Source organism: Pseudomonas phytophila (assembly GCF_025643095.1).
GTDB classification, from domain to species: domain Bacteria; phylum Pseudomonadota; class Gammaproteobacteria; order Pseudomonadales; family Pseudomonadaceae; genus Aquipseudomonas; species Aquipseudomonas quasicaspiana.
On record NZ_CP081201.1, the window covers coordinates 2,873,792 to 2,931,462 of the forward strand.

Here is a 57,671-nt window from a genome sequence, read left to right on the forward strand (position 1 = left end):
CGGTGCCTGGCGTACAAAGTCTTCAAGCCGTGGCGCGAGCCAGCGGGACACAAAGGTGGGATTCGCGCCGATCATCAACGAGGCATCCGCTTTGCGGCCGCGTACCAGGTCAATGGAGACTTCTTCGAGCCGGTTAAGCATCGGCACCACGTCCTGAACGTACTTGCTGCCCGCGTCCGTGAGGATCAGCCGGGAGCCCGAGCGCTCGAAAAGCCGGATACCGAGAAACTGTTCCAGGTTGGTGATCTGGCGGCTGATCCCGCTTTGTGTCACTGAAAGATCTTCAGCCGCCCGGGTGAAGTTCAGGTGCCGTGCCGAGGCCTCGAACGCCTGAAGCGCGGAGAGCGAGGGTAAAAATCGGCGCATAACGTTGATCCTGAGTGAAGGTGGCATGATTTTTAGTCATGGCGACCCCATTTTTCAAGGCTTCAGTTGTAAAACGCTTTATGTCATCAATATGTCGTACAAATCTGTCCCAGGTTTAAACACTCTGTCATGCACCATTCCCGGAGCATTGCGCGCATGTATGCAGGACGCGCAGGGATACAGAATGAATACGTAGCACTGAGCAGAAGTCATCTGCCAACAATAAGTCGAACAGCGCCGAGACTTAGTCAAACGCGCCGTCCAATCGACAATTGCGTCACCTGTCTTTTTTCGACTGCCAGTCAGATTTTCGCGAGATGATGAATTCACAACATCACAAATGGCCCAGAAAAAGGAACGCTTTGCATGATTACGCGCAGAAGATTCACCAAGCTTTTCGGGGCGACCGTCATTAGCGCGTCGACGGGACTGGTTTCATTGAGTGCCAAAGCAGACAGCTCACTTGAGCGCATTAAATCTTCAGGCGTCTTGCGTATTGGCTCCATTGCCGATGGCGCGCCTTACTATCAGAAAAGCTTGACTGGCGGCCCATGGCGCGGCTTTTACATCGATATCTGTCAAAAGCTTGCGGATGATCTGGGGGTGAAACTCTCGATTCTGGAAACCACCTGGGGGAACTCGGTGCTGGATCTGCAGGCCAGTAAAATCGATGTGTTCTTCGGCCTGAATCCCACGCCAGAGCGACAAAAAGTCATCGACTTTTCCGGTCCGGTGTTCAAGAACTCGTTCACGTTCATTGCCAAAAAGTCAGTCACGGCCAAGACCTGGGATGACTTCAACACTGCCGATATGCGCATCAGCGTCGATGCAGGTTCCTCTCACGACAGTGCAGTGACCCGACTCGCGCCGAACGCTGCGGTGTCTCGCCTCAAGACCGCCAGTGATGCCACGGCCGCGCTGCAATCCGGCCGTGTGGATGCACAGTGTCTGGTGATGGTTCTGGCGCTTGCCTTGCGCGCGAAGAATCCTGCGATCGGTCAATTGATTGTGCCGACCCCGGTGAACTCAACCACCTCCAATGCAGGCTTCCGTCGTGAGGAAGATACTTCCTGGCGCGAATTTGTTGATGCCTGGATCACCGAACATCGTGCCAATGGCTTCATCAAGGACGCGATCATGCGCAACATGGAACTGGTCAAAGTCACCCCGAAAGACTTCCCGGAAGGCTTCGAAATCTGATCACCCCTGGTTGCTGATGGGCCGCTTTCAAGCCTGTGTTTTTTGATGTGTTAGGTGACGTGGGGTTTTGACATGTACGAGTGGGATTTTTCCGCACTCTGGGAATATCGCTGGCTGCTGCTTGAAGGCCTTGGCCTGACAGTGTCCTTTACCGCTGCCATCGTTGTGGGCGGACTGGTTATTGGGCTGCTGGCGGCGATGGGGCTGCTGTCTCGTTTTGCGCTGGTGCGGGCTTTTGCACTGATGTTCACAGAAGTCTTTCGCTGCACGCCGGTGCTGGTGCAACTGATCTGGTTCTATTACGCGCTGCCGATTTTGGCGGGTGTCGAGATGACGCCGATCACCGCTTCGTTGCTGGCCTTGTCCTGTTATGGCGGTGCGTTCTACGCCGAGATCATTCGTGGCGGTATCGTTTCCATTGAGGCAGGCCAGCGCGAGGCGGGCGGTGCGTTGGGCATGACGCCGATGCTGACCATGCGACGGATCATTCTGCCCCAGGCAATCAGGCGCATGGTGCCTGCGCTGATGAACCAGTCGATCATGCAATTCAAAAACACCTCGCTGGTGTCGGTCCTGGCCGTACCCGACCTGGTGTATCAAGGGCAGATGATTGCCCATGACAGTTTTCGCCCGCTTGAGACCTACTCGGCGGTGGCCGTGGCCTACTTTGTGATCCTGTTTCCGCTCACCCTGATCGTGCGCTATCGCGAGAAGAAACACGGAGCCCTTCAATGATGTCCGCGAAACCGAAGATCGAAATCACCTCGCTGCGCAAGAGTTTCGGTGCGCTGGAAGTGTTGAAGAACATCAACTTCAAGGTTGAAGAGGGCGGCGTTGTCTCGTTGATCGGTCCTTCCGGTTCCGGCAAGTCGACGCTCCTTCGCTCCATCAATCTGTTGGTTGAACCTGATGCAGGTGAAATCCGCGTGGGGGATACCACGTTCCTTTTCGGTCAGGGCCGCCGCCCGCCCGGCACTAAAGAACTTGCGGCTTTTCGGGCGAGAACCGGCATGGTCTTCCAGAACTTCAACCTGTTTCCGCACATGAGCGTGCTGGAAAACGTGATGGAAGCGCCGGTCCACGTGCGTCGGCTGAGCAAGAGCGTGGCCCGGGATCTGGCCATGGCGCAGTTGGAGAAAGTCGGTCTGGCTGACCGTGCTCAGCAAATGCCCAAAACGCTGTCCGGCGGCCAGATGCAGCGCGTAGCCATTGCACGAGCTTTGGCGATGGAACCTGAAGTGATGCTGTTCGATGAAGCCACTTCGGCACTGGACCCTGAATTGGTAGGCGAGGTGCTGAGCACCATTCAGCAGTTGGCGGCGGATGGCATGACCATGGTGATCGTCACTCATGAGATCGCCTTTGCCCGTGAAGTGGCTGATCGTGTGGTGTTCATGCGTGACGGCTATGTGATCGAGGAAGGTCCTGCGCGGGAGACCATCGACAACCCGCGTGAAGACGCCACGCGTAACTTCCTCAACCATTTCCATAAAGGTAGCGGCGCCCGTTGAACCGGGCCTGACCGATTTCAACAGACATTAATCGTGCCCAGTCTCTGATTGTTCAGGCTGCGCGGCGGGCGGAGGAGTCATGACCATGACAAATGAAAGCATTCAACGACTTCGGGTCTTCTTGATTGAAAGCCCGATCAAAATGGCGCGGCTTCAGGGCGTGGGCAATGTCAAAGGCAGCGTGAAACGGGTGCTGGTGGAGCTGACCTCGACCTCCGGCATCGTCGGCTGGGGAGAGGCTGCGCCCTGGGAGGTATTTACCGGTACCGCAGAAGGCGCGTTCGCCGCCATCGACACCTATCTTCGGCCGTTGGTGATTGGCGCAAATATCCGCTCGATTCGGGCTACCACCCTGGCAATGGATACTGCGCTGGTGGGCCACGGCGAAGCCAAACTCGCCATTGAAACCGCGATGTTCGACATCCTCGGCAAGTCCTGCGGTTTGTCCATTGCTGACCTGCTGGGCGGCAGGGTGCGCGACAGCATTCCACTGTCGTTCTCGATTGCCGACCCTGACTTTGATGCCGACATGGAGCGCATGCGTGCGATGGTTCCGGCCGGCAATCGCATCTTCAAGGTCAAGACCGGAGTCAAATCCCATGCTGAAGACATGGCCCATCTGGAGGCCATGCGCAACGAATTCGGCAATTCGATTGATCTGCGCCTCGACTACAACCAGGCGCTGGCACCCTTTGGTGCGATCAGCATCCTGCGTGATGTTGACCAATTCCGTCCGACGTTCATTGAACAGCCGGTCCCCCGTAATTGCCTTGCTGCAATGGCGTCCTTTGCCGATGCCCTGGACACGCCGATTCTGGCCGATGAGAGCTGTTTTGACGCGCGCGATCTGATGGAAATTATTCGTCTCGGCGCGGCCGATGCGATCTCGGTCAAACTGATGAAAGCCGGGGGGATTCTCAAGGCGCAAGGCATCATGGCCATCGCCGATACCGTGCATATCCCGGCCTACGGCGGCACCTTGTGGGAGGGCGGTATTGCGCTGGCTGCGGGCACCCAGTTCATCGCCGCGACGCCTGGTATGTCGCTGGGCTGCGAGTTCTACATGCCGCATCACGTGTTGACCGAAGACGTACTGGAAGAGCGTATTCCCAACCGTGACGGTGCTGTGATCGTACCGACCGGGCCGGGTTTGGGCATCTCTGTCACTGAAGCATCGCTGCGCGGCAATGCACGCATTCTGGCTGAACGATGAGTAGCGCATCCGGTATGAAACAGCACACGGCAACAACGCCCCGGCACATCGTGGTGATTGGCGGCGGCATTGTCGGTGCGTGTACCGCGCTGGCGCTGCTGAAGGATGGCCATCGCGTGACGATATTGGAGCCCAATGATCCTGGTGGTGAGCACGCTGCAAGTTATGGCAATGGTGCGTTTATCAGCCCGGCGTCGATCATTCCGATGTCCATGCCTGGGCTCTGGAAAAAGGTCCCCGGTTTTCTGCTCGATCCTCTGGGCCCGTTCACAATTCGCTGGCAGTACCTGCTGAAGCTCGCGCCCTGGTTGATTCGCTTCGTCAAGGCGGGCGCAACGCCTGCAAAGGCCGCCCGGACTGCCGGTATTCTTTCTACCTTGTTGTCTGATGCGCCCGCTCGGCATCTGGCGCTTGCCACGGCATGCGGCGTGCCTGAGCTCATTCGTCAGGACGGTTTGCTCTACGTTTACCCGGATCGTGATGCCTTTCTTCTGGAAGCATTCTCGTGGCAGCTAAGGCGCGACAATGGCATTCAGTGGTGGGAACTGGACGCCGATGCCCTGCATGAGTTCGAGCCTGCCCTGAGTCGCCGCTATACCTTCGGCGTGTTGCTCGAAAGTGGCGGGCATTGCCTCGATCCGGGGGCTTATGTGCGCGGCCTGGTGGACAGTTTCATGTCTCAGGGCGGCGAGCTGATCCAGGTGCGGGCCGAGGGATTCAACATCAGCAACGCTCGACTGCAAAGCGTGGTTACCGACAAGGGATCTGTCGTCTGCGATGGAGCTGTGATCACCGCCGGTATTCATTCCAAAGCGCTTGCAAAGGGTGTGGGCGACCGGGTTTCTCTGGAAAGCGAGCGCGGTTACCACGTGCAAATCGCTCAGCCTGCCAGCGGCCCGCGCATTCCGGTCATGCCGTCTGACGGCAAGATGGCCAACACCATGACCAGCAGTGGGTTGCGTGCTTCTGGTCAGGTGGAATTGGCCGGTGTCGGATACCCGCCAGACTGGAAACGTGCAGACATCCTGTTGCACCACTTGCTGAAGACTTACCCCGAGCTTGGCGATGATCCCTCGCAATTGAACATTTCCCGCTGGCAGGGCAATCGTCCCTCAACGCCCGATGGGCTTCCTGTCATCACTAAAGCGAAGGCCACGCCTGACGTCGTGCATGCCTTCGGTCATGGCCATGTCGGCCTTGCTTCGGCGCCCATGACGGCTGAAATCGTCGCCAGTCTTTTTGCCGGTGAGTCTACGCCCATCGATATCACGCCGTTCTCGGCCTCGCGCTTCTGATTCGAGGAGTGCGTAGATGCCGCTGGAGGCAAACGGCATAAGCTTATGTTTATACGGTTCTTCAATAGTTTTCGTAAATTATTATAATTAAATGGAATTTAAAAAGCGTCGCTCATGCTTTCTGAAATGAGCGACGCCTCTTCCAAAGGCGAAGGATTCCATGACCCTACGAAAACTCATCCTCGCAGCAGGCTTGATGCTTGCGGCGGTCACCGCGCATGCCGAACAGACTATCAATATCGGCTACCAGCGTTCTTCCACGTTGTGGATCCTGCTCAAGGAAAATGGCCAACTGGAGGAGCGCCTCAAGCCTTTGGGTTTCAACGTCAACTGGCATGAATTCAGCAGCGGTCTGCTCAGTGCATTGAACGCTGGCGCGGTGGATTTGCACGCTGATGTGGCTGATGCCTTTGCGCTGTTTACCCAGGCAGCGGATGCGCCGTTGACCTATTACGCACGTGAAGCGGCCTCGCCGAGCGCGCAGGCAATTATCGTCGCGAAGGATTCGCCGATCAAAAGCGTGGCAGACCTCAAGGGTAAAACCGTGGCGGTTTCCAAGGGGTCGGGCAGTCACTTCCTGCTGATCTCTGCGCTTAAACAGGCCGGACTGACCCTCAACGACATCACGCCGCGCTATCTGGAAGCGCCGGATGGCGTCGCCGCGTTTGCCAGTGGCAAGGTTGATGCCTGGGCCATCTGGGACCCGTTCCTGGCCACCCAGCAACGCGAGCATCAGGTGCGCATCATCGCTGACGGCAGTCAGGGGCTGGCCAATTACAACCGTTTCTATCTGGCCAACACCAGCTTTGCCAAGGCGCACCCCGAGGTCTTGCAGGTGGTGATCGATACCCTGCGCGAGTCCGGCAAGTGGGTTAAATCCCATCCGCAGGATGCAGCGAAGATCCTTGCGCCGGTGTGGGGCAACATCCCGGTCGAAACCGTAGAGCTGGCCAACAGCCGCCGCAGCTACGACATCGTCCCCGTCAAACTGGATGAGCTGGCCGAACAACAGCGCATTGCTGACACCTATTACGGCGCAAAGCTGATCCCCAAGCCGCTGAAGATTTCCGGCATCACTGTCTGGGCACCTGAAAGCAAATAACCTCAGGCCCGACCCCTTCGACTGGAGTTGCACATGAGCCGTCAAATTCACCTGTCCGCGTTTCTGCTCACCGGACCGGTCATTCACAGTCATGCCGTCTGGCGACATCCGGAGACGGTCGGGAGCTACCTCGACCCTGAGTATTACGCCCGCACGGCGCGCGTGGTGGAGGAGGGGTTGTTCGATTTTCTGTTTTTCGCTGACCGCCTTGCGGTCGGTGATCAAATGGGCGGATCCCGGGACGTGGCGTTGCGTTACGGGGCTCAGGACGCGACGCGTCTGGACCCGTTGCCGATCCTCTCTTATCTGGTCGGTCAGACTCGCAAACTGGGGTTGGGCGCGACACGTTCGACCACATACTACGAGCCAGCGCATATCGCCCGTGAGTTTGCGACGCTGGATCACCTGTCCAACGGTCGCGCCGCCTGGAACATCGTCACCTCGATGAACGACAGTGAAGGGCGTCTGTTCGGCAAGGACAAACACCTCGAACACGATCTGCGTTACGACCGCGCCGATGAGTTCGTCGAAGTGGCGCTCAAGCTCTGGCGCAGTTGGGAGCGGGACGCGCTGAAGCTGGACCGCGAAACCGGAGTGCTGGCTGATCCATCGAAGATTCATCCGGTTCAACATTACGGCGACTGGTTCAAGGTCGAGGGACCGTTGAACATTCCCCGCACCCCGCAGGGTCGGCCGGTACTGATCCAGGCCGGTTCTTCGGGGCGTGGCCGGCGTTTCGGTGCGCGCTGGGCCGAAGCGATCTTCACCATTCACCCGCACCTGAAAGCCATGCAGGCGTTTCGTGAAGACGTGCGGGCGCAAGTGGTGCAACAAGGGCGTCCGGCAGACAGCTGCAAAGTGTTGACGGCAGTGATGCCGTTCATTGGTGGCAGCGAAGCCGAGGCCCGGGCCAAACGTGACAAGCACAATGCATTGGCTCGCCCTGAACTGGGCCTGGTAACGCTGGCCTCACAACTGAATGTGGACCTGTCGCCATTCCCGTTGTCAGCGACCCTGGCAGATATTGCCCGCTCGCCGCTGATTCATCCGGCGGCTGCCGAGAAACTGCTGATGCAGGGCGCTGATACGACGCTGGAAGAGCTCGGGCGGATCTTCGCAAGCAGTGTTCGCGTGCCGCAACTGGTGGGCACCGGTGCGCAGATAGCGGAGCAACTCGCGGATATTTTCCTGGCGGGCGGTAGCGACGGGTTTGTCATTTCCCCTGCCTATCTGCCGGGTTCGTTCAGCGAATTCGTCGAAAGTGTAATCCCGCATCTGCAGCGCAAAGGGTTGTTCCGCAGGGCGTATGAAGGTTCGACGTTAAGGGAGCATCTTGGCCTTGAAGCAATACCAGAGAGTTGAGCGCTTTTTACTCTGCTGAAAGAGATATGGCTAATACCCGAACGCCCCCCGTGCTAGAGCCGTCCTATGGAACAGCTCGGTCTCTGTGGGAGATTCTATGTTCGCCTGCAAGCGTTGATCCCGGTGGGAGCGAATTCATTCGCGAAGAGGCCGGTGAATGCGCAGCCTTTGTATCGACAAAAATAACGCCTTCCCGAATGAATTCGGTCCCACCGGTCCTGCATGAGCTTGAGATGTTACCAACTTGAGAGCGAGGCTTGCCCGCTATACAGGCGCTTCGGTCCGTCAGGCACACCGCGTTATCGTTCTTCGCGGGCAAGCCCGGCTCCCACAGGATTACGCAGATCTATGTGGGAGCGAGGCTTGCCCGCGATAAGGGCGCTTTGGTCCGTCAGGCACACCGCGTTATCGTTCTTCGCGGGCAAGCCCGGCTCTCACAGGATTACGCAGATCTATGTGGGAGCGAGGCTTGCCCGCGATAAGAGCGACGCGGTCCGAAGTGAACCGCGTCCATACTGACTAGCTTCGACCAACACGCCCGGCCAACAAGAAAACTACCAGCGCAACCAGCGGCAGACCGGCTCCCAGCCACACGACCCCGTGCCAGCCACCCTGCTCATACAGGCTGCTGGCCAGCGCTGAGCCAATAGCACCGCCGATGAAGATGCTGGTCATGTACAGCGCGTTCAACCGACCACGGCTGGCCGGGTCCAGAGCGTAGATCGCGCGTTGTCCCAGCACCATGTTCATCTGCACTGCAAAGTCGAGCAGTACTCCGGTGACCGCCAGGCCAATCACGCTGTAACCCGGTTGACTCAGACCCACCAGAAACGCAACTGGCGCCATGATCATCGCGATCAAGGATGCGCGCCGGGTATGCCCGGCATCGGCCAGACGCCCGGCGACAGGTGCGGCAACCGCACCTATGGCACCCACCAGTGCAAACAGCGCGATCTGGGTCTGCGACAGTCCGAACGTGCGCGACAACTCGATCGGCGCTGCCGTCCAGAACAGGCTGAACGCAGCAAACAGAAGGCCCTGATACAACGCCCGTTGACGCAACACCGAATACTTGCGCAGCAATGTGAGCAACGAACCCAGCAGTTGCCCGTAAGACGCCTTGTGATCAGGTGTGCGTTTGGGAATGGTAAGAGCCAGTACCAGAATGATCGCCAGCATCATCACCGACGCGGTCATGAACACCGCACGCCAGCCGAGGTGGTCGGCTATCAGGCTTGACAGCGGCCGGGCCAGCAAAATGCCCAGCAGCAGGCCGCCCATGATATTGCCGACGACCTGACCGCGGGTTTCTTCCGGCGCCAGGTGCGCCGCCAGCGGTATCAGCATTTGCACCGACACCGAACTGAAGCCGATCAGCAGGGAAATCATCAGGAACCCGCTGGCGTGTTCGCTGAACGCCGCAGCCAGCAGGCTGGCCGTCGCCACGATGGCAGTGCCGATCATCAGCTTGCGGTTTTCCAGCAAGTCAGCCAGCGGTACCAGAAATAACAGGCCAAGGGCATAACCGATCTGGGTCAGCGATACGATCAGGCTGGCGCTGTGGGCCGACAACCCTATTTCAGGAGCAATCAGCTCGACGATGGGCTGGGCATAGTAGATGTTGGCGACGATGGCGCCACAGCAAAACGCAAACAACAGCACCAGGCCGCGGGTCAGGGTGTTTTGCGGTGCTTGAGCGGGGGAAGCTGTGGAGGAGGTCATAATCTTTGGCTCATGTTCAGTCTGAAGAATATCGGCCCGTCACGGCGGGCGTATGGAGCGAAGGTCTGCACGACAGGCCTGATGATGTTCAATTCTATGAAGATCGACAACATCATAAGCGCACCGAAGAACACGTTTCACGGTAAATGCTACAGCCATACTTATAGCGATTGGTTACTATGATAGCGATTGAAGTAAAAGTTCATGTCATTTACTTGCATGATTGTGCTTAGTCGCCGCCCGAAGTTTATCGGGTGAATCTCCTGCCTATCCTTATAGATAGTATCGGTGGAACTAATTAGCTGCTTAGATATCCTGAGACTCCCGCGATAAATCATGAAATTGATCACGATCTATCCCCGGGCCAGATACTTACCGACATACGACGGACAGTGTGAATAACGATGATCAGTCTCGGTCAAGCCAGTGTCTCTCTTGAACTCAGAGAAGTCTTCAGATGTGGCGTGCCGCTGCGGGTGGGCACGCGGGCGTTCGATATTCTGGAACTGTTGATTACCTGTCCGGGACGTCTGGTCAGCAAGGACGAGATTCTGCGGCGCGTCTGGCCCGATACCGTCGTTGAAGAAAATAATCTGCAGGTGCATGTCTCTGCATTGCGCAAGGCACTGGGTGAAGATCGCGATCTGATCCGGACCATTCCGGGGCGCGGCTACATGCTGGTGGGGGGCGAGGGCGAATCTGCTCTGGCAGTCGCTGATTATGACAACCCGCTGACGGTCGGCTCCTCCGGGAGCGCGATGCCACGCAAACACGATCTTCCCCATAACGTCCCGTTGATTGGGCGGCAAGCCGCACTGGAAGACGTCTGCGAAGCGTTGCTGAGCGATGCGCTGGTGAGCCTCGTGGGATCAGGGGGGATAGGCAAGACGTCCCTGGCAGTCGCTGCTGCCCACTATCTGTCCCTGACCGATAGCCTGCATGTCTGCTTCGTACCGCTGGCGCACATTACCTGCCCTGAAAACATTGTCGAGTCTCTGGCATCTGCCCTGGATCTGGTCGTGTTACCGGGAAGGTCGCCGATTGAGGCGATTGTCGAATGCCTTGATCAGCAGAATCGTCTGGTCATCCTGGATAACTGTGAGCACCTGATCGATGCAATAGCGGCGGTCAGTGAGCATCTAATGCGCCGTTGTCCGTCGCTGCGGATTCTGATCACCAGTCGCGAACCACTGCGCATTGGCGGCGAACGAATGCTCAACGTCGCCCCGTTGGACATCCCGGAGCAGGATGCCGATCGTCAACAAGTGCTGCAAAGCAGTTCAGCACAATTGTTCATGACACGCTTGCGGGCGCTGGACCCTTATTTCCCGGCAGAAAACATGGAAAGTCTGGACGAACAAAGTGTGGAGTTGATCGCACAGGTCTGCCGTCATCTGGATGGCATCCCGCTGGCGCTGGAGATGGCGGCCGCCCGCGCTGCCACGCTGGGACTGTTCGAATTGCTGCAAAGCCTGCAACATGGACCGCACCTCTTGTCCGGCGGTCTGCGCAGTGCCCCTGATCGTCATCAGTCGCTGGTGGCATCGGTAGAGTGGAGCTATGGTTTGCTGAGCCCGGACGAGCGCAACGTACTGAAACGTCTGGGTCGTTTCGAAGACCGTTTTACCCTCGCTCAGGCCTGTGAAAGGGCGCAGTCCCTGGCGCTGCCTCAAGGCAGGGTCATGGACTGCATCGTCAGTCTGGCGCAAAAGTCTCTGTTGCTGATTACCGCCGAAGGGCCTTTCCGGTTTTACCGGTTATTGAGGGCAACCCGGAGCTGGCTGGTGGAGGCAATCAGTGAGCTGGCGGGTGATAACGGTTCAACGCAGGGCATTCGCCAGCACAATCAGCATTCTGTGCGCCCGGCATCCATGGCGTCTGTCGCGACGTTGCGAGCAGTAGGGGGCGGCCTGCACGACTCCGATTATTTTCACCTCAACCACCAACGAATTCTGGCGACAAGCCAGTAGCACGAAGCTTCGGAAAATCTGTATATGAGCGCTACACCCAAGGTTTATGTGGTCGATGATGAGTGCACGATCCGCACGTCGTTGGCTCGCCTGCTGCATTCTGCGGACATCGACACCGAATGCTTTGCCAGCGCCCAGGCGTTTCTTGAGCAGTCTTTTGAAGATCAACCGACGTGCCTGCTGCTGGACGTCAATCTTGCGGCCTCCAGTGGTTTTGATGTGCAGGAGGAGTTGCTCCGTCGCGGCCATCGCTTCCCGATCATATTCATGACCGGCTTTGGCACCATCCCGATGTCGGTCAAGGCTATTAAAGCCGGCGCCCACGAGTTTTTGACCAAGCCCTTTGAGCCGGATCATTTACTGATGGTGGTGCGCCAAGCCCTTGAACACGATGAAAGCGAGCTGGCGGGTCGGCTGCATGTCGAAAGCGTCAGGCGCCGGTTCGAAACCCTGACGCCCCGTGAGCGTGAAGTCATGACGTTGTTGGTGACGGGCAAAATGAATAAACAGATTGCCGGGGATCTGGGGACCAGTGAAATAACGGTGAAAGTTCATAAACGGCACATTATGACAAAAATGAAAGCACGAACTTTGATTGATCTGGTCAAGATGCATGAACAATCAACTCCGGTCAGTTGATATAAAACAGCACATTTATACATAGCGTCAGGCGCGCTCTTTTGTGGGAGGGCGTAAAGTCTGTTTCTATTACTTTCACTGCCATGAAGTTGAGCTTATGATCCTCATTTGCGTTGTTGATGACGACGCTTCCGTACGTAATGGTCTTGGCAATCTTCTCAAGTCTTTGGGCTATGCTTGCGTGGGCTTTGCTTCGGGTGAAGCGTTTCTGGCTTCTTCGGCAAGTGATGACGCGGATTGCGTATTTCTCGACTTGATCATGAAGGGCATGCAGGGGCTGGAAGTTCTTCGGCAGTTGAAAGCCGCGGGCAAACCCGTCGCCGTTTTCTGCATGTCCGCTCAGGATGACGAGGGAACCATCCGCCGAACACTCGACGCTGGTGCACTGGGTTTTTTGCGCAAACCGTTCTCCGAGGAGGCGTTGCTCGATTCGATAAAGCGGGCACTGGAACGCCCGTAAGGGGCCTTTATGAGCAGCATCCAGGCAGAGCTGATCTCCGGTCTTCAGGCAAGGGCTGAGCATCAGGCCGAAGGCTGCACGCCTGAATGGCTGGCGCTTCTGTCATGGGACCTGCTGTTCGTCGATGGCGAGATTGATCGTTACCGGGTTCATGTGCAGGGCTGCTACCGACAGTGGCTGGTTTTCCGTTCGTCAGTGCGCAAGGTGGAGAGCAGCAGGCGTCGTATCGAGCATGAATACGCGTTAGCCTCCCGCCTTGAGCCGTCCTGGGCACTGGTTCCCCAGGCTCTGTTGCAGACGGCGGAAGGTCCGCTGTGGGTATGCGACGATCCTGGTGGCCAGACGCTGCATGAACTGGCTGACGGGAAAATTTCCATTGATCGCTTCCTGCGCCTTGCGTCAGGCGCAGCGCGCTCCCTTGGGATGGCTCATGGCAAGGGTCTGCTGCATCGGGATATCAAACCGAGCAATCTGCTTCAGGATGCCCAAGGCACTGTTCGTCTGACGGGGTTTGGCGTCAGTGTCGAGACCGGATCCTGCATGCCCACGGACATTTGCGATTCCATCTGCGGCACCCTGGCGTATATGTCTCCTGAACAGGCGGGACGGGGCGGGCAGCAGGCCGACCAGCGCAGCGATCTTTATGCTTTGGGCATGACGTTCTATGAGCTGCTGACCGGCAGATTGCCCTTCGAGGCAGACGATGCGGTTGAATGGGTCTATTGCCACGTGGCCCGCCAGCCTTTGTCACCGCGGCATTTTCGGGACTCGATTCCCGTACCGTTGGCTCAAATGATTCTGCAACTGATTGCCAAGAATCCCGAAGATCGCTATCAGACGGCTTGTCGCCTGGAGGCTGACTTGCGCAAGTGCCTGAACGAGTGGAGTCAGTTCCAGCACTTGTCCGCTTTTGACGAGACCGTAAAAGATCGTCGATGCCGGGGCGTTGAGCCGGAATTCTTGCTGACGAGGCGGGCGGAGTATCAGGCTCGGGGTGCTGCATTCAAACGGGTCACTGAAGGGATTTATACCTCCGCGCATGGCCATTTTCTCAGTGGCTGTGATTGCTACCAGCCATGTGGGTGCCTGGGCCAGGTCGCCGGGCTGGAAGCGCGGAGCGGAATTCTGCGCGCGCAGGCCTCGCTGTCGAGGCCCTCGATCAGTATTTCCATGGGGCAGGAAGCGCTGGATCTGGTGTCGGTCATGAAGGCCTCTCAGGCGCTGTCCGAAGAGATCGTGCTGGAGCGACTGATCGGTATTCTGCTGACCAATACGATCGTTCACGCCGGTGCCCAGCATGCCCTGTTACTGCTGATCAAAGACGAAGTACCGCAGGTCCGTGCCCGCGGGCAGGCGCACGAGTCCGGCATCGCCACCGAGCTCTCGGAGACAACACCCACCGCGCGGCATTTGCCCTTGTCGATGTTGTACACGGTCATAAGAACCCGGCAACTGATCGTGCTGGACGACGCCATGCATTCACATGTCTTTGCCGCAGATGAGTACTTCAATGAGCATCAGGTGCGCTCAATACTGTGTTTGCCCCTTATCAAACAAGGCCAGGTAGTGGGCGTGCTTTACCTGGAAAACAATCTGGCGCCTGGGGTGTTTACTTTCAGGCGCACGGCGGTCCTTGAACTGCTCGCCGGTCAGGCCGCGATCTCGCTGGAAAACGCTCGTCTGTATGCTGAATTGACGGAAGAGAACACGCGTCGCAAAGAGATCGAAGCGGCGCTGCGCACCAGCAAGGCGACGCTGGCATTGGGGCAACGTATCAGCCAGTCGGGGAGTTTTCGCTGGGATCCGGGCACCGATGAGGCGCAATGGTCCGACGAGCTGTTTGCGGTCTGGGGCCTGCCGGTGACGGCGGTTGCACCTTCACTGCCGGTGCTGGAAAAGATGATTCACCCGGAAGATCTGCAAGCCTTTTCATCAATGCTGTCTCGGGCTCTGCGACATTCCAGTGCCTTTGAACACACCTTCCGTATCTTCAGGCCCGATGGGACGCTTCGTTATATCGAACTGCTGGGAGAGCCGGACGGCGAGCAGTTTTTCGTGGGTGTGGTCAGTGATGTGACCGAGCGCAAAACCACTGAAACGTCCTTGCGCACTGCCCGTGCCGAGCTGGGGAGGGTTTCTCAGGCAACCACCATGGGCGAGTTGGCGGCGTCCATTGCGCATGAAATCAACCAGCCGCTGGCTTCGATTGTCTCCAACGCCAGTGCCAGTTTGCGCTGGCTCAACCGTGATGTGCCGGTAGTCGAGGAGGCGCTCGCCGGGCTTAGGGATATCGTCAACGACGGCAAGCGCGCTGCCGACATCGTGCGCGCACTTCAATCGCTGGCCAGACAGACGCCGCTCAACCGTGAACCGTTGTACATCACGGATGTGATTCAGCAGGTGGTGTTGCTGACCGCCAGTGAGATCGAGCAGCGCCATGTATTGCTTTACAGGGAAGTCAGCGAGCCACAACTGACCGTGGAAGGTGATGCTGTGCAGTTGCAGCAGGTGATTCTGAATCTGATCATGAATGCAGTGGACGCCATGAGCGACCTTCATGACCGGCCGCGTCGTCTGGCGATCACGTGCAATACGGTGGCTGATGAGTATGTGGTGGTCAGTGTTCAGGACAATGGTTACGGGATTGATCCTGAACATGTTGAACGGGTCTTCGATGCGTTTTTCACGACCAAGGAAAAGGGCATGGGAATGGGCCTGGCGATCTGCAGATCGATCATTGATGCTCATGGGGGGATGCTGCAGGCGTTTTCCGGACGGTCGAGCGGGGCGGTGTTTGTGTTCACGTTGCCAGTGGTTGCAGGGGCGTTGTCAGGTAGGGCAGTTAGACCTTAGCGCCTATATCGCGGGCAAGCCCAGCTCCCACAGGTGGAACGCGGTCCCATGTGGGAGCTGGGCTTGCCCGCGATATAGGCGATGCAGAACCAGCATGCAGGTCGCAAAATCCAGGAACAGATGTTGACTGCTGCGCGGATTAACCTGCGCTTCAGAACGTTTAATGTTTTGCAAAGGACTTTAAGGATCGCCATCACCAGACTCGATACCTGCCATACACCTCTGAGCAGGAGAGTCTGTAATGAATGCGTTCAGCCCTTTGTCCACGCTTCATGTCGATCAAGCCGCCGTCACTCAGGTTCCATCTTTCGACACCTTGTCGTCCGCTGTAGAAGAACTGATGAAGTCCGCATCGGTTGGCGACACACGTGAAGCGAATCTGCAATTGCTGGAGCGCAGCGTTACAACGCCGGGCATTGACCCTTTGGCTTACCGGCTGATTTGCTCGCTGTTGCCTGCCTTGCGTGATCGTCAGGCTGATCATGACGATTCAGTAGAGCGCGCGATGCTGGTGCTGTGCTCGCATTTGTCTAGCCGCTTTGAAACGCCTGAAGCCGTGGTGCCCAAGCGTTGCGAGAAAGTCGCGTTGTCGCCGTGGCAGGAGCGTCGTGCCAAGGAAATGATGTCCAGCCATATGGATCGCGGGCTGTCCATTGCCCAGATCGCCACCGAATGCTCGTTGTCACGCAGCCATTTCTCTCGGGCGTTCAAGAAGAACACCGGCTTTTCGCCCCGTGACTGGTTCCTGCAGGTTCGCCTGGACAAGGCCAAGGGGTTGCTGACCGAGACCAGCATTTCGATTTCGCGCATCAGCCTCGATTGCGGTTTTGCCGATCAGTCGCATTTCACCCGGGTGTTTACCCGTGTTGTAGGCCAGACGCCGTTCAGCTGGAGACGCTCGCTGTCGACCGAAGCACGGCGGGCGGGGTGACTTCCAGCGACGCTCACCTCAATGATTTGGAATGCAATCTCCTTGTGGGAGCGGTGCTTGCCCGCGATGCAGACGATGTGATCTGACAGGTAAACCCAGTCGCTCTTATCGCGGGCAAGCACCGCTCCCACAGGGAAATCGCATTCCACACAAGTATGTGTTCGCTGCGTGAACATAACCGTCGTCGACTCAAAAGCACAAACCTACAAGGCGAAGCGCTGATAACCGTGCTTACTTGAATGAAGGACAAGCCTCTCGGGCTTTTCATCTCTTCAGTTCCGGACATTCCCCATGAATCGCAATGATCTGCGCCGAGTCGACCTCAACTTGCTGGTGATCTTTGAGGCGCTGATGTTCGAGCGCAACCTGACCCGGGTTGCTGAAAAACTGTTCATGGGCCAGCCTGCCGTCAGCGCCGCTCTTTCGCGGTTGCGCGATCTGTTCGACGATCCCTTGCTGCTGCGCAGTGGTCGCGGTATGGAGCCGACGGCAAGGGCGCTGGATATCCTCAAGGAAATTCAGCCTGCGCTGGATACCATCTCTGGCGCAGTCAGCCGCGCCAAGGATTTCGACCCCGCCACCAGCTCTGATGTGTTCCGTATCGGGCTGTCGGATGACGCCGAGTTTGGCCTGTTGCCACCCTTGCTCCATCAACTCCGGGAAGAGGCGCCGGGCATCATCGTGGTGGTTCGCCGCGCCAACTATCTATTGATGCCAGCACTGCTCGCCTCAGGCGAAATCTCGGTAGGCGTCAGCTACACCACCGATCTACCGGCCAACGCCAAACGCAAAAAGCTGCGTGATATTCACTGCAAGGTGTTGCGTGGCGATTCTCGGCCGGGCGCGTTAACCCTTGATGATTATTGCGCGCGGCCGCATGCGATGGTGTCGTTCTCGGGCGACCTGTCCGGCAACATCGATCTGGACCTGGCCAAAGTCGGGCGGACCCGCAAAGTCGTGCTCGGTGTACCGCAATTCAATGGCCTGCGGGCGTTGCTGGCGGGTACTGAATTGATCGCAACCGTGCCTGATTACGCGGCCTGTGCGCTGGTGGAAGGTTGCACGCTGCGCGCAGATGATCCGCCGTTTCCGATTGTTGCTGCCGAGTTGTCGATGGTCTGGAGCGGGGTGCATGACAACGATCCCGCGGAGCGCTGGCTCCGTTCGCGCATCAGTCAGCACATGGCCAAGACGCCTGACGTGATTTGAGGTGTCCCAGTGTCCATCTGTCGCGAAGCAAACATTAGACCTGTAGGAGCTGCCGAAGGCTGCGATCGCGGTGTATCAGGAGAAATGCTTCGCAGCCTTCGGCAGCTCCTACAGAAAAATGCATTTCAACCCATTAATTTGCATTTTGTGTGATGAAGCCGAGCTTGGTCTGGTCGCACAAGGTGCGGCGCTAGTCCTGGGTTTACGGCTGTCGAAAAAAACCAGCCGTGCTTTTGCGCACGACTGATCCATGAAAGCACAAGCATTCAATTACCGCTCGCTTCAACGCTGCACTATCGAATCCAGAGTTGGCCAGTACACGGAGATTCCCTGTCCTGGCCATTCCCAATTTCGTGGGTGCGTGATGAATCATTCGACAGTTGAAAACCTATCCCTTGAAGACCGGGTCCGCGATCTCGGTCTGCTGTTCCTCAGGCTAAGCGCCGCGGCTTTTCTTCTGGTCGTTCATGGCCTGCCAAAACTCCTCGATTTCAACCATCAACTGACGCTCATCGAAGACCCGTTCCACTTGGGCGCGCAGTTGACCCTGATCCTCGCAATCTTTGCCGAAGTCCTGTGCCCGCTGCTGATTGCTGCTGGGATCTTGGTGCGCCTTGCATGCCTGCCCATTCTGTTTCTGTTGCTGGTCGCACTGCTTGCCGTTCACCCGGAATGGACGCTGGAGCAGGGCCAGTTTGGCTGGTTGCTGTTGATCATTTTTACAACTGTGTTGATTGCAGGGCCGGGACGGCTCGCGCTCAACACACGTTTCAACGGAGCGGTGCGTTATGTCTGATTCAAACTCCTTGGTCGACGAAGCGGTGATGGTCAACCATCCGACATTCAATGAAGTTGTGACGCTGGTGATCAAGCACCGCATCCGCGCCGGTATGGAAGCGGATTACGAAGCCTGGCTAAGGCGCATCGTAGGTATTGCCGGCAGCTATCCGGGGCACTTGGGCGTGGATGTGATCCGCAGCAAGTTGGGTGGGCTGCATCTGTTCACCTGTGTTCTGCGCTTTCACTCTACTGACGCCATGCAGCGCTGGCTGGATTCGGAGCAGCGCAGCCAGTTGGTTGAGGAGGCCCGCCCAATGCTCGCCGACGGCGACCAGACCGAAGTTAATCCCCATAACGAATTCTGGTTCACGCCTGCCTCCGAGGCTTCCGCACCGCAGCCGCCGCGCTGGAAGCAGGCGTGTGTGACGTTTCTGGTCATTTGCCCGCTGACACTGCTCATTCCTCTGCTCTGGGGGCCGGTGTTCGCGTTGAGTCCGCTGCTCGCCAACTACGTGGTGAGTACCGCCCTGGTCACGGTGACCATCGTCCTGCTGGTCTGTTACGTGATGATGCCTGCCGCAACCCGGCTGTTCGCACCCTGGCTGAATGCCGCGCAGAAACAGCCCTCCGTGGAGTGACGCCATGAGCAATGACGACAAGGACACCGATCAGGAACGCCGCCGCTTTCTGGCCAAAGGCACGTTGCTCAGTGCCGCGGCGGCCATCCTTCCGTCTTTTCCCTTCGCTGGCTATGCCGGTGCCTCTCAAAAATCTGTCGAAGGAACCGCGATGAACGTCGAACTGATTCTCTACAACGGCCAACTGCATACTGTCGACCGTGAAAAACCAAAGGCCAGCGCGGTCGCCATCAGCGGCGGACGCTTTGTGGCAGTGGGCACCGATGCAGAAGTCATGGCGCTGCGTGGCAGTGCGACCCAGGTCATCGACCTGCAAAAGCGCACGGTGATTCCGGGTCTCAACGACTCCCACTTGCACCTGATCCGTGGCGGCCTGAACTACAACCTCGAACTGCGCTGGGAAGGCGTGCCGTCACTGGCTGATGCGCTGCGCATGCTCAAGGACCAGGCCGACCGCACTCCGACGCCGCAGTGGGTGCGGGTCGTGGGTGGCTGGAACGAATTCCAGTTTGCTGAAAAGCGCATGCCGACGCTTGAAGAGCTTAATCAGGCGGCTCCGGATACCCCGGTGTTCGTTCTGCACTTGTACGACCGTGCCTTGCTCAACCGCGCCGCGCTGCGTGTCGCCGGGTACACCCGCAACACGCCGAACCCACCGGGTGGCGAGATTGTCCGGGATTCCAATGGTGATCCAACCGGCATGCTGGTCGCCAAGCCCAACGCGATGATTCTCTACTCGACGCTGGCCAAGGGGCCGAAGCTGCCGCTGGAGTATCAAGTCAACTCGACGCGTCAGTTCATGCGAGAGCTGAACCGGCTGGGTGTGACCAGTGCCATCGACGCGGGCGGTGGTTTCCAGAACTACCCGGATGATTACGCAGTGATCGAACAGTTGGCTCGCGAGAAGCACCTCACCGTGCGTATCGCATACAACCTGTTCACCCAGAAGCCGAAAGAAGAGCTGGCCGATTTCAAGAACTGGACCAGTTCGGTCAAGTTGCATCAGGGCGATGACTTCCTGCGCCACAACGGCGCGGGTGAAATGCTCGCTTTTTCCGCGGCGGACTTCGAGGACTTCCTCGAACCGCGTCCAGACTTGCCCGCAGGCATGGAGCAGGATCTGGAACCGGTGGTACGCCATTTGGTTGAACATCGCTGGCCGTTCCGGTTGCACGCGACTTATGACGAGTCCATCTCACGCATGCTCGACGTGTTCGAGAAGGTCAATCGCGAGATTCCGTTCAACAACCTGCCGTGGTTCTTCGACCATTGCGAAACCATCAGCCCGAAAAACATCGAGCGGGTTCGCGCCTTGAATGGCGGCATCGCGATTCAGGACCGTATGGCCTTTCAGGGCGAATACTTCGTCGAGCGCTACGGCGCAAAGGCTGCCGAATATACGCCGCCGATCAAACGCATGCTGGCCGAGGGTGTGCCGGTGGGCGCGGGGACCGATGCGACCCGGGTTTCCAGCTACAACCCGTGGACTTCGCTGTACTGGATGGTCAGTGGGCGCACGGTCGGAGGTCTCGAGTTGTATCCGGAAGGATTGTCTCGCGACACCGCACTGGAGTTGTTTACCCATGGCAGCGCCTGGTTCTCATCCGAGCAGGGCAAGAAGGGCATGATCAAAGTCGGCCAACTGGCTGACTTGGTGGCCCTGTCCGCAGACTACTTCAGCGTCGATGAAGAGTCGATCAAGTGGATCGAGTCGGTGCTGACCGTGGTGGACGGCAAGGTGGTGTACGGCAGCGGCGATTTCGAGAAGCTCGCGCCACCGCAGGTTCCGGTGCTGCCGGACTGGTCGCCGGTGGTCAAGGTGCCGGGTCACTGGCGTCCGAATTCGCCGTTAGTGGCTCAGATTCACCAGTGCAGCGGCCCTTGCGTCGTGCACTCCCACAGCCATGAGCGCGCACGTATGTCCAGCGTACCGGTCAGCGATTTCCAGGGTTTCTGGGGCGCGTTCGGCTGTTCATGTTTCGCATTCTGATCATCTGCCATCACGGCGATGACGTTACTCTGAAAACCTGAAGGAGTTACCCCATGAGTACTGCTACCCCCTGGAAACGCTTGAACAAAGACGACGCGGTTGTGCTGCTGGTGGATCACCAGACCGGTCTGATTTCGCTGGTGCAGGATTTTCAGCCTAACGAGTTCAAGAACAACGTGCTGGCGCTGGCGGATCTGGCGAAGTTCTTCAAACTGCCGACGATTCTGACCACCAGCTTCGAAAACGGTCCGAACGGCCCGATGGTGCCCGAGCTGAAGGAGCTGTTCCCGGACGCGCCATACATCCCGCGTCCCGGCCAGATCAATGCCTGGGACAATGAAGACTTCGTCAAAGCGGTCAAGGCAACCGGCCGTAAGCAACTGATTATTGCCGGTGTCGTGACTGACGTGTGCGTCGCATTCCCGACGTTGTCTGCACTGGCTGAAGGGTTTGAAGTGTTCGTCGTGACCGACGCATCGGGCACCTTCAACGAAACCGTGCAACAGGCCGCCTGGGCCCGCATGACCGCTGCCGGTGCGCAACTGGTCAACTGGTTCTCCGTGGCATGCGAGCTGCAGGTTGACTGGCGCAACGATATGGAAGGTCTGGCAAATCTGCTCTCGCCACGCATTCCCAACTACCGCAACCTGATGAACAGCTACTCGGCACTGACTGCGAAGTAAGTTCTGAGGCTCAAAGAACGGCGCCCTGCCTTGAGTAGGGCGCCGTTTTTGCTTATACCTTCAGGTCGCCTCGATCCTGTGGGACCGAATTCATTCGGGAAGGCGGTATTTCAGGCAGCGCATCGGCTGTGAATGTACCGGCCCCTTCGCGAACAAGTTCGCTCCTACCGGTGACCTGAGCAAGACGCATAACCCGGTAGGACCGAATTCATTCGGGAGGGCGATATTTCAGGTGCGCATAGGCTGCGGATGTCCCGGCCCCTTCGCGAACAAGTTCGCTCTTACCGGTGACCTGGGCAAGACGCAGAACCCGGTAGGACCGAATTCATTCGGGAAGGCGGCATTTCAGTTTACGCATAGGCTGTGGATGTCCCGGCCTCTTCGCGAATGAATTCGCTCCCACTGGAACAGTGTTTGCAGACCAACATAGAGACCAGTAAAAGCAGCTTTAGCCGGGAGAGCGATATTTCAATAGATTGCCGAGGCTATGCCATGATGCCCTCGCTCATTTACTGACAAGGAATAACCCCATGAAGCTGGTTCGCTACGGTCTACCCGGTGCTGAAAAGCCTGGCGTCATTGACTCCAACGGTGGCATTCGTGATCTGTCGGCGCATGTTGATGACATCAACAGCAATGCGCTTTCCATCGAGAGCCTGTCGCGTCTGAGTGCCATCGACTGCTCGACGCTGCCGCTGGTTGCGGGTGATGTGCGTATGGGGCCTCCGATCAGTAAAGGCGGACGGGTGATCTGCATCGGCCTTAATTACACCGACCATGCCGCCGAAACCAATCTGCCGATTCCTGCCGAACCGGTGATGTTCCTCAAGGCTTGCTATCCCACTGGCCCCAACGACGACATTCGCTTGCCGATTGGCTCGGTGAAGACTGATTGGGAAGTTGAACTGGGCATCGTGATCGGCACCCAGGGGCTGTACATCGACAAGGCCGATGCTTTGACGCACGTCGCGGGTTATTGCGTAGTCAATGACTTATCCGAGCGCAGTTACCAGCTGGAGCGTGGCGGGCAGTGGACCAAAGGCAAGAGTTTTCCGGGGTTTGCCCCCGTTGGCCCATGGCTGGTGACGGCTGACGAAGTGGCTGATCCTGGCAAGCTGGCGTTGTGGCTGGAGGTCAATGGCAAACGCCAGCAAGACGGCAACACGGCCAATCAGGTATTTGATGTGGCGACGGTCGTCAGCTACGTGTCGCAGTTCATCGAGCTGGAACCTGGCGACTTGATCAGCACCGGCACCCCGGCAGGCGTGGGATTGGGTCATAAGCCTGAGCCATTGTTTCTCAAACCGGGGGATGTGGTGACCTTGGGTGTGGAGGGGCTTGGGGAGCAGCGGCAGGTGATAAAAGCGTTTTGAATTTTGTGGGGCGGTTAACCACAATTGCTCTAATTGAAATGCGGTCTACCTGTGGGAGCTGGGCTTGCCCGCGATGCATGTGTCGCAGTTCGAAGGCAGACCGAGTTATCGTTTATCGCGGGCAAGCCCAGCTCCCACAAGAAGATCCCATTTCACATCAAGCCTGCGTGGTTTTTGACAGTGGTGTTAATCCCGAGCAATCAACGCAGCAATAAAATCAGCCACCAACGCCACAGCAATCGCCAGCGCAGCTATCACAAACAGCATCACGTGATGCCCGCCATTGGCGTTGAAGATCACTGAGTACCCATAACCGCTCAACGCCTGAAACGTCGCGAAGGAAACCGTGGCACGGCTCCAGGCCACTTGCTGCTGTTCGTGGCGAGGGACCAGTTCGTGAATCCTGCCCAGAGCCAGCGGGACAATACCCGGTGGAAACGAGCCGATGATGATTGCCAGCAAGGCCAGCAGCGCGAAGTTACTGGTGGTGCACAGCAACGCTACAGTCACGGCTTGTACCGCGAGCACCAGGCGGATCGAGGTACGGGCACCCAGGCGGTCAGCCAGAAAGCCGTAGATCACCGGGCCCAGAATTGCGCCGACCCCGTACATGACCCAGATCACGGCACCCGCATGGGCGCTCAGGCCAAGGCCGCGGGTCACGTAATCCACGAGGAACACCATCGTCGGCACCAGGCCGATCGCCATCAATGCGTATTGGCCAAACAGCAGGTATATGCCTGAGTTCATGCGGCTGTTAAGTGGCTGATGAGTTGCTTCGGCAGAGGCAGACACGGCGGCAGTAGCGCTTGCCGATGGCCAGCAAAACCAGCTCGCTGCGGTGAGCACGAGGGAGGCCAGACCCAGGCCAATCCAGGCATCTCGCAAGCCTAGCGACAGCAGGAACGGCACCAGCGTGCCTGAACCTGCGATGCCCAAACCCACCCCGATAAAGATTGCACCACTGGCCAGCCCTCTACGGGCGACCGGTACGTGAGGAATCACCGTTGCAGCCACCACGACAATGATCGCGCCCCCTGCGATACCGGACAGCAGACGCCAACTGAAAAACCAGGCGACCGACAACGGCCAGGCACAGGCAAAAAACGACGCAGTGGCGATCAGCATCATCAAACGCAGCGAGTGCGCGTTGGACAGTCGGGCCGCGATGGGGCGGCCGGTGAGGGCGCCAATCAGATAGCCGATCAGGTTTGCCGCGCTCAGGTAAATCACATCCGACGCAGAAAACCAGTGCGCCTCGATCAGTGATGGAATCAGTGGCGTATAGGCGAATCGCGCGAGGCCGATGCTCACAAGGCTCGCGCTGAGGCCTGCAAGTATGTGCAGCCAGACGTTGTTGCGCCGGGGTGCAAAGTTGTCAGTAGTGGTGTGCATGGCGGAATGTCCTTCCCCACAGAATCATGGAATCAAAGTGAGCACTACAAAGTGCTTGGCATGGGTCCATGGTAGCGACGATGATTGATGCAATCTTGCAGTTAATTGTCTTTGGTGAGATGCATAAATGCATCAGGTGGGTGGCCGTTGAACTGGGATGACACGCGAATTTTTCTGGCGGTCTGTCGAAAGTCCACATTGCGCGGTGCGGCGCGATTGCTGAATGTAGATCAGGCAACGGTAGGTCGCCGGATCGCGGCCCTTGAAAATGCCTTGGGCACCAAGGTGTTTCTACGCACCTCCGAGGGCTACGTGCTGACGGTTGCAGGGGAGGCTGCGTTCAAGTCGGCGGAAAAGATGGAGCGCTCGGCGCTGGACCTGCAACGGCAGATTCAAGGGCTGGATGATCGACTCAAAGGAGAGGTGCGCATCACCTCCACCGATTCGCTGGCCGTCGATTTTCTGATTCCTGCCATCGCTCATCTGCATCAAACACACCCGGACGTGAAAGTCCGGCTCGATGCATCCATACAAATGCTTAGTCTTTCCCGGCGTGAAGCCGATATAGCCGTCAGAAACGTCAAACCAGAAAATCCGGATTTGATCGCTCGCTGTATTGCCCGTTGGCCGGTAGGGCTGTATGCGTCGGCGGAGTATGCGCAACGCCATGGCGAGCCTGAACCGGGTTCGGCATTTGCCGGTCATGACCTGATCATGTTTCAGCCCTATCTGGACAGTAGCCGTGAAGCGACTATCGTTTCCGAGCCGGTCGGTGAAGGGCGTCTGGTGGCGACGGTTAATTCCGGACTGATGATGCGTCGCTCGATTGCTGCCGGGATCGGCATTGGCGAAATCCCGGTGTGTCTGGGCGAGCGTGACGGGCTGACCCGGCTTTGGCCGGATCGGCAGCGGCAGCAAACGTATGATGTGTGGTTGGTGACCCATGAGGACTTGCGACATACCGCACGGGTGAGGGCTGTCATCGATCACATCGTCAGCGTCTTTGAGTCAGTCGGTTAGGCATGCAGCATTAATCAGGTCGAATGGGTGTAACGCCCGTCGAAAAAGTCGCATTCAGAGTGGTTTTGATGAAAAAACTGGCCGCTATAACGCTTGACGAAAAGCTATTAGCAATGTGCCAGCAGAGGCTGCTTGCATTTAAAGGTGAATGGTAGAGAATCGCCGCATAAAGAGGCCAGTCGGCCCATATTCATACTCGTTATTGCATTCCTGGATGATCAGGTTTGCCGGCATTGTTCAGGAGTTCAAACAAGATGGCAGCAGTGCAGCAAAAAACCGTTGACGCAATCAAGACCTCCCAGCCAGAACTGTCAGCTGAATGGCTGGCGGCGCTGGAAGCTAACGGTGCCACTCGCAACCTCAAGATCGATGATCTGAAACAACAGATGGCGGAGTTCCTGAGTCTTGTGGTTTCAGTCGCGGAGAAGGGGCGTCATCAATCTCTGGCTGGCAGTGACTGGGACGAGATTCGTCAATTCCTCGAAAAGCTTTCCCAGAGCCGTGCTTCGGTGGGCCAGGATTCGCAGCAGACTGCAAGTTTTGTCTTTGCGCTCAAAGGCCCGTTGTTTGCCTTGATCCAGCGTGAATATCAGGCTGATCCGACGCTGTACGCCGAGCAGTTGCTGGAGCTGTCCGAGTTGCTGGATGCGTTGGCCATGCACACCATCCGCACGTTCCAGAAATCCCGTGAAAACGTGATCAAGCGCCAGCAGGAAGAATTGCTGGAGCTGTCGACTCCAGTGGTCAAGCTGTGGGACGGCGTGCTTGCCTTGCCGATGATCGGCACCCTTGACTCCCAGCGTACCCAGGTGGTGATGGAGTCGCTGTTGCAGCGCATCGTCGACACGGGTTCGGAAATCGCCATCATTGACATCACCGGCGTGCCAACCGTGGACACACTGGTTGCGCAGCATTTGCTGAAAACGGTCACCGCCATTCGCTTGATGGGTGCTGATTGCATCATCAGCGGTGTACGTCCGCAAATTGCTCAAACAATTGTCCATCTGGGCCTCGATCTGCAAGGCGTCGTCACCAAAGCCAATCTCGCCGACGCGCTGGCTCTGTCGCTGAAGCGTCTGGGGCTGACCGTCACCAAGGCGGTATAAGTTCATGGAACGTATTCCTATTCTGCAGATGGGCGCCTATCTGCTCGTCACGATCCAGGTCGACATGCACGATCAGCTTGCGCTGACCCTGCAGGACGATCTGTCCGAGCGGATCAGCAAAACTTCTGCGCGGGGTGTCCTGATCGACATCTCGGCGCTGGACATCGTCGATTCGTTCGTGGGTCGCATGATCGGCACTATTTCCGGCTTGTCGCGGATCATGGATGCCGAGACCGTACTGGTCGGCATGCAGCCCGCAGTAGCGATTACGCTGGTTGAGCTGGGCATGACCTTGCCGGGCGTCAGCACTGCGTTGAACGTTGAGCGCGGCATGAAATTGCTGCATGAGCGAGTGCAAGCGCAATGACCGTACGCAGCAGCGGTTCGCAACCCGTGCTGATCGAACAGGACGTCGTACTTGCGCGCCAGACCGCGCGCAAGCTGGCCCAGGAGTGCGGCATGCGCCTGATTGATCTGACCAAAATGGTCACCGCTGTCAGCGAGCTGGCACGTAACACCATGGTCTATGGTGGTGGCGGAGATATGGACTGGCAAATCCTCGAAGAGGATATGCGCACAGGTTTGCGGATCACCTTCCGCGATGAAGGTCCGGGCATTCCTGACCTCAAGCTGGCGATGACCGATGGCTGGACTTCCGGTAATGGCATGGGCCTTGGCCTGACCGGCGCCAAGCGTCTGGTGGAAGAGTTCGAACTGGACACTGCTCCCGGTGCCGGAACCCGCATAACGATTACCCGATGGACGTGATCCTGCGCAGTACCCTGACGCAGGTTTTGTTGATTGAGGACAGCAGCCAGGTAGGCCACGCAAGACGCACCGCTCAGCAGTTGGCGGAGAGTCTCGCGTTCGATGAAGTGGACGCCGGACGTGTCGCGCTGGTCGCTACTGAGTTGACCAGCAACATTCTCAAACACGCGGTTCGCGGCGAATTGCACCTGCGGGTTTTCGATTCGCCGGGGTTGTCCGGCATCGAAATCATTGCCGTGGATCGTGGTGAAGGTTTCGACCTGACTGATTGCATGCCCGATGGCTTCTCAACCCGAGGAACCCAAGGCATTGGCCTCGGTTCTATCGAGCGCCAGGCGGATGTTTTTGATGCCCACGCGGATGCCCGCGGCGCGGTGGTCATGGCCCGTTTCTACCCCCGTAAAAACAAGACCCGGGACCTGCGTGTCGGTATCAGCCAGCATTCACTGCATGATGATCCCGCGTGTGGCGATGTCTGGTCACTGGCAGTGGAGGGGCAGCGGATTAGTGCGTTGATCATCGACGGGCTGGGTCATGGTGAGGATGCTGAAGTCGCCGCGCGTGCCGGTGAGGTCGAATTCCAGCAGCGGCCTTTTGATTCTGCCGAGCGTGTGCTCGAGGACATGCACCATTCCATGAAGGGAACGCGTGGCGGTGCCGTAGCGGTGGCCAACTTTGATGCTGGCCTGGATACGTTGCGCTTTGTCGGGATTGGCAATATCGGCGCCACGCTGATTGGTGAAGACAAAGTTCGGGGACTGGTATCGCATCCTGGCATTGTCGGCCTTCAGTTCAGAAAGGCTCAGGCATTCGAGCATTCGCAAGTGACCGGCCAGTTGCTGGTGATGTACAGCGATGGCCTGCAATCTCGTTGGAACCTGCGTGATTATCCGGGTCTGATTTATCGTCATCCGGCGGTTATCGCTGCCGTCCTGCACCGCGATTTTTGCCGCGGCCGAGATGACGTCACCGTGTTGGTCATTACCCTGGAGGCTTTCAATGCCTGAACCGATCGTTGCTGATCAGTCCATCGAGTTGCAAAAGTTGCGCGATGAAGTGGACGCGCTGCGTGCCGAGCTGGACGAAACCAATCAGGGCGTACTGGCGCTGTATGCCGAACTCGACAACCAGGCCGATGAACTGCGTGAGGCGTCTGATTTGAAGAGTCGCTTCCTGTCTTACATGAGCCACGAATTCCGCACGCCGCTGGGCTCCATTCTGAGCATCACCAGCCTGCTAAAGGACGAAATCGACGGTCCGTTGAGCGAAGAACAGCACAAGCAGGTCGGCTTTGTCAGTGGTGCAGCCCGTGAGCTGAGCGACATGGTCGATGACCTGCTCGATCTGGCCAAGATTGAAGCCGGAAGGATCAGCATTTCCCCTGCCTGGTTCGACATGTTCGACTTGTTCTCGGCACTGCGCGGCATGTTCCGGCCGATCGTCAACGCGTCGTCCGTGGACCTCATTTTTGAGGAGCCGTCAGGCTTGCCGCGTCTGTACACCGACGACAAGAAGCTCGCGCAGATCCTGCGCAATTTCATTTCCAACTCCCTTAAATTCACCCAACGCGGTGAGGTTCGAGTATCTGCACGTCTGGAAAGCGATAACGAAATCCGCTTTGCGGTCTCCGATACCGGTGTAGGCATTCCTCAGGAAATGCACGGCGCCTTGTTCGAAGACTTTTCGCAGATCGACTCCCCTCTGCAAAAGCGATTGCGCGGGACCGGGCTTGGCCTGTCACTGTGCAAACGCTTCGCCGAGCTACTGGGCGGGCGAGTCGGGCTGGAGAGTGAACCCGGACTGGGCTCGACATTTTTCGTGATCATTCCACTGGCCATCGCAGCAGGGCCTGTTGATGAAGCGTGAACTCCGGCTGCTCATCGTTGATGACAACGCAGCGACACGCTATGCGTTGCGGCGACGCATGGAGCGCCACGACTTTATTGTCAGCGAAGCAGGTACGGGCACCGAGGGGCTTGAGCAGATCGCAGCACAACTCCCGGATGCGCTGATTCTGGATGTGAACCTGCCGGACATGAGTGGCTTCGACATCGTTCGTCTGTTGCGTGCCGAGCCACGCACCGCGTTGCTGCCTGTGGTGCATGTCTCGGCGGCGTCGATTCATACCACCGACATTGTCACCGGCCTTGAGGCGGGCGCTGATGCCTATCTGGTGCACCCGGTAGATCCGGATGTATTGCTGGCGACCTTGCGGACATTGCTCCGGGTACGAGACACCGAATACGCATTGCGTGAAAGTGAGGCGCGCTTCAGGGAGATTTTCGTCAACATTTCCGCGCCCATTGCGGTCATGGACGCTCAGCTCAAGGTCTACGAGTGCAACCACGCGTTTACGCTGCTGACCCATCAAAGCCTGGCCGATGAAACCATGCTGGGCTCTCTGGCTGGCGATCAGGATGAAGTTATTCAGGAGCTGCGCGCGGGGTTGCTGGCGGGTGAGCGCTGGCAAGGCACGTTGCGCATGTTGGTAAGGGGTGAATTACGCGAGACCGAGTGGCAGATTTCACCTTACCGCACACCCGGGCTGAGTCTCGTGTTCGTTGAAGATGTGACCGAGCACCGGCAGCGGGAGCAGTCACATCTCAAGCAACTCGACAGCGTCAATACCAAGCTTGCCCACGAAGTGGCCGAGCGCGCCCGAACTGAAGCTCAGTTGCTGCAAGCGCAGAAAATGGATGCAATCGGGAAGTTGACCGGCGGTATTGCCCATGACTTCAACAACTTGCTGACCGGGATCATTACCGGTATCGAGTTGATCAAGAGGCGGACCCAGGAAAATCGTCCCGAGAAAATCATGCGCTACGCAGAGGCGGCACTCGCTTCGGCCTCCAGTGCGGCGGCGCTCACCCACCGATTGCTGGCATTCGCTCGTCAGCAACCGCTGGACGCTCGGCCAATCGACATCAACAAACATATCCGCTCGCTGGAAGACCTGATGCGCCGCACCATCGGTAAGCGCATCGCGTTGACGCTGGACCTCACCTCGCAGTCGGCCATTGCACTGGTGGATAGCAGTCAGCTGGAAAGTGCGTTGCTCAATCTGGTGATCAACGCCAGGGATGCGCTGCCGAACGGCGGAACGATCCGGGTCACCACCTTCGCTGCGCATTCCAAAGGCGATGCCAGGCTGGCGGATGGCGCTTACCTGGCGCTGTCGGTAAAGGATGACGGCATCGGCATCGAGCACAGTGTCATTGATAAGGTGTTTGATCCGTTCTTCACCACCAAACCCATTGGCAAGGGCACCGGGCTAGGTCTATCGACCATCTACGGCTTCGCGCGGCAGTCGCAAGGCGACGTAGTCATTCGCAGCGTAGTGGGCCACGGCACAGAAGTCACCTTGATGCTGCCAGCCGGAATTGAGTCCGTGCCGGTCGAGGAGGCGCCGCCTGTTGCTCCGCGAGAGGGGGCGGGGCAGCACATTCTGATCGTGGAAGACACGGCATCAGTGCGGATGTTCGTCAACGAGCTGCTGATCGATACCGGCTACCGCTGCACTCAGGTAGGGGACGTCGCTACGGCATTGTCGTTACTTGAAAACGACACGTCGATTGACCTGTTGCTCAGCGACGTCGGTTTGCCTCACATGAATGGGCGTGAGCTGGCGGACCGGGCCCGTCTCTGGCGTCCTCACTTGCCGGTATTGTTCATGACCGGTTACGCCGAAAACGCGGTGGACCGGCAGAGCTTTCTGGGCGAGGGCATGGACATGATCATCAAGCCGTTCCAGCTGGGCGCGTTGCTTGAGAAAGTCAACGCCATGCTGGAGGCAACTCCCCGCGAAACCTGATCGGCCGCCGCGTTGCCGTGACCGGTCGGTCAGAATCAGAAATATGTAGTGCTCTAAAATATTCACTACATAATCATTGACGCATGCCTTTTCGACTTGCATTATGCAGCTGTCTCCCTGATCGGGAGAGTTGGAAAGGGTGTTCTTGACATGCACGACGAGCCGTCGTGATGTTCCCGGATGTGTGCTGCCCACAAGGCAGATTGATGAAGCTGACCTGGCATGGTCGTCTCAGGGCGAGTTGATGCTGGCGATACGTCCTCATGAGGCTTGTGGCTGACTGCAGTTCAGATTGCCGCTGGTTTCCGATGTTTCGCTACTTCTTCCTGTTGTTTGTCCTGCCGCGTAGCAGCTTTTCATCAAGGCTACATGCATCTAGTCAGGGGCCGGTTCTGCGGGCGAGTGAACGATGTGTCATGTTTCGCTCATCAGCAGTGATACGAATTAATTGGCCGATTTGATGATGTGTTCGAGCTCACTAATTAATCTGATGACAAGCGGTCAAGGAGTTACACATGAACTTGAATAACCAACCCACTGTCCAGGAACTTTCCGAGCTGTTTGCTGCGCGCAAGGACACACTCGATAACCATATCCTTTGGGTGTGCGAAGAAGGTGAAGTGCGTATTGAACCTCTTGCCTCGGGTGTGCCGGAAGAGCAGTTCATTGCCAGTCGCCCAAACTTGCGCGCTCGTCTCTCGATGTACCGCCGCGGTCATGGCTGGGTCGGCAAAAAGGCCGCCGCAGACAAGCAGTTCATGAGCGATGTGCTGCAGATGCTGCAGGATGTGTGGAGTCAGCCTGAAGCGCGGATTGCTGAGCGTTCGTATTAATGTGATGTCGGTGCAGTTCTTTGTGGGAGCGAATTCATTCGCGAAGAGTGCTTAACAGACAAAAAACAGGTAATGAATGCTCCGGCCTCTTCGCGAATGAATTCGCTCCCACAGGGCGCGTCGGGACCATTAGTAATAAGTGTTTTTTAAAAGTACTGATAAAAAGTGCTGGTCTGTATGTTGTTCTCACGCGCCCTCTGAAAGTATTCAGAGGGCTTTTTATTTTCGACTATATAAAAGCCAGGGCGACCATTCGATAGCACTGACCCGGCCGACGACATCTTGCTCTAGAGCCCCCAAGTAGGCTTGTTCTGTTCGATAGGTTAGGCTTGGCCGTTTCCGGTTGCGGATGAGCGCCGGGCATTATCTGATCTTCATCGTTCATGACAAGGCGTGTTTATGGATTTGCGGCAACTGGAAGCGTTCGCGGCGGTTATGTCGGCTGGCAGTGTCACGGCAGCGGGTAAAATGCTCGGTCGTTCACAACCCTCGGTCACCCGGGTGATTCAGGAGCTGGAGCAAGAGCTCGGCTTTGCGTTGTTCGAGCGTAGCGGTCCGAAGGTCACGCCCACCCAGAAAGCCTTCATGATGTACGCCGAGGTTGAAAGTGCCTTGCTCGGCATCCGCAACATTCGCCAGCGCGCCTTACATATCGCTCAGGACGAGAATCGCCAGATCAAGCTCGTGGCCATCCCGGCGCTGGCGGCAGGTTTGCTGCCGCTGGCCTTGTCCCGGCTGCCACAGTCGCTGCAACCACAGCACATTCAACTGCACAGCATGTCTCCGGAAAATGTTGTTCAGGCCGTGCTTTCCAAGACCATGGACCTGGGAGCCGTAAGTCTGCCGCTGGAGCATCGTGGTCTGGACATCCACTGGATCGGCGAGTCGCCGTGCGTGGCCGTGCTCCCAGCAGACTCGGAACTGGCTCGTTACGATGTGCTGTCCATGGAGGTTCTGGCCGCACATCCATTGATCACCATGTCCAACCCGTTCCGTTTCCGTCGCCGCATCGACAAGGCGTTTCAGGATGCCGGTGGCAAGGCGCCGCATATGCTCGACACCAACACCTCGCTGGTTGCCATGCAGATGGCACGCGTCGGCCTGGGAATCGCACTGGTTGACCCGTTCACGGCATTGGGCGTCCCGATCAATGGCGTTGTAGTGCGACCTATCGAGTGCAACATCCCGTTCTTCTTCGGTCTGATTTCTGCCTTCGCCAGCCCGTTATCCGATGTGTCGGTGGCGCTGGTCGAAGAACTCGCCAGATCCGCCCAGGCATTGTTGCCATCAATGATCATGCATGACCCGAGCGAGCACGACGCTTTGCTGCAGAGCATTTATGCGGGTTAGCCGCAGGTTCTGAGTGGGGGCGGTGCGCCTGCCTCACTCCATCCTGATCTGGAATGCTGCTTCTATGTGGGAGCTGGGCTTGCCCGCGATACAGACACCGCGGTCTGCCAGGAGGCAGATTACCTGAACCTTATCGCGGGCAAGCCCGGCTCCCACAGGGTTCTGAGTGCTCTAATACCGTTATGGAATATCAATATTCAATAATCATCGTTGAAGGAATATTCCACGGCTTCTACTATTCGTTATTCGAATTCATAAGCCTCATGAATTCGAAAATGTATGAGTGTGGAATGCTTCTTGTATAGCAAGTGACCACCTTTTCTCGAATGCCGAGTATTGAAAATGTCCGATTTGAACACCGCCAGTGGTCTTGCCGCGCTGGAAGCTCGCTTGCAGCAGGATTTGCAATGGCTGGATCTGCCTGCTGCGCCCTGGGTAAAACTACGGGTTAATGACGGGCAGGCGGTGCTGGATGTGGCCATTATCGGTGGCGGCATGGCTGGTCTCGCGCTGGCCGCAGAGCTGCGCAACATGGGCGTGATCGCGCGCATTTACGATCAGTCGCCAGCCGGTTTCGAAGGCCCGTGGGCGACCACTGCACGCATGGAAACCCTGCGTTCACCCAAGCAACTGACCGGCCCCGCATTGGGCCTGCCTGCGCTGACGTTCAGAGCCTGGTACGAGGCGCAATTCGGTCTGGAGGCGTGGAATACGCTGGACAAGATCCCGCGCCTGCAATGGGCTGAATACCTGCGCTGGTATCGCAAGGCACTCAAACTGGACGTGCGCAACGAGCATCGCGTGAGCCGTGTGCAGCCTCGGGCTGATGGTTTGGTTGAGCTGGATATCCAGCATGCCGGGCAGCTTCAGACCATTGTCGCGCGCCACGTAGTGTTGGCCACCGGTCGCGACGGTCTGGGCGGTCCTTGGGTGCCTGATTTTGCCAACGATTTACCACGACATTTCTGGGCGCATTCGTCTGATGGATTGCAGGATGAATGGTTTGTCGGCAAGCGGGTTGCCGTGATCGGCGGTGGTGCGTCGGCCATGGACAGCGCGGCTACAGCGCTGGAAGCTGGTGCGAAACGGGTCGATCTGCTGATTCGCCGGGCCGAACTTCCACGGGTCAACAAAGGTAAAGGTGCTGGCAATCCGGGTATGACCCATGGTTACTGGCGGTTGCCGGATGCCTGGAAATGGCGGATCCGCAAATACCTGAACACCCAGCAAGTCCCGCCGCCACGTGGCAGCACCCAGCGGGTTTCCCGCTCACCCAACTCACGCTTTCTGTTGAACAGCCCGGTGGTTGCCGTTCAGCAGAACCCGGCCGGCGGCCTGTGGCTAGATACGCCCAAGGCGCGGATCGAGGTGGACTTTCTGGTATTTGCGACTGGCTTTCGCACCAACTTCCAGTTGCGCCCCGAGTTCGCCAGCTTCGCCCAGCATGTCCGCGCCTGGAGCGACAGCTTCACACCGCCAGGGGGCGAGCCGGATAACGAGCTGGAGGACCTGCCGGATCTGGGCTTGTGCTTCGAATTTCAGGAGAAGACCCCCGGCGCTTGCCCAGGCATCGGTCTGATTCATTGCTTCAACTACCCGGCAGCCCTGAGCTATGGCGCGGTGTCGGGTGATATTCCGGCCATCAGCGAAGGCGCCAAGCGTCTCGCTCAAGGTCTGGCAGGGCAGTTGTTCAACGAAGACATCGAGCTGCATTTTACGGCCATGCAGAATTACGCCGAACCTGAGCTGCTCGGTGATGAATGGGTTGCCAGCGAGCCTACGGCTCAAGAGTTACGCGGATGATCGGCTGGCTGCTGCGTCGCCTGAGCCAGTCGCTGCTGGTGGTACTGCTGATGACCCTGGTGGTTTTCATTGGTCTGAACGCCATTGGTAACCCGATGGATATTCTGGTCGGCGAAGACCTCAATCAGGCCGAACGACTCGCGGCCATCGCCCATCTGGGCCTGGACAAGCCGTTGTGGCAGCAATATCTGCTGTTCCTCAAGGGGGCGGTGCAAGGCAATCTCGGCCAGAGCTTTGTTTACCACGAAGACGCCATGCGCCTGATCGTGCAGCGCCTGCCCGCGACATTTGAACTGGCCTTCAGCGCGATGTTTCTTGCCGTTGTGCTTGGCGTGCCACTGGGCATGTTCGCGGGCAGCTATCCCGATCACCCGTTGTCGCGCATGTTGATGGCCTCCAGCATCGTCGGTTTTTCGCTGCCCGCATTCTGGGTGGCGCTGATGATGATCATGCTGTTCTCCATCAAGCTCGGCTGGCTGCCTGCCAGTGGCCGCGGCGAGACTCGCGAGTTGTTCGGTATCCAGTGGTCCTTCCTGACCCTGGACGGCTTGCAGCACCTGATTTTGCCTGCACTCAATCTGGCGTTGTTCAAGATCTCGCTGGTGCTGCGCCTGACCCGTGCTGGCGTGCGTGAAGTGCTGCCGCAGGAGTACGTGAAGTTTGCCCGGGCCAAAGGCCTGTCGCCGGTGCGGGTGATGTGCATGCATGTGATGCGCAACACCATGATCCCGCTGGTCACGGTGCTGGCCATGGAGCTCGGGTCGACCATCGCGTATGCCGTGGTGACCGAAAGCATCTTTGCCTGGCCCGGCGCAGGCAAGTTGATTCTGGACAGTATCAATATGCTCGACCGCCCGGTGGTGGTGGCTTATCTGATGGTGGTTGTGGTGATTTTTGTGGTGCTCAATCTGATTGTCGATGCGTTGTATTACTTCCTCGACCCGCGTGTGCGTGTGGAGGCCAAACGATGAGTCAGGTTCCTGTAGCAACCTTCAAGGCGCAGTCTCCATGGCGGCGCGGCATGTCGGAATTCAAGACCTCGCCGACGGCCATGCTCGGTTTGCTGGTGTTGGTTTTTATTGTCGGTGTTGCGGCGCTGGCACCCTGGATTGTCTATCAGAACCCCTACGACCTGATGCAGCTCAACGTGCTGGACGCGCGCCTGCCGCCGGGCACGGAAAACGTCGACGCCGGTTATACCTATTGGCTGGGCACTGACGGCCAGGGACGCGATTTGCTCTCGGCGATTATTTACGGCTTGCGTATCAGTCTGTGGGTCGGCATTGGTTCCGCGCTCATCGCCGCAGTACTCGGCACCATGCTTGGCTTGTTGTCGGCATATGCAGGTGGTTGGGTCGATGCGTTGTTGATGCGTCTGGTGGATTTGCTGTTGTCGTTCCCGGTGATCCTCATGGCGCTGATGATTCTCGCCTGGCTGGGCAAAGGCGTCGGCAATGTGATGCTCACGCTGGTGGTACTCGAGTGGGCCTACTACGCCCGTACCGCCCGTGGTCAGGCACTGACCGAGAGCCGCCGCGAGTACGTCGATGCGGCGCGGGGGCAGGGTATCGGTTCGTGGCGCATCGTGGTCGGGCACATTCTGCCCAACTGCCTGCCACCGTTGATCGTTATCGGCGCGTTGCAGATCGCCCGGGCGATCACCCTGGAAGCGACGCTGTCGTTCCTGGGGTTGGGCGTGCCGATCACTGAACCCTCGCTGGGTCTGCTGATCGCCAACGGCTTTCAGTACATGCTCAGCGACGAGTACTGGATCAGTTTCTATCCGGGGCTGGCGCTGCTGATAACCATTGTCGCCATCAATCTGGTGGGTGACCGTTTGCGTGATGTGTTGAACCCGAGGTTGCAACGATGAGCCTGCCAAACATCTCTGCCGAGCCTTTGGCAAACGTACAGCCGACTTTGGATGTGCGCGGCCTGTGTACGTCGTTCTATACCCGCGCCGGGGTGTTGCCTGCAGTGCGTGATGTGTCTCTGACCATTCAGCCCGGGCGGATTCTGGGTCTTGTAGGCGAGTCGGGTTCCGGCAAGTCGGTAACCGGTTTCTCGATTCTCGGTCTGGTGGACGAGCCCGGGCGGATCAGCGGCGGTGAAGTACTGTTTCAAGGCCGGGACCTGACGCGTTTGTCGGCTAAAGAATTGCGTCACCTGCAAGGCAATCGCATCGCGATGATCTTTCAGGACCCGATGATGACCCTCAATCCGGTGCTGCGAGTCGACACGCAAATGATCGAGGCGGTGCAAGCCCATCAGCCGCTGAGCCGTGCCGAGGCTCGGGAGCATGCCAGCCGCACCTTGGCGCTGCTGGGCATCGCCAGTCCTGATGAGCGTCTGCGCGCCTATCCGCATCAGTTGTCCGGCGGCATGCGTCAGCGGGTGGCGATTGCCATTGCGCTGCTGCATTCGCCGGATCTGATCATTGCCGATGAACCCACCACAGCGCTGGACGTGACCATTCAGGCGCAGATCCTCAGTGAAGTGCAGAAACTGGTTCGCCAGCAGGGCACTTCCCTGATCTGGATTACTCACGACCTGTCGGTAGTCGCCGGTCTGGCCGACGATATTGCGGTGATGTACGCCGGGCGCATCGTTGAGCAAGGCACGGTGGCTGCAGTACTGGATCGTCCACAACACCCCTATACCCAAAGTCTGATCGACAGCTTGCCGAGCCGCAACAAGCGCGGTCAGCGCCTGCGGCAGATTCCGGGCATGGCGCCGGATCTGCTGTCGATGCCCGCGGGTTGTGCCTTCGCTGCGCGTTGCAATCGAGCCACTTCGGTGTGCGAGCAGGATCCGCCCAGTCAAGCGATAGAGCCGGGCCGACTGGTCCGCTGTTTTCATCCGGGAGCCGCCGATGAGCAATGAATCGACGCCAATCATCGAGCTGCGCGATGTCAGCAAGACTTTCGGCAAAGCCAGTCCGGACACCGGACTGCAACATCTCATGCAGCGCCTGCAACTGACTCGGCCGACCTCGGTGACTCACGCTGTCGACAGGGTTGATCTGCGCATTGTGCGTGGCGAAGTGGTCGGCTTGGTGGGCGAGTCGGGCTGTGGCAAGTCGACCCTTGGCCGAATGGTCGCGGGCTTGCTGCCGGTGTCTTCCGGTACAGCTTCCATCGACGGTAAGTCCATTGAAGACTTCACCAGCGAAGAGCGTCAGGCGGCACGGCTGAAAATTCAGATGATCTTTCAGGACCCGTCCGCCAGCCTCAACCCGCGCCTTCGCGTGGACCGGATCGTCGGGGAGGGCGCGTTGCTGCACGGCCTGACCGACAAGGCCGGATTCGACGATTACGTCAGCGCCCAACTGCAACGTGCCGGGCTCAGCCCGCAGTTGCGTCAGCGCTATCCGCATCAGTTCAGTGGCGGCCAGCGGCAGCGAATCGGTATCGCTCGTGCGTTGGCGGTGCAACCTGAACTGCTGGTGTGCGATGAATCAGTGGCGGCACTGGACGTCTCGATTCAGGCGCAGATTCTCAACCTGTTCATGGACCTGCGCGACGAGCTGGGTCTGACCTATCTGTTCATCAGCCATGACCTTGGCGTGGTCGAGCATCTTTGCGATCGCGTGGTGGTCATGTACCTGGGCCGGGTCGTGGAGAGCGCCGACGTCGACGATCTGTTCAGTCGTGCCAATCATCCTTACACCCAGGCCTTGCTGGCGCAGATCCCGCGTTTCGATATTCGCAGTGCCCGTTATGACGCGATCAAAGGGGAAATCCCCAGCCCGCTGAACCCGCCTGCCGGGTGTCATTTCCATCCTCGTTGCCCGCACGCCATGGCGCGCTGTCGCGTGGAAGTTCCACCGCTCAGGGAGGTTTCGCCGAACCACCTGAGCGCTTGCCACCTCAACGAAACAGCCTGAACGGACGCTTGATCGTCCGTCTTTCTTATTGCCATTGCGTACAAGGAAACAACACATGAAACCTCTTGTTCGTTCACTGTTGGCCTCGGCCCTGATTCTGGCTGGCGGCAGTGCCTCGGCTGAAGCCTTGCGTATCGGTTACGCCGACCCGGTCTCGTCTCTCGATCCGCAACTGAACAACTACGCCGGGGATCGTTCGGTAGCGCTGCATGCCTTCGAATCGCTGGTCAATCGTCACGATGACAAGACCCTGCCGGGCCTGGCCAAAAGCTGGAAGGTGCTGGACGACAAGACCTGGGAGTTCAGCCTGCGCGACGACGTCAAATGGCAGGACGGCAAACCGCTGACCGCCGATGATTTCGTGTTCTCCTTCGAGCGTGCCCGCGCCGTTCCCGGCTCCGTCGCGTCCTATGCGGGCGCCATGCGGACTGTCGAGTCAATCCAGGCCAAGGATGCTCACACCCTCATCATCAAGACCCGTTCACCTAACGCCAACCTGCTGCCGGACGTCGATTCGATCTACATCGTCAGTCGCCACGTCGGGGCGGGTGCTGCGAGCGCCGATTACAACTCCGGCAAAGCGATGGTTGGCACCGGGCCTTATCGTTTCGTGTCCTTCGTGCCGGGCGACCGCACGATTTTCGAGCGCAACAACGAGTACTGGGGCGAGAAGCCGCTGTGGGACAGCGTTGATTATCGTTACATCGCCAATGCCGCGAGCCGCACCGCAGCCTTGCTGGCGGGTGATGTGGACGTGATCGACAAGGTTTCGCCAACTGACGTGGCGCGCCTGCGCCAAAGCCCGAATGTGAAGGTTTACGCTTACTCCGGTCTGCGTGCGCTGATTGTTCAACCGAGCTTCCGCGAAGGCCCGAACGAGTTTATCCGTGACAACGCGGGCAAACCTCTGGAGCAGAACCCGCTGCGTGACGTGAAGGTGCGCAAGGCGTTGTCGCTGGCGATCAATCGTCAGGCAATTGTCGAGCGCATCATGCAAGGCACAGTGACCGAGGCCAACCAGTGGATGCCAGCCAATACCTTTGGCTATAACGCAGACCTGAAAAACATCCCGTACGACCCGAAACAGGCCAAGGAGCTGCTCAAGGAAGCTGGCTTCCCGGACGGCTTCCAGTTGACCGTGCATGTACCGGGCGACCGTTACCCGCAAGCCCCGGAAACCATGCAGGCCGTGGCGCAGTTCTGGTCGCGGATCGGCGTCAAGGTGCAGCTGGAAGTGCTGCCCTGGGCGGTTTACGCCGGTAAGGCCAACAAGAACGAACTGGCAATCAGTGTGATTGGCTGGGGTAACGGCACTGGCGAAGCGGCTTATGCGCTGACCAACATCCTGACCACCGTCGACAGCACCAAGGGCCTGGGCGCTTCCAACTGGGGCCACTACAGCAACCCGTTGGTGGATCAGGCATTGACCAAAGCCACCGCCGAGTTCGACGAAGCCAAGCGCCGGACCATTCTGGAAGAGTCTGCGAAGGTCGTGACTGACGATGTCGGCATCATCCCGCTGTTCCACTACCAGAACATCTGGGCTGCGCGTAAAGACCTGAAAGTTGAGCCTCTGGTCAGCGACCGTACCGCCGCCAGTATGGTTACCAAACTGCCTTGAAGCCTTGAAGCCTTGAAGCCTTGAAACACTGAGCCTGACGCCTTGCTGGCGACAGGCATCAGCCCGATGCAATCAGAGGATTTGTGATGAATTCCACCGCTCAATCGCCGGATGTGCTGGATGATTTGCTGGGCCTGACGCCTGGCACGCATCTGCATCAGGTTCGTCATGCCCGTGACAAAGTGCTGGCCGCTACTCAGGGCAGCCACGCGCAGTTTTTTGACCCGCTGCTTGAGAATAATCTGTCCCTGAATGAGCGCCTGCTGGTGGCCTATTTCGCCAGCCGTCTGACGCCCAGCCCGTTGTTGGCTGATTACTACAAGGAGCAGTTGCGGGCGTTGAGCGTCGATCCATTGCTGATCGGCGCATTAGATTTTGCGGCCCTTGAGCGCCTGACGGATCCTCGCTTGAAGGCCATTCTTGGTTTCACCCGCACCCTGATCGAGCGCCCGGTGGAAGGTGATCAGCAGGCGTTGCATGTGCTGCAGCAAGCCGGATTGTCCACCGCAGAAATCGTGGTGCTCGCACAGTTGATTGCCTACCTGTCTTACCAGATTCGCCTGGCGGCAGGCCTTGCCGCGTTGTCAGCCGCAGGAGTTGCGTGATGAGTGAGCCTATCCGTATCAACGGTTTCACAAGCGAAGTACTGGGCTGGAAAGCCTGGCTGCCGACCATCAAGCTGGACAGCGCAACACCCGAGCAAGTGGCTGTGCTGGAGGAGAGTCATCCGCAGGCCAAGGTCTCCGATTATTACCTGACCCTGGCGCATCAGCCCGAAGTGCTGCGCCAGCGTTCTCTGGCTTTCAACGCCATCATGTACGCCCCCGGTGGTTTGTCGCGCGCCGAGCGTGAACTGGCGAGCACCGTGGTTTCCCGTATCAATCAGTGCGTGTACTGCGCCTCCGTGCATGCCCAGCGCTTTGAGCAACTGGCCAAGCGCAACGACGTGATTGCCGAGATATTCACGGATCCTGAAACGGCCGGGACGACAGAGCGGGAAAAGGCCATCGTGCGTTTTTCCATCGACCTGACCCTTGATCCGGCTGCGCTGGGTGCTGAACACATCCAGCCGCTGCGTGCGCAAGGTCTGGATGATGCGCAGATTCTGGACCTGATCCACGCGATTTCGATTTTCGCCTGGGCCAATCGTTTGATGCTCAATCTGGGCGAGCCGGTTTACAAGGAGGCGTGAACAGGGCGCGCTCAGCAATCAGGCGTTTGAATAAAAACTTCACTAAAAATTGTACAAAGTGATATTCGTCGTATAGCTTTTAAGTCTGAAGGGTCAGCTTCCCGGTGTTGTTGTGGTCTTTGACCTTGCACCGGGTTGCTGACCCTTTTTTGGTCTTGCCCTGAAGATCCAGACGAGAGGCATTGTATGGCACGACTTTGGTTAGTGGTTTTTCTGCTGTTCAGTCAGGTGGTCAGCCAAGTGGCGAGCGCGTCCTGGCAGGAGGCGTTGCCCAATGCACAGGTCATCGGCGGGGGCGATCTGCGCGTGTTCGGCTTCCGTGTCTACACTGCGCGATTGCTGAGTGCTGGCAAGCCTCTGAAGGCTGATCAGCCGTTTGCACTGGAGCTGACTTATCACCGGACGATTTCCCGGGATGATCTGGTTGAGGCCAGCATTGTCGAGATCAAGCGTACCTCACCGAAGCCGATCCCCGAGAAGCAGTTGGTCGCCTGGCGTGAGCAAATGGCCCAGGCGTTTGTCGATGTTGAAGAGGGCATGAAAATCACCGGGGTGTATTTCCCTGGCCGCGAAGCGCGGTTTTACGTCGGTGACAAGCTGCAGCATGTTGTACAGGATCCGCAGTTTGCAAAAGCATTCTTTGATATCTGGCTAAGCCCGAAAACCCGCAACCCCGAGCTGCGTGAGCAACTGATGGGTGGGGCACGTAAATAACTCATTTCTCTGCTGGGAGCTGGACTATGTTGAAGGCCATGATCATCGCTGCATGTATCGGTTTGACTGCCTGCAGCGGCGTGGACGTGAAGCAGTACAGTCAGGAAACCCCGAAGCTGGATCTGCGAGAGTATTTCAACGGCCGCGTAGTGGCTCAGGGCATCTTCCAGAAGCGTTCCGGGGAAGTCACCAAACGCATGGATGTGGTGATCAATGGTCGCAGCGAAGGCGACGCGTTGATCCTGCACGAAGACTTCACCTACAGCGACGGTAAAAAAGAAACCCGTGTATGGACGCTTCTTCCCGATGGGCCAGGCCGCTGGACGGGCACAGCAGGGGATGTCGACGGCAAGGCTTTCGGTGAGGTGTCCGGCAATGCCTTTCACTGGCGTTACGTGCTGAATCTTCCGGTAGACGGCACCACGTACAAAGTGCACTTCGATGACTGGATGTACCTGCTGGACGAAAAGACCCTGGCCAATCGCTCGTACATGAGCAAGCTGGGTGTGGAGTTGGGGCAGGTGACGTTTTTCTTTCGTAAGGAGTAATTGGACGAAAGACGCAGATCAGGTAGGAGGCAACTTGTTGGTGAGAAGGTTTGACGCGGTGACTCAGAGCTGACGCCTCGCGAACAAGTTCGCTCCTACCTAATAGTGCCGTCTCATGAATAGAGTCGCCGCGTCATTTCATCTGCCTGTCTGGAATTTCTTGAAACCTTCGCTGCATATCCTGCCCACCCCTCTGTACTATGGCTGCCCCGGTTTTTGATACCGGACGCATGACCACGATATTCCTCACCGGACGACCTGCATGACCAAGCCTGTTTCATCTTCCAGCAGAGATTTCATTCTGGTGGCCTGCGCATTGCTGATCGTCATGGTTGGCACGACATTGCCAACCCCGCTGTATATCTATTACCAGCAGCAGATGGGCTTTGGTGAAACCTGGGTGACGCTGATTTTCTCGATCTATGCCGCTGGAGTCATCGCCGCTTTACTGGCGGTGGGCAGTTGGTCTGATCAGGTCGGGCGTCGTCCTATGCTGTGTGCCGGTCTGGTCATGGGGGCGATCAGTGCGGTGATTTTCCTGTATTGCGATTCCATTGGTGGCCTGTTGCTGGGCCGACTGTTTTCCGGGTTTTCCGCCGGGATCATGACCGGCACCGCCACGGTGGCTGTCATCGAGCTGGCCCCGAAGTCCTGGAGCAGGCGCTCCACGCTGGTGGCGACGGCTGCCAACATGTTTGGTCTCGGGCTGGGGCCTTTGCTGGCGGGTCTGACGTCTCAGCATTTACCGCATCCACTGCAACTGGTGTTCTGGCTGCACCTGGGGTTTCTGGCGATTGCCCTGGTGGGCGTTATGGTTGCCCGGGAAACGGTCAAGCGTCCGGAGGTGCCACGCTTGCGGGTCATGCGGCCTTCGATTCCCGCCGAAGTGCGCGGCCTGTTCATTCCGGCAGCCATCGCCGGGCTGGCAGGCTTTAGCGTTGCCGGGCTGTTCACCAGCATGGTGCCGTCGATCATGCGTCAGGTCATGGAGCAATCCAACGGCATCGTGATCGGTGCTGTGGTCGGCTCGTTCTTCGCGGCATCGGTAGTCGGTCAGGCGCTGTTGCAATGGTTGCCGTCCCGCCAGCACATGACCCTGGGTTGCGTTGCGCTGATTCTCGGCATGCTGACCCTGGGCCTGAGTATCGCGACTGAGCAGATGCTGTTGCTGATCGTTGCGGGCATCACCGCAGGTATCGGCCAGGGCATGGTGTTCCGCGCCGGTATGGGCGCGGTGACTGCTGCCAGTCCTGCGCATCAGAAAGCGGCGGTCGCGTCAGCGCTGTTTGTGGTGCTGTACCTGTCCATGTCATTGCCGGTGATCGCCGTCGGGGTCAGCGTGCCGGTGTTTGGTCTGCGTCATGTGGGTGAGTTATTCAGCGCCATTGTTGCGTTGATCGCTGTGGTTGCGATGTGGAGCATGAGAAGGGCGCAGGCTGCGGCGGTCTAGCCTTGACGATGATGCCTTGTGGTTGTGGTTGTGGGAGCTGAGCTTGCTCGCGATGAGGCTGGACACAATCTAACGTAAACCGCGTCAACCTATCGCGAGCAAGCTCTGCTCCCACAAGGTTCTCCACTAGCCGGTCAAATACCATCACCGCCCCAAGGCACATTTCTTGCTTTGCTAACAATAAAACTATTGATAGCTAGCAAAAATAGAGAGCCTTTGATCATGATCGCCACCTCAACTCGCGCCGTCATCTGTACGCCTCACGCCGAAGCCAGCGCCGCCGGGCTGCGCATTCTCGATGCCGGGGGCACGGCCATCGATGCGATGCTGGCCGCCAGCGCGATGCTTGCAGCGGTGTTTCCGCACATGACCGGGCTGGGCGGCGATGCGCTATGGATGATCCACGACAGCAAGGTGCGCACCATCGTGGGGATCGGTCGGGCCGGTCAGCATATGCCTCAGGGCGGGAAGATAACCGTGCGCGGTCCGGCCTCGGTAGCGAGCACTGCGGGCGCCCTGGCCAGTTGGCAGACCGCAGCGAACATCAGTCGCCATGAATGGGGGTCGACGCTGGGTTGGGGTGACTTGCTCGGAGACGCTGCCACGATGGCGGATCAAGGCACGCTTGTTTCACAATCACAATTGTTCTGGCAGACCTTGCGTCAACCCCTCATCGAGCAGCTACCGGACCTGCATCGCCTGTGCAAGACCGATGGCCGCTGGATGGGCGAGGGCGACACCTTGCGCCAGCCGGAACTGGCCAATACCCTGCGTCATCTGGCCAGGCATGGCGTCGAGGACTTCTATCGAGGGGAGTTGGCCGAGGCATTCGGTACGGCGTTTGACCGGCTTGGTTGTGGCCTGACGGCGGCGGATCTGGCGGCCACCCGGGCGCCTGAAGTTGCGCCGATTTCGGTGCGTTATCGTCAGGGTCGACTCTATAACGTGGCGCCGCCGTGTCAGGGGCTCTACACCTTGCAGGCGATGGCCGCACTGCAACACAAGCCATTGGCGGATGTGGAAAACGGCAGCGCGCAGTATTACCACTATCTGGTGGAAGCCATTAAGCAGGGGTTGCTGCGGCGTAATGCACAGCTGTGCGATCCATTGAGCACCGCGTGGGATTACGCCTCCAGTCTGGAGGACGCGCAAATCAAGGCTTACGCGGAAGCCATCGACGATCAGCGAGCGGCACCCTGGAATGAACCGGGTCGACCTGCCGATACCATCTGGATGGCTGCCACCGATGCTCAGGGGCGAACCGCATGCCTGATCCAGAGTCTGTTTCACGATTTCGGTTCGGGCTGCATCCTCGGTGATACCGGCGTGCTGTGGCAGAACCGCGCTGCCGGTTTCAACGCTGATGCCAACCATGTCAACGGCTGGGCACCGGGCAAGCGTCCGGCGCACACTTTGAACCCGTCCTGCTATCTGGCCGATGACGGTCGCCGCTGGTTCTTCGGCACCCAAGGCGGCGACGGTCAGCCGCAGACGCAAATGGTTCTGGCCACGCAATTGGTCGACTATCAGCAACCGATTGATCTGGCGCTGGAGACGCCGCGCTTCCTGTTGGGGCGCAGCTTCTTCGACAGCACTGACAATCTGAAGCTGGAAGGCGACATGAGTGCCGCGACGGTCGAGGGGCTTCGCGCGTTGGGTCATGAAGTGGAAATCATCCCGGCACGCAGCCCCATGACCGGTCACGCCGGGATCATCGCGATTGATGAAACGGGACGTCGCAGCGCCATGCATGATCCGCGTGGCGAAGGCCTCGCGCTGGGGCAGCCCAACTGATCGCCCGACCCGTTGCACACGGGGTTTGCCGGTGTCGTGCGGCTGGCGGATAATGCCGCCGATTGCCCGCCACTGGCAGACCTGCTGCGATGGCGCCAAGCGTTTTGAAAATAGAGGAAAGGATGGGCCTGAGCACTGTCACTGCCAAACAGCTTGAGGTGCAACGTATCGTCGATGCGTTGTTCAAGGCTATCGCCCAACATCGTCTGCCACCCGGCACGCGACTGATCGAAGCGCAAATCGTCGAGACCCTGCAAGCCAACCGCAACCATGTGCAGGTGGCGTTGCAGCGTCTGGCGATGCAGAAGGTGGTGACCATCGAGGCCAACCGTGGTGCCATGGTTGCCCAGCCTACTGCCAAGGAAGCCCGGGATATTTTCAGTGCGCGTCGCGCCATTGAACGTGCGATTGTGGAGGGCATCACTCCAGCAATCATGCGCAAGCAGCGTCAGCGGATTGCGACGCACATGAACAATGAACGCAAGGCCACCAACGATACGGACCGTCGGGCTATCGTGCGGGAGTTGAGCGAGTTTCACTTGATGCTCGGCGAGATCAGCGGCAACACCGTGCTGAGTGACATCCTCGCCAACCTTATGGTGCGCAGCTCACTGATCGTGGCGCTTTATCAGCGTAATGACGTGCCGTCCTGCGCGTCGGACGAGCATCAGGAAATCATCACCGCGCTGGAAAACGGCGATAACGAGCGCGCCGTGGCGGTCATGCTTGAACACCTGGACGAGCTGGAAGGGCAGCTTGCTCTGGAGGAAAGCGCGCCGGAGGAATTTAACCTGCGGCAGGCGTTGAGTGATTGAGAAGATCAGTCCAACGTCATCGCGAAAAGATCCTGCGTGGCGCAGAACCTGTGGGACCAGAGCTTGCTCGCGATAAGACTGAACGCGATCTAAAGTGAACCTCGTCCAGCCTTGTCGCGAGCAAGCTCTGCTCCTATCAAACAAGAAATAACTACATGATTTGGAATGCATTTTCTGTAGGAGTGACCGGGGTGGCGATCCACATTGCTCGCGATAGCTTCAGCACAGGCAATATATTCATCGACCAACAGATCGAATCGCGAGCAAGCTCACTCCTACAGGTCCCGTGTTTGCTGCGCGACAGCGTGGTGTCATGGACACCGGGGCATCTCCCACAGGGTTATGCGTACAGCATGCCTAATTATCCGGCTTCAGCAACACCCCAACCGGCCGGCTAAACGTCCGTCGCCCACCCTTGAAGCCCATCAACGGCGCGCTGATCTCGGCAATCACTGCCGCAGGTGAAGGCGCGTCGAAGACGATGAAGTCGGCTCGGCATCCGGGCAGCAGCCCGTAATCAGTCAACCTGAGCATGCGTGCTGATTCGCTGGACACCCACGCCAGGCATTGCAGCAATTGCGGCACGGTGCCCATCTGGCTGACGTTGGCGAACAGGTTGGCCTGACGGATCAGCGAGGCGTCGCCATAGGGCGTAAACGGATTGCCAATGTTGTTGGTGGACACCGAGCACGTAACGCCGCAGGCGTGCAGATGCTCCAGCGGCGCGAGCCCGCGAGGTTTGTTGTGAAACGACTCACGGCCCATCAGAAACAGATCGGTGGACGGCAGACAGGTTACTTGCACGCCGACCTTGGCCAGGTGCAGGCCCAGCACGGTCATTTGCTCTTTGGGGAGGGTCGACAGCTTGGTCACGTGGCCGATGGTCACGCGTCCTGCCCAGCCATGCAGTTGCGTGCAGCGCGCGACTTCCATGACTGTCATGCCTTCCGGATTCAGATCGAAATCCAGGTGCAGGTCCAGATCGCAGTTGTATTTCACTGCCAGTTCAAACAGACGCTGGATCTGCCCGTACGGATCGCTGTCCATGTACGGGCAACCGCCGAGCACCGTTGCGCCGTTCTCCAGCGCCTCGCACAACAATGCTTCCGTGCCTGGATTATTCAGCAGGCCTTCTTGAGGAAACACACAGATTTCCAGGCTGATCGCCCATGCGTAGTCAGCCTGCAAGCGGCGAATGGCATTGAAGCCGGTCAGGCCTATTTGCGGATCAAGCTCCACATGGGTGCGCATGTGGGTGGTACCTTGCAGGATCGCCTTATCCAGCACCTGCGCACCGCGTTGGTACACGTCTTCTTCAGTGAATTCCGCCTTGGCGGCACGGGTTTGCGCCACTGCCTCGGCAAGGGTGCCTTCATGCAAATGACAGCGCTGCATGATGCAGGCTTTATCCAGATGGATATGGGTTTCGATCAGGCCTGGCATCAGCAGGCGACCCTGTAAATCGAGTGTCTCCCAGTCGATGATTGATGGGCTGAATGCCTCAACGTAATGGCCATTCTCCACGTAGAGCACGGTATCAGTGTCGGCTTCACCCAGCCGCACATTGATGATCTTCAGTGCGGTCATACACTCACTCCTCGAACGCTATTGGCACTGGCGCTATCAGCGCTTTCTCCCAGATAGGCCGCAGCCAGCTCCTTGTCGTCACGCAACTCGGCGGCGCTGGCGGATTTTATGATGCAGCCGGTTTCAAGCACGTAAGCGCGGTCAGCAACCTGCAGCGCGAGGTTGGCCATTTGATCCACCAGCAGGATAGTGACGCCTTCATCGCGCAGAGCGGCCAGTGCGTCGTACAGCTCGCCGATCATGGCCGGTGACAAGCCCAGAGACGGCTCGTCCAGCAGCAGGATTTTCGGTTTGGCCATCAGCCCGCGACCGACCGCGACCATCTGTTGTTCGCCCCCGGACAGCATGCCTGCCGGGTTATCGATACGGTCGCGCAAACGCGGGAACCGATTGAGGATCGCTTCGATTTCAGCTTCGGCATCAAACGCTTCGCGTCGCGAGTAACCGCCCAGCAACAGGTTGTCGCGCACGCTCAGATACGGGAACACCTGACGACCTTCCGGCACCAAAGCCAGACCTTTGCCAGCGATGCTGCTGGCGCTGGCCTGTTCGATGCTTTCGTTGTCCAGCAAAATGCTGCCCTCGGTCGCCCGATGCAGGCCCGCCAGACATTGCAGGATGCTGGATTTGCCCGCACCGTTGGCACCCAGAATCGCCACAAGCTCGCCGGGGTTGACCAGTAAATTGACTTTGTTGACCACTGCCGCGGCGCCGTAGTCGATGACCAGATCCTTGACGTAAAGCCGCGCATCGCGACTGCCATCCCAGGCCTGATCCCGTGGCGTTGCCTGATAATCGGTGCCGCCCAGATACGCGGCGATCACCTGCTGGTTCTGGCGAATTTCGGCGGGAGGCCCCGACGCGATGGGCTTGCCCGCGTCCAGCACCAATAAGTGCTCGGACACTGCCATCACCAGCGACATGTCGTGCTCGACGAGGATTACCGTCAGGCCAAAGTCCGCCAGCTTGCGCAGCAGCACCGCCAGGTCGTCGGTGTCGCGGCGGCTCAGACCCGCAGCCGGTTCATCCAGCAACAGCACCGCAGGCGCGGTCGCCAGCGCCCGGGCGATTTCTACCAGGCGACGGCCGACGTGGGGCAAGTCCTCGGCAGCGATGTTCACTTCGCCGCGATAACCCACCAGCGCCAGCAGGTCCAGCGCGAGGCTGCGTTGCTCGGCGGTCGACAGGCTGAAGGGCAGGCCGAGGCGACCTTTCTGCATCGCCACCAAGAGGTTATCCAGCACCGACATCTCGCCGAACAGCAGGGTGGTCTGATAGGTGCGGGCGATACCGGCTCGGGCGCTTTTCCAGGCAGGTAAACCGGCCAGTGACTGTTGCAGTTCGATCTGCCCGCTGTCCGGGGCATAGAACCCGCTGATCATATTCAGCACCGTGGTTTTGCCCGCGCCATTGGGGCCGATGATGCTGGTGATGCTTCCGGCAGGCGCATGCAGGCTGACGTGTTGCGCCGCCTGTACACCGCCGAAGCGAATGCCGATATCGGTCACCCGCAAACCGGTTGACGGACCACGGCTTTGCAGATACGCGGCAATGCGTTGGGTGTTGATCGTGGTGGGCGGTAACAACCGGGTCGGCTTGATCCAGCGACGGGCGAGGGCACCCAGCAAGCCGTTCGGCGCGACCCACAGCACCAGCAGCAATAGCACCGAGAAAATCAGCAGGCGGTATTCGGCGAAGTCCGACAGTAGTTCCGGCACCAGCACGATCAGCAAAGCACCAATCAATGGGCCGAACAGCATACCGCTGCCACCGACGATCACCGCCAGGACGAACAGGATCGATTGGGAAAACGGAAAGGATTCCGGGTTGATGAACATCAGCAGGGGCGCAAGCAGGCCACCTGCCAAACCGGTCAACGCGGCGGACACGGCGAAGGCCAGGGTTTTGCTCAGAACCGGATTGAAACCCAGCGAGCGCGCGGCAATTTCAGACGCCTTCACGGCGCGCATGGCCTTGCCCCAGGTGCTGTGACTCAGGCGCTGATAGAACAGCAATGCGCCGATCATCAACGCCCCAGCCAACAGCGCGAGCAGTATCGCTGGATCGAGACCGGCAAATTCCGGCAGCGGAATACCCATCAGACCATTCGAACCACCGGTCACGTCACGCCATTCGATCAGGCTGTGATGCACCACGAACGCAAAGGCAATGGTGATCATCGCCAGATAGGGACCACTGACCCGCAGTGCCGGGATCGCCAACAGGGCGCCAATCAAGCCTGCCACGATGCCCGCCAGCGGCAACGCCAGCCATAGCGGCCAACCGGCCATGGTCAGCAATGCCGACACGTACGCGCCAATGGCATAGAACGCGATGTGGCCGAATGAAATTTGCCCGCTCAGGCCAATCAGAATATTCAGGCCGACACCCACTACGGCCGCCAGAGCGCAGAGGGTAAAGACCAGCAGGGAATAGCTGTCCAGTGTGAACGCCATAACGCCACATACGACCGCGAGTAGCCCGATGAAAACCGGAGCTGCGAGGGTTTTGATATCTCTCATACTTTCACCAGAGCCTTGCTGCCGAACAGGCCGTTGGGACGAATCGCCAGGGCAACAATGACCAGCGCGAACGTGAATATCTGGGTGAAGGCGGAGCCGAAATACAGGGTGATCAAGGCTTCAGCCAGACCGAACAGCAGACCGGCTGCAAACACACCACCGGCGCTTCCGATGCCGCCCAGAATCGCCACCGCAAAAGCTTTCAGTCCGAACAGCATGCCCATCTCGGCGTTGACGCTGAACAGCGGCGCAATCAACAAACCTGCTACCGCGGCGAATACGGTAGAAACAGCAAACGCGATCGCCACCACCCGATTGACATTGATGCCCATCAACATCGCTGCCCGCGGGTTTTGCACGCAGGCTTCCAGTACCTTGCCCAGTCGGGTGTAGCGCCGCACCAGATAGAGAGCAAGGGCAATTGCTGCCCCCGCCAGAGGAATCAGTAGCTGCAACGCACCGACGCTGCTGCCGAACAGTTCGACGTTGAGGTTGACCAGACTGCTCTCGAACTGACGAGGCTCTTTGCCGAAGGTAAACAGCGCCAGGTTGTCCACCAGAATGCCGCCTGCCACCGTCGCCATCAGCCAAGCCTGTGAGCCACGGCTGTGGAACGGTCGCACCAGCCAGCGCTCTATCACCAGGCCATACAGCGCACAGAGAATCAGCGTCAGTGGCAGGGCCAGCCACAGAGACCAGCCCCAGGTGATGCAGAAGGTGTAACCCAGCACCGCGCCGACCATCATGGCGCTGCCCTGGGCAAAATTGACGGTGCGCGAGACGACGTAGGTCAGGTGAAAACCTAACGCCAGCAGCGCGTACATGCTGCCCAGGCCGAGGCCGGTGACAATGGCGGCGGTGAACATGGCGACTCCTTAAGGCTTCAACGGTACGATCTGGTCGTTGACGAAGTGCGTGAACAGATAGTCGTCCGGGCCCAGTGCGTCGTGTTTCTGCACCGTGAACGGCTGCTTGTAGTGCTTGATCAGGCCGTCGTATTCGCTAATGGCGTAAAAACCATCGCGCACGGCTTTGCCATCGGTGTTGCCTGCTTTTTCGATGGCCAGCGCAGCCAGATGCAGCGCGTCATAGGCGTTGGCGATGCCCACCGCAGGCGTCACGTCGGCCAGGGTTTTGATTTGTGGGTAAGCGGTTTTCAGCGCTGCGAGCAAAGCATCGCCTTTAGGGCTGTTGTGCTCGGTGAACACGTAGGTCTGGATGAAATGCACGCGGGAGGCATTCGGGCCAGCCAGTTCTCCGAAACGACCACCGGCCGGACCCCAGTGGGAAACCACCGGCACGTCCCAGCCCATGCGATCCAGCGATTTGACCACTTGCGCCGATGGGCCAACGTTACCGACCATCAGCAAGGTGTCGGCACCGGCGTTTTTCAGGCGGGTCAGTTGCGGTACTACGTCCAGATCGCTGTCCTGAATGCGCTCAACACCGGCGTTGGCCATGCCGCGTTTTTCCAGGGCGCGCTTGAAGCCGGCCTCGTTGGACTCGCCCCACGGATTGTTGATGAGGATCATGCCGGGCTTTTTCATGCCGTTATCGACGCCGTATTTCACCAGTGCTTCGTCTACCAGCTCGTCGACTGCCGAAACCCGGAACACGTAGTTATCAGCAGCGCCGTTTTCGGTGATCTTCGTACCGGCTGCCCAGATGCCCATGAACGGCACCTTCATCTGGTTGGCCAGTGGCACGATTGCCAGAGACACCGGCGTATCGAGACCACCAAACAATACGGTGACTTTTTCCCGCTGGACCAGCTCACGTGCCGCCAGCATGCCTTTGGACGGGTTGCTTTCGTCGTCGCGGCGTACCAGCTCCAGTTGACGACCCAATACGCCGCCTTTGGCGTTTACTTCATTGATCGCCATGGTCAGGCCACGGGTCAGGGCTTCGCCGGATTTGGCTGACTGGCCGGACAGGGCAGCCACCAGGCCAACCTTGATCGGCGGTTCAGCGGCTTGCGCGCCACCGAACATAGCCATATTGAGTGTGACTGCCGCAGCCACGGGAAACAGCAGACGTTGCAGGTTTGGAAGCCGGATGGCCATAGTGTGTTCTCCTGATTGCTAGCAGTTGCATATTTATTGCTAGCAAGTAGGATGCCAGTCATAGCGGCCTTTATAACGTCGGTTTTTATTTGAATGCCCAGTATTTACGCGCCAAATTAAGGCGAGCTGCACCATGTCGAGGCGTTCAGGCTATTTACTTAACCCGTGAGTCAGGAGATTCAGTGATGTCGGAAAAAAACAGAGACGTACAGATTGTTAGCAATTTCCTTGAGGCATCCATGGCCCCGGATCCGGTTCGGGCCGCAACCTTCATGAGTGCTGACGTAAAGATTACCTTCACCGGCGGGCGTGTCATGCCTACTCCGCAGGCCATTACCGCGTTCAACGGCTCGCGTTACGCGTGGGTCAAGAAGGCCTTGGGCAATTTCGACTGGATGGATCGCGGTGACCACACAGTGGTGTATTCCAACGGCACGTTGTACGGCGAATGGCCGGATGGCAGCAGCTTTTCCGGCAATCGTTATCTGGACCGCTTTGAAGTGCGTGGCGGCAAGATCACTCATATGGACGTCTGGAATGACAGCGCCGAGTGGTTGCTGGCGCCGGAGATTGCCAAGGCTTGATTGGCTGGATCAATCCGCAGTTGAAATGCGTTTCTGTTGGGGATGTTTTACCTTTAGACCAAAATCCTGTGGGACCGAATTCATTCGGGAAGACGGCATTTCTAAGCACGCAACTCCTGCGGATGTACTTGCCTCTTCGCGAATGAATTCGCTCCCACGGGATTGTGCCCATCTCAGGTTCAACGTGATCCTGTGGGACCGAATTCATTCGGGAAGACGGCATTCCTGATCACGCAACTCCTGCGGATATGCCGGCCTTTTCGCGAATGAATTCGCTCCCACGGGAATTATGTTTGCAGGTGAACATAGAGTTTTCCATAAGGATCCTGCTTCCAACCACACTGGCCTTTCAGAAGAACGTCGCGGTATCGTGGCGTTTTACTCGTATTCGAGAGGCCGTGGTATGCGTTTTTCCCCGTTTGTTGAACGGATAGCCGGGCAGGGCGCTGCCGCCTGGGACATTCACTTCGCCGCCTGGCAGGCTCATTGCCAAGGGGAAGATGTCATTATCCTCAGCATTGGCGATCCCGATTTCGCTACCCCGGATTTCATCACCGAAGCGGCGGTCGGCGCACTGAGAGCAGGGGATACCCATTACACCGAAATCCCCGGAAGGCCTGCGCTAAGGGAAGCTATCGCCGAGCGTTACGCCAGGCGTCTGGGACGGCCGGTAGAGGCCGCCAATGTGATCACCCTGGCTGGTGCGCAGAATGCTTTGTTCGCGAGCGCCCTTTGCCTGTTGCAAGCCGGTGATGAGGTCCTGGCTCTGGACCCGATGTACGTGACTTATGAGGCTACGCTCAGGGCAAGCGGTGCGACGCTGGTGCGGGTAAGTTGTGACGCCGATGCCGGTTTTCGTCCAGACATTGCCCGTATCAGCGCCGCCATTACCCCGCGTACCCGAGCCATTTTCCTCTCCAACCCGAACAACCCGACTGGCGTAGTGCTCAGTGCCGAGGAGCTGCAAGGGATTGCCGAACTGGCCATCGCCCATGATCTGTGGGTGGTCGTCGATGAGGTCTACGAAAGCCTTTGCTACGAACGGGAGCACGTCAGCCTCGCCAGCTTGCCGGGTATGGCCGAGCGTTGCGTGATCGTCGGCAGTTTGTCCAAATCCCATGCCATGACCGGTTGGCGGGTCGGCTGGATCATTGCCGATGCGCAGTTGGTCAGGCACGCAGAAAACCTGTCGTTGAGCATGCTTTACGGATTGCCCGGCTTCGTCATGGCGGGTGCGATGGCGGCGGTGCTTGCTCATGATGAAGTGACGTTGGGCATGCTCGATATCTATCAGCGCAGACGCGATCTCGTGGTGTCTGGATTGAGTGACTGTCCGGGCATTGAAGTGCGCAGCCCGGATGCAGGGATGTTCGTTCTGCTCGACGTGCGCGGCACCGGATTGAGCTCGCTGGATTTCGCTTGGCGACTGTTTCGGGAAGCGGGTGTGTCGGTGCTCGACGCAGCAGCCTTCGGTGAGCCTGCCCAGGGTTTTGTGCGGCTTTCATTTACCGTAAGCGATGAGCAACTGGCGCGTGCGTGTGTGCGAATCAAGTCGTTCGTCAGCACGCTCGCCACGTCTCGAGAGGTATTTTTGTGAACGAATTTATTGCCCCGGTGGACCCCGCCAAGGCCTATCGCTTGCTCAACCACGGTCCGACAGTTCTGGTTTCGGCCCGGCACGATGGGGTCGACAATGTCATGGCCGCTGCCTGGGCCTGCGCGCTGGATTTCATGCCGGCCAAACTCACTGTGGTCCTCGACAAAATTGCCAAGACCCGTGAGCTGGTTGAGCAAAGTGGAGTGTTCGTGATTCAGGTGCCAACGGCGGCGCAGCTGCAACTCACCCACGAGGTGGGCACGCGCAGTCTGTTCAACGAAGCGGACAAACTGCAGCGTTCAGGCGTGGAGCTGTTTCGCGTACCCAATCATGATCTGCCGTTCGTGGCCGGTTGCTCTGCCTGGCTGGCGTGTCGCCTGATACCTGAGCCGCACAATCAGTCGACCTATGACCTGTTCATCGGCGAAGTCATTGGTGCCTGGGCTGATACGCGAGTGTTCAAGGACGGGCACTGGAACTTTGAAACTGCCGACCCTGCGTGGCGCAGCTTGCACTACATCGCGGGTGGACACTTTTATGCGATTGGTGAAGCGCTGGATGTAGAGGCTGGCGACGAAAAGTGATGCGGGCGTCACGCCATTCTGAAAAACGAATGGCGTGATGTACAACGGTCCACAGCGACTGCCGGTTGTTACTTCTTCACGACGTGGCTGGTGGAAAGACTGGTGTAGGTGACCTTCCCGCCTTCAGTGGGGTAGCCGACGTTGTCCAGGGTGTACACCCCGGCCTTGAAGTAAAAGGCGTAGCCATACCAGGCAGGGTTGAGAGTGGTCTGCGCCGCCACGTTATTGATCATCACGGTGAGTTTGCCGGTGGGTGCCATCTGAATCGAATAGGTGAAGGGCTTGTTCAGGGCCATGGGGGTGCTGTACATCACCGGGCTTTTAGCGTCGGCTGGCTTCACGCGATATTCGAGGTCTATGAAGCCGCCTTTGGCGGTATAGCGGTACACCATCTTCAGCAAAGGCGTCGGCGCATTTTTGGCGTGGATTTGCGCCACCACAATTTTGCCCGTCGACGGTACCTGATTGACCATCAGCGCACCGATCATGGTGTTGGTGCCGCTGTTATACAACCAGTTCATGGCGTTGCCATTGGAGAGGGTTTCGCGTAACTCCGTGCGAGGGTAGTCACTGGTGCCAGAGTGCGAGCCGGTCACGGGAGCCCACATCACAATGCCGTTGCTGCTGACTTTGAAGTAAGGACTGTTGAGGCTGCTGACACGTGCAGTCGCCACGGTGACGGCTGGCGTTTCAATGGGCAGGGTAAGGTTCCAGACACTGAGGTCGATCATGGGGCTCTCGCACGGGGGATGCGCCCGACCAGTCCCGGGACGCTGAGTGCTTTAACGGCAAGCCAGGCATTTGGTTGAGAGCCGTCTGGCTGCCGGCGAGTAGGCAGGCGACGGACGGCAAATGTCCCGCAGACCCATGCAATCCATGGGGCCGGATTTATTCAGGAAAGCGGTGTTACAGGTTGACCGAGTCGCCCTTATCGCGGGCAAGCCCAGCTCCTATCAAACAAAATATAACTATCTGATTTGGAATGCTTTTTATTGTAGGAGTGAGCTTGCTCGCGATAGCTCCAGTACAGGCAATAAATTCATCGACTGACAGGCCGAATCGCGAGCAATGTGGATCGCCACCCCGGTCACTCCTACAGGGTCCGTGTTTGCTGCGCGACAGCGTGGTGTCAGGGACACCGGGGCGACTCCCACAGAATTACATCCATGCAGACAGGCATGTGGGGCAAAGGACTCTCAGCGGGTCTGCACCAGCTCCAGAATCACATTCCCGGCTGCTTGCGGCTCGATCAGCAGGCGCTGTGAACCCGCTAGATGCGGCACTTTGTTGCTTTCGATAATGGCTCGCGCCGCATCCAGGTTTTTAGTGTT

General features: G+C 58.3%; 51 protein-coding genes and 1 pseudogene (2 of these 52 running past the window's edge). 43 read left to right on the plus strand and 9 right to left on the minus strand.

Going from position 1 to position 57,671, the window contains the following annotated elements; translation table 11 throughout:
* Positions 1-366: the start of a LysR substrate-binding domain-containing protein gene (locus K3169_RS12905; RefSeq protein ID WP_263271835.1), read on the minus strand. Its footprint begins 531 nt before the window's first position; only the first 366 of its 897 coding nucleotides appear in the window; the start codon lies at positions 364-366; the stop codon falls past the left edge of the window.
* Between the two features lie 366 nt (positions 367-732).
* On the opposite strand from K3169_RS12905, the gene K3169_RS12910 reads away from it, so the two are divergent.
* The 7 genes from K3169_RS12910 (at position 733) to K3169_RS12940 (ending at position 8,049) form a co-directional block, all read left to right on the plus strand.
* On the plus strand, positions 733-1,566 hold the full coding sequence (locus K3169_RS12910) for a transporter substrate-binding domain-containing protein (RefSeq protein WP_027898701.1): 834 nt from the start codon (positions 733-735) through the stop codon (positions 1,564-1,566).
* Between the two features lie 72 nt (positions 1,567-1,638).
* Entirely contained in the window at positions 1,639-2,301 is a 663-nt protein-coding gene (locus tag K3169_RS12915) for an amino acid ABC transporter permease (protein WP_099268716.1), read from the plus strand.
* A complete protein-coding gene (locus tag K3169_RS12920; protein WP_221041133.1) occupies positions 2,298-3,077 on the plus strand; it encodes an amino acid ABC transporter ATP-binding protein in 780 nt (259 codons plus the stop codon). Before K3169_RS12915 ends, K3169_RS12920 begins: the two co-directional genes overlap by 4 nt.
* Before the next feature lie 79 nt (positions 3,078-3,156).
* Complete coding sequence (locus tag K3169_RS12925; protein ID WP_200866040.1) at positions 3,157-4,290, plus strand: enolase C-terminal domain-like protein; 1,134 nt, start codon at positions 3,157-3,159, stop codon at positions 4,288-4,290.
* On the plus strand, positions 4,287-5,585 hold the full coding sequence (locus K3169_RS12930) for an NAD(P)/FAD-dependent oxidoreductase (protein ID WP_263271841.1): 1,299 nt from the start codon (positions 4,287-4,289) through the stop codon (positions 5,583-5,585). The genes K3169_RS12925 and K3169_RS12930 overlap by 4 nt, the downstream gene beginning before the upstream one ends.
* 160 nt (positions 5,586-5,745) lie before the next feature.
* The gene (locus K3169_RS12935; RefSeq protein ID WP_263271842.1) at positions 5,746-6,687 is read left to right on the plus strand and encodes an aliphatic sulfonate ABC transporter substrate-binding protein; all 942 of its coding nucleotides are present in this window, start codon (positions 5,746-5,748) and stop codon (positions 6,685-6,687) included.
* 33 nt (positions 6,688-6,720) lie between these two features.
* The gene (locus K3169_RS12940) at positions 6,721-8,049 is read left to right on the plus strand and encodes an LLM class flavin-dependent oxidoreductase (RefSeq protein WP_263271843.1); all 1,329 of its coding nucleotides are present in this window, start codon (positions 6,721-6,723) and stop codon (positions 8,047-8,049) included.
* A 519-nt stretch (positions 8,050-8,568) separates the two neighbouring features.
* Here the strand turns inward: K3169_RS12940 and K3169_RS12945 are convergent.
* Positions 8,569-9,771, minus strand: a complete 1,203-nt coding sequence (locus tag K3169_RS12945) for an MFS transporter (protein ID WP_263271844.1) — start codon at positions 9,769-9,771, stop codon at positions 8,569-8,571.
* 404 nt (positions 9,772-10,175) lie between these two features.
* Here K3169_RS12945 and K3169_RS12950 point away from each other — a divergent pair, with 404 nt between their 5' ends.
* From K3169_RS12950 to K3169_RS13000, 11 genes are all read left to right on the plus strand, one after another.
* Positions 10,176-11,741 (plus strand): ATP-binding protein, encoded by a 1,566-nt coding sequence (locus K3169_RS12950; RefSeq protein WP_231667120.1) that lies wholly within the window; start codon positions 10,176-10,178, stop codon positions 11,739-11,741.
* 24 nt (positions 11,742-11,765) lie between these two features.
* Positions 11,766-12,380: a response regulator transcription factor gene (locus tag K3169_RS12955; protein ID WP_099268723.1), complete on the plus strand. Its 615-nt coding sequence runs from the start codon at positions 11,766-11,768 to the stop codon at positions 12,378-12,380.
* A 97-nt stretch (positions 12,381-12,477) separates the two neighbouring features.
* Positions 12,478-12,840 (plus strand): response regulator transcription factor, encoded by a 363-nt coding sequence (locus tag K3169_RS12960; protein ID WP_099268724.1) that lies wholly within the window; start codon positions 12,478-12,480, stop codon positions 12,838-12,840.
* 9 nt (positions 12,841-12,849) lie between these two features.
* Positions 12,850-15,693, plus strand: a complete 2,844-nt coding sequence (locus K3169_RS12965; protein ID WP_263271846.1) for an ATP-binding protein — start codon at positions 12,850-12,852, stop codon at positions 15,691-15,693.
* A 241-nt stretch (positions 15,694-15,934) separates the two neighbouring features.
* Positions 15,935-16,624 carry a helix-turn-helix domain-containing protein gene (locus tag K3169_RS12970; protein WP_263271847.1) on the plus strand — a complete coding sequence of 230 codons (690 nt, stop codon included), beginning with the start codon at positions 15,935-15,937 and terminating at the stop codon, positions 16,622-16,624.
* Between the two features lie 291 nt (positions 16,625-16,915).
* Complete coding sequence (locus K3169_RS12975; protein ID WP_231674788.1) at positions 16,916-17,833, plus strand: LysR family transcriptional regulator; 918 nt, start codon at positions 16,916-16,918, stop codon at positions 17,831-17,833.
* 364 nt (positions 17,834-18,197) lie between these two features.
* A complete protein-coding gene (locus K3169_RS12980; RefSeq protein WP_027900465.1) occupies positions 18,198-18,629 on the plus strand; it encodes a DoxX family protein in 432 nt (143 codons plus the stop codon).
* Positions 18,622-19,251: an antibiotic biosynthesis monooxygenase gene (locus tag K3169_RS12985; RefSeq protein WP_263271848.1), complete on the plus strand. Its 630-nt coding sequence runs from the start codon at positions 18,622-18,624 to the stop codon at positions 19,249-19,251. Before K3169_RS12980 ends, K3169_RS12985 begins: the two co-directional genes overlap by 8 nt.
* A gap of 151 nt (positions 19,252-19,402) precedes the next feature.
* Positions 19,403-21,241 carry an amidohydrolase gene (locus tag K3169_RS12990; RefSeq protein ID WP_099268951.1) on the plus strand — a complete coding sequence of 613 codons (1,839 nt, stop codon included), beginning with the start codon at positions 19,403-19,405 and terminating at the stop codon, positions 21,239-21,241.
* Between the two features lie 53 nt (positions 21,242-21,294).
* Positions 21,295-21,924, plus strand: a complete 630-nt coding sequence (gene ycaC, locus K3169_RS12995; RefSeq protein ID WP_027900462.1) for an isochorismate family cysteine hydrolase YcaC — start codon at positions 21,295-21,297, stop codon at positions 21,922-21,924.
* Between the two features lie 530 nt (positions 21,925-22,454).
* Complete coding sequence (locus tag K3169_RS13000; RefSeq protein ID WP_263271850.1) at positions 22,455-23,297, plus strand: fumarylacetoacetate hydrolase family protein; 843 nt, start codon at positions 22,455-22,457, stop codon at positions 23,295-23,297.
* Positions 23,298-23,483: 186 nt separating this feature from the next.
* On the opposite strand, the gene K3169_RS13005 is transcribed toward K3169_RS13000, so the two are convergent.
* On the minus strand, positions 23,484-24,692 hold the full coding sequence (locus tag K3169_RS13005) for an MFS transporter (protein ID WP_263271852.1): 1,209 nt from the start codon (positions 24,690-24,692) through the stop codon (positions 23,484-23,486).
* Positions 24,693-24,839: 147 nt separating this feature from the next.
* Here K3169_RS13005 and K3169_RS13010 point away from each other — a divergent pair, with 147 nt between their 5' ends.
* The 22 genes from K3169_RS13010 (at position 24,840) to K3169_RS13115 (ending at position 47,403) form a co-directional block, all read left to right on the plus strand.
* Positions 24,840-25,712 (plus strand): LysR family transcriptional regulator, encoded by an 873-nt coding sequence (locus K3169_RS13010; protein ID WP_099268732.1) that lies wholly within the window; start codon positions 24,840-24,842, stop codon positions 25,710-25,712.
* Between the two features lie 254 nt (positions 25,713-25,966).
* The gene (locus K3169_RS13015) at positions 25,967-26,818 is read left to right on the plus strand and encodes an STAS domain-containing protein (RefSeq protein ID WP_099268733.1); all 852 of its coding nucleotides are present in this window, start codon (positions 25,967-25,969) and stop codon (positions 26,816-26,818) included.
* A gap of 4 nt (positions 26,819-26,822) precedes the next feature.
* Entirely contained in the window at positions 26,823-27,185 is a 363-nt protein-coding gene (locus K3169_RS13020; protein WP_027900457.1) for an STAS domain-containing protein, read from the plus strand.
* On the plus strand, positions 27,182-27,586 hold the full coding sequence (locus K3169_RS13025; RefSeq protein WP_099268734.1) for an anti-sigma regulatory factor: 405 nt from the start codon (positions 27,182-27,184) through the stop codon (positions 27,584-27,586). Before K3169_RS13020 ends, K3169_RS13025 begins: the two co-directional genes overlap by 4 nt.
* Entirely contained in the window at positions 27,577-28,593 is a 1,017-nt protein-coding gene (locus tag K3169_RS13030) for an ATP-binding protein (RefSeq protein WP_231671861.1), read from the plus strand. Before K3169_RS13025 ends, K3169_RS13030 begins: the two co-directional genes overlap by 10 nt.
* Entirely contained in the window at positions 28,586-29,452 is an 867-nt protein-coding gene (locus K3169_RS13035) for a sensor histidine kinase (RefSeq protein ID WP_027900454.1), read from the plus strand. Before K3169_RS13030 ends, K3169_RS13035 begins: the two co-directional genes overlap by 8 nt.
* Complete coding sequence (locus tag K3169_RS13040; protein ID WP_099268735.1) at positions 29,442-31,397, plus strand: response regulator; 1,956 nt, start codon at positions 29,442-29,444, stop codon at positions 31,395-31,397. Before K3169_RS13035 ends, K3169_RS13040 begins: the two co-directional genes overlap by 11 nt.
* Before the next feature lie 515 nt (positions 31,398-31,912).
* Positions 31,913-32,230 carry a hypothetical protein gene (locus K3169_RS13045; RefSeq protein WP_263271854.1) on the plus strand — a complete coding sequence of 106 codons (318 nt, stop codon included), beginning with the start codon at positions 31,913-31,915 and terminating at the stop codon, positions 32,228-32,230.
* Positions 32,231-32,629: 399 nt separating this feature from the next.
* Positions 32,630-33,580, plus strand: a complete 951-nt coding sequence (locus K3169_RS13050; RefSeq protein ID WP_099268737.1) for a LysR family transcriptional regulator — start codon at positions 32,630-32,632, stop codon at positions 33,578-33,580.
* Between the two features lie 342 nt (positions 33,581-33,922).
* Positions 33,923-35,383, plus strand: coding sequence for a SidA/IucD/PvdA family monooxygenase (locus tag K3169_RS13055; RefSeq protein WP_263271856.1), 1,461 nt, complete (start codon positions 33,923-33,925; stop codon positions 35,381-35,383).
* Positions 35,380-36,354, plus strand: coding sequence for an ABC transporter permease (locus tag K3169_RS13060; protein ID WP_027900963.1), 975 nt, complete (start codon positions 35,380-35,382; stop codon positions 36,352-36,354). Before K3169_RS13055 ends, K3169_RS13060 begins: the two co-directional genes overlap by 4 nt.
* Complete coding sequence (locus K3169_RS13065; protein ID WP_122395179.1) at positions 36,351-37,256, plus strand: ABC transporter permease; 906 nt, start codon at positions 36,351-36,353, stop codon at positions 37,254-37,256. The genes K3169_RS13060 and K3169_RS13065 overlap by 4 nt, the downstream gene beginning before the upstream one ends.
* Positions 37,253-38,266, plus strand: coding sequence for an ABC transporter ATP-binding protein (locus tag K3169_RS13070; protein WP_263271858.1), 1,014 nt, complete (start codon positions 37,253-37,255; stop codon positions 38,264-38,266). The genes K3169_RS13065 and K3169_RS13070 overlap by 4 nt, the downstream gene beginning before the upstream one ends.
* Complete coding sequence (locus tag K3169_RS13075; protein ID WP_027900966.1) at positions 38,256-39,269, plus strand: ABC transporter ATP-binding protein; 1,014 nt, start codon at positions 38,256-38,258, stop codon at positions 39,267-39,269. Before K3169_RS13070 ends, K3169_RS13075 begins: the two co-directional genes overlap by 11 nt.
* Before the next feature lie 55 nt (positions 39,270-39,324).
* The gene (locus K3169_RS13080) at positions 39,325-40,890 is read left to right on the plus strand and encodes an ABC transporter substrate-binding protein (RefSeq protein WP_099268741.1); all 1,566 of its coding nucleotides are present in this window, start codon (positions 39,325-39,327) and stop codon (positions 40,888-40,890) included.
* An 83-nt stretch (positions 40,891-40,973) separates the two neighbouring features.
* Positions 40,974-41,495, plus strand: coding sequence for a CMD domain-containing protein (locus K3169_RS13085; RefSeq protein WP_411567033.1), 522 nt, complete (start codon positions 40,974-40,976; stop codon positions 41,493-41,495).
* The gene (locus tag K3169_RS13090) at positions 41,495-42,082 is read left to right on the plus strand and encodes a peroxidase-related enzyme (RefSeq protein ID WP_099268743.1); all 588 of its coding nucleotides are present in this window, start codon (positions 41,495-41,497) and stop codon (positions 42,080-42,082) included. The genes K3169_RS13085 and K3169_RS13090 overlap by 1 nt, the downstream gene beginning before the upstream one ends.
* A gap of 186 nt (positions 42,083-42,268) precedes the next feature.
* On the plus strand, positions 42,269-42,796 hold the full coding sequence (locus K3169_RS13095; protein WP_122808660.1) for a chalcone isomerase family protein: 528 nt from the start codon (positions 42,269-42,271) through the stop codon (positions 42,794-42,796).
* 26 nt (positions 42,797-42,822) lie between these two features.
* Positions 42,823-43,344, plus strand: coding sequence for a DUF3833 domain-containing protein (locus K3169_RS13100; RefSeq protein ID WP_027900971.1), 522 nt, complete (start codon positions 42,823-42,825; stop codon positions 43,342-43,344).
* A 262-nt stretch (positions 43,345-43,606) separates the two neighbouring features.
* Positions 43,607-44,794, plus strand: coding sequence for an MFS transporter (locus K3169_RS13105; protein WP_263271861.1), 1,188 nt, complete (start codon positions 43,607-43,609; stop codon positions 44,792-44,794).
* Between the two features lie 222 nt (positions 44,795-45,016).
* Positions 45,017-46,588, plus strand: a complete 1,572-nt coding sequence (locus tag K3169_RS13110; protein ID WP_263271862.1) for a gamma-glutamyltransferase family protein — start codon at positions 45,017-45,019, stop codon at positions 46,586-46,588.
* Positions 46,589-46,710: 122 nt separating this feature from the next.
* On the plus strand, positions 46,711-47,403 hold the full coding sequence (locus K3169_RS13115; RefSeq protein ID WP_122703801.1) for a GntR family transcriptional regulator: 693 nt from the start codon (positions 46,711-46,713) through the stop codon (positions 47,401-47,403).
* A 357-nt stretch (positions 47,404-47,760) separates the two neighbouring features.
* Here the strand turns inward: K3169_RS13115 and K3169_RS13120 are convergent, their stop codons facing one another.
* The 4 genes from K3169_RS13120 to K3169_RS13135 form a co-directional block, all read right to left on the minus strand.
* Positions 47,761-48,990 (minus strand): amidohydrolase family protein, encoded by a 1,230-nt coding sequence (locus K3169_RS13120; protein ID WP_263271864.1) that lies wholly within the window; start codon positions 48,988-48,990, stop codon positions 47,761-47,763.
* A complete protein-coding gene (locus tag K3169_RS13125) occupies positions 48,987-51,446 on the minus strand; it encodes an ATP-binding cassette domain-containing protein (protein ID WP_411567047.1) in 2,460 nt (819 codons plus the stop codon). The genes K3169_RS13120 and K3169_RS13125 overlap by 4 nt, the downstream gene beginning before the upstream one ends.
* Before the next feature lie 62 nt (positions 51,447-51,508).
* Positions 51,509-52,378, minus strand: a complete 870-nt coding sequence (locus K3169_RS13130) for a branched-chain amino acid ABC transporter permease (protein ID WP_027900977.1) — start codon at positions 52,376-52,378, stop codon at positions 51,509-51,511.
* Between the two features lie 9 nt (positions 52,379-52,387).
* On the minus strand, positions 52,388-53,575 hold the full coding sequence (locus K3169_RS13135; RefSeq protein ID WP_122703793.1) for an ABC transporter substrate-binding protein: 1,188 nt from the start codon (positions 53,573-53,575) through the stop codon (positions 52,388-52,390).
* A 185-nt stretch (positions 53,576-53,760) separates the two neighbouring features.
* Here K3169_RS13135 and K3169_RS13140 point away from each other — a divergent pair, with 185 nt between their 5' ends.
* From K3169_RS13140 to K3169_RS13150, 3 genes and pseudogenes are all read left to right on the plus strand, one after another.
* A complete protein-coding gene (locus tag K3169_RS13140; protein WP_263271866.1) occupies positions 53,761-54,159 on the plus strand; it encodes a nuclear transport factor 2 family protein in 399 nt (132 codons plus the stop codon).
* 403 nt (positions 54,160-54,562) lie between these two features.
* Positions 54,563-55,729 (plus strand): annotated as a pseudogene (locus K3169_RS13145) (pyridoxal phosphate-dependent aminotransferase); the annotation flags it as partial.
* Positions 55,730-55,752: 23 nt separating this feature from the next.
* A complete protein-coding gene (locus tag K3169_RS13150; RefSeq protein ID WP_263271868.1) occupies positions 55,753-56,340 on the plus strand; it encodes a flavin reductase family protein in 588 nt (195 codons plus the stop codon).
* 68 nt (positions 56,341-56,408) lie between these two features.
* On the opposite strand, the gene K3169_RS13155 is transcribed toward K3169_RS13150, so the two are convergent.
* Together K3169_RS13155 and K3169_RS13160 are read right to left on the minus strand one after the other, a co-directional pair.
* Entirely contained in the window at positions 56,409-57,071 is a 663-nt protein-coding gene (locus K3169_RS13155) for a polysaccharide lyase family 7 protein (protein WP_099268753.1), read from the minus strand.
* Positions 57,072-57,536: 465 nt separating this feature from the next.
* Positions 57,537-57,671, minus strand: the 3' portion of a protein-coding gene (locus K3169_RS13160) for a VOC family protein (RefSeq protein ID WP_263271869.1). The gene runs 756 nt beyond the window's last position; 135 of the gene's 891 nt are visible here — the last part of the coding sequence; its start codon lies beyond the right edge, outside the window; its stop codon occupies positions 57,537-57,539.

What these genes read in the sequence shown, in the direction of transcription:
- K3169_RS12910 (WP_027898701.1), top strand. Translation starts at nt 733, where the DNA reads ATGATTACGCGCAGAAGATTCACCAAGCTTTTCGGGGCGACCGTCATT.
- K3169_RS12915 (WP_099268716.1), top strand. Translation starts at nt 1,639, where the DNA reads ATGTACGAGTGGGATTTTTCCGCACTCTGGGAATATCGCTGGCTGCTG.
- K3169_RS12920 (WP_221041133.1), top strand. Translation starts at nt 2,298, where the DNA reads ATGATGTCCGCGAAACCGAAGATCGAAATCACCTCGCTGCGCAAGAGT.
- K3169_RS12925 (WP_200866040.1), top strand. Translation starts at nt 3,157, where the DNA reads ATGACCATGACAAATGAAAGCATTCAACGACTTCGGGTCTTCTTGATT.
- K3169_RS12930 (WP_263271841.1), top strand. Translation starts at nt 4,287, where the DNA reads ATGAGTAGCGCATCCGGTATGAAACAGCACACGGCAACAACGCCCCGG.
- K3169_RS12935 (WP_263271842.1), top strand. Translation starts at nt 5,746, where the DNA reads ATGACCCTACGAAAACTCATCCTCGCAGCAGGCTTGATGCTTGCGGCG.
- K3169_RS12940 (WP_263271843.1), top strand. Translation starts at nt 6,721, where the DNA reads ATGAGCCGTCAAATTCACCTGTCCGCGTTTCTGCTCACCGGACCGGTC.
- K3169_RS12945 (WP_263271844.1), bottom strand. Translation starts at nt 9,771, where the DNA reads ATGACCTCCTCCACAGCTTCCCCCGCTCAAGCACCGCAAAACACCCTG.
- K3169_RS12950 (WP_231667120.1), top strand. Translation starts at nt 10,176, where the DNA reads ATGATCAGTCTCGGTCAAGCCAGTGTCTCTCTTGAACTCAGAGAAGTC.
- K3169_RS12955 (WP_099268723.1), top strand. Translation starts at nt 11,766, where the DNA reads ATGAGCGCTACACCCAAGGTTTATGTGGTCGATGATGAGTGCACGATC.
- K3169_RS12960 (WP_099268724.1), top strand. Translation starts at nt 12,478, where the DNA reads ATGATCCTCATTTGCGTTGTTGATGACGACGCTTCCGTACGTAATGGT.
- K3169_RS12965 (WP_263271846.1), top strand. Translation starts at nt 12,850, where the DNA reads ATGAGCAGCATCCAGGCAGAGCTGATCTCCGGTCTTCAGGCAAGGGCT.
- K3169_RS12970 (WP_263271847.1), top strand. Translation starts at nt 15,935, where the DNA reads ATGAATGCGTTCAGCCCTTTGTCCACGCTTCATGTCGATCAAGCCGCC.
- K3169_RS12975 (WP_231674788.1), top strand. Translation starts at nt 16,916, where the DNA reads ATGAATCGCAATGATCTGCGCCGAGTCGACCTCAACTTGCTGGTGATC.
- K3169_RS12980 (WP_027900465.1), top strand. Translation starts at nt 18,198, where the DNA reads ATGAATCATTCGACAGTTGAAAACCTATCCCTTGAAGACCGGGTCCGC.
- K3169_RS12985 (WP_263271848.1), top strand. Translation starts at nt 18,622, where the DNA reads ATGTCTGATTCAAACTCCTTGGTCGACGAAGCGGTGATGGTCAACCAT.
- K3169_RS12990 (WP_099268951.1), top strand. Translation starts at nt 19,403, where the DNA reads ATGAACGTCGAACTGATTCTCTACAACGGCCAACTGCATACTGTCGAC.
- ycaC (WP_027900462.1), top strand. Translation starts at nt 21,295, where the DNA reads ATGAGTACTGCTACCCCCTGGAAACGCTTGAACAAAGACGACGCGGTT.
- K3169_RS13000 (WP_263271850.1), top strand. Translation starts at nt 22,455, where the DNA reads ATGAAGCTGGTTCGCTACGGTCTACCCGGTGCTGAAAAGCCTGGCGTC.
- K3169_RS13005 (WP_263271852.1), bottom strand. Translation starts at nt 24,692, where the DNA reads ATGCACACCACTACTGACAACTTTGCACCCCGGCGCAACAACGTCTGG.
- K3169_RS13015 (WP_099268733.1), top strand. Translation starts at nt 25,967, where the DNA reads ATGGCAGCAGTGCAGCAAAAAACCGTTGACGCAATCAAGACCTCCCAG.
- K3169_RS13020 (WP_027900457.1), top strand. Translation starts at nt 26,823, where the DNA reads ATGGAACGTATTCCTATTCTGCAGATGGGCGCCTATCTGCTCGTCACG.
- K3169_RS13025 (WP_099268734.1), top strand. Translation starts at nt 27,182, where the DNA reads ATGACCGTACGCAGCAGCGGTTCGCAACCCGTGCTGATCGAACAGGAC.
- K3169_RS13030 (WP_231671861.1), top strand. Translation starts at nt 27,577, where the DNA reads ATGGACGTGATCCTGCGCAGTACCCTGACGCAGGTTTTGTTGATTGAG.
- K3169_RS13035 (WP_027900454.1), top strand. Translation starts at nt 28,586, where the DNA reads ATGCCTGAACCGATCGTTGCTGATCAGTCCATCGAGTTGCAAAAGTTG.
- K3169_RS13040 (WP_099268735.1), top strand. Translation starts at nt 29,442, where the DNA reads ATGAAGCGTGAACTCCGGCTGCTCATCGTTGATGACAACGCAGCGACA.
- K3169_RS13045 (WP_263271854.1), top strand. Translation starts at nt 31,913, where the DNA reads ATGAACTTGAATAACCAACCCACTGTCCAGGAACTTTCCGAGCTGTTT.
- K3169_RS13050 (WP_099268737.1), top strand. Translation starts at nt 32,630, where the DNA reads ATGGATTTGCGGCAACTGGAAGCGTTCGCGGCGGTTATGTCGGCTGGC.
- K3169_RS13055 (WP_263271856.1), top strand. Translation starts at nt 33,923, where the DNA reads ATGTCCGATTTGAACACCGCCAGTGGTCTTGCCGCGCTGGAAGCTCGC.
- K3169_RS13060 (WP_027900963.1), top strand. Translation starts at nt 35,380, where the DNA reads ATGATCGGCTGGCTGCTGCGTCGCCTGAGCCAGTCGCTGCTGGTGGTA.
- K3169_RS13065 (WP_122395179.1), top strand. Translation starts at nt 36,351, where the DNA reads ATGAGTCAGGTTCCTGTAGCAACCTTCAAGGCGCAGTCTCCATGGCGG.
- K3169_RS13070 (WP_263271858.1), top strand. Translation starts at nt 37,253, where the DNA reads ATGAGCCTGCCAAACATCTCTGCCGAGCCTTTGGCAAACGTACAGCCG.
- K3169_RS13075 (WP_027900966.1), top strand. Translation starts at nt 38,256, where the DNA reads ATGAGCAATGAATCGACGCCAATCATCGAGCTGCGCGATGTCAGCAAG.
- K3169_RS13080 (WP_099268741.1), top strand. Translation starts at nt 39,325, where the DNA reads ATGAAACCTCTTGTTCGTTCACTGTTGGCCTCGGCCCTGATTCTGGCT.
- K3169_RS13090 (WP_099268743.1), top strand. Translation starts at nt 41,495, where the DNA reads ATGAGTGAGCCTATCCGTATCAACGGTTTCACAAGCGAAGTACTGGGC.
- K3169_RS13095 (WP_122808660.1), top strand. Translation starts at nt 42,269, where the DNA reads ATGGCACGACTTTGGTTAGTGGTTTTTCTGCTGTTCAGTCAGGTGGTC.
- K3169_RS13100 (WP_027900971.1), top strand. Translation starts at nt 42,823, where the DNA reads ATGTTGAAGGCCATGATCATCGCTGCATGTATCGGTTTGACTGCCTGC.
- K3169_RS13105 (WP_263271861.1), top strand. Translation starts at nt 43,607, where the DNA reads ATGACCAAGCCTGTTTCATCTTCCAGCAGAGATTTCATTCTGGTGGCC.
- K3169_RS13110 (WP_263271862.1), top strand. Translation starts at nt 45,017, where the DNA reads ATGATCGCCACCTCAACTCGCGCCGTCATCTGTACGCCTCACGCCGAA.
- K3169_RS13115 (WP_122703801.1), top strand. Translation starts at nt 46,711, where the DNA reads ATGGGCCTGAGCACTGTCACTGCCAAACAGCTTGAGGTGCAACGTATC.
- K3169_RS13120 (WP_263271864.1), bottom strand. Translation starts at nt 48,990, where the DNA reads ATGACCGCACTGAAGATCATCAATGTGCGGCTGGGTGAAGCCGACACT.
- K3169_RS13125 (WP_411567047.1), bottom strand. Translation starts at nt 51,446, where the DNA reads ATGGCGTTCACACTGGACAGCTATTCCCTGCTGGTCTTTACCCTCTGC.
- K3169_RS13130 (WP_027900977.1), bottom strand. Translation starts at nt 52,378, where the DNA reads ATGTTCACCGCCGCCATTGTCACCGGCCTCGGCCTGGGCAGCATGTAC.
- K3169_RS13135 (WP_122703793.1), bottom strand. Translation starts at nt 53,575, where the DNA reads ATGGCCATCCGGCTTCCAAACCTGCAACGTCTGCTGTTTCCCGTGGCT.
- K3169_RS13140 (WP_263271866.1), top strand. Translation starts at nt 53,761, where the DNA reads ATGTCGGAAAAAAACAGAGACGTACAGATTGTTAGCAATTTCCTTGAG.
- K3169_RS13155 (WP_099268753.1), bottom strand. Translation starts at nt 57,071, where the DNA reads ATGATCGACCTCAGTGTCTGGAACCTTACCCTGCCCATTGAAACGCCA.